The following is a 54,502-nucleotide window of genomic DNA, read 5'->3' as shown; positions in this document are numbered from 1 at the left end:
TTCCCGGCGTTGGTGTAGCCGGCGATCGCGACGGACGGGACGGCGTTACGACGGCGGTTGGCCCGCTTGGTCTCACGCGCCGGCTTCATGGCCGCGATTTCGCGGCGCAGCTTGGCCATCCGGGTGCGGATCCGCCGGCGGTCCAGTTCGATCTTCGTCTCACCGGGGCCACGGGAGCCCATGCCGGCGCCGGCGCCGCCCACCTGGCCACCGGCCTGGCGGGACATCGACTCGCCCCAGCCGCGGAGGCGGGGAAGCAGGTACTCGAGCTGGGCCAGTTCCACCTGGGCCTTGCCCTCGCGGCTCTTGGCGTGCTGGGCGAAGATGTCCAGGATCAGCGCGGTCCGGTCGATCACCTTGACCTTGACGATGTCCTCGAGCGCACGCCGCTGGGAGGGCGCCAGTTCGGCGTCGACCACCACGGTGTCCGCACCGGTGGACATCACGATGTCCTTGAGCTCCTGGGCCTTGCCCGAGCCCAGGAAGGTGCCCGGGTCCGGCTTTGCCCGGCGCTGGACCAGCCCGTCGAGCACCTCGGAGCCGGCCGTCTCGGCCAGGGCGGCCAGTTCGCGGAGGGAGTTCTCGGCGTCGGCCAGGGTGCCCTCGGACCAGAGGCCGGCCAGCACCACGCGCTCCAGCCGGAGCTGCCGGTATTCGACCTCGGTGACGTCTTCGAGTTCGGTGGACAGCCCGGCGGTGCGGCGCAGGGCGCGGCGCTCCTCGAGGTCCTGCTGGTCGCCGTCGTAGCTGCCGTGCTCGGTGGCCAGGCCGGAGATGGCCTGGGCCCGGCCCAGGACCGCGCGGGGTTCGGCGGTGTCCGCGTCGGCGGCGCCGGTGTCCCGGGCGGGGGAATCCTTGGAAAGAATCCGGTCGATCACAGCCTGGATCTCGGCAGGACTCATGTCCTGGGCTGCTGAATCGGGTCCGGTGTTGGGCTGACTGGTCATGGTCTCCTTTGAAGGGTCTGCCATTTCAGAATAATGCTGATCGGTGCGGTGCGCTGCGGAATTCGCGCTGGGCTGACGATGTGGGGTCATCCGTGCCTCCTGGGTGTCCTGCGGCGGCGGTGCCGCGGACGGGCGGGCTCCTCGGCGGAGCGGCGGGTGGGGTCCGTGGGTCCTAGAAAGGTTTCCTCACGGGCGGTGCTGCACGCCGGTCGGTTCCGCGGGCGACGGCGGGGCCGTGCGGTGGGATCTTCGAGGCGTGGAGTTTCCGGCGTTGCTGGAATGAGTGCCGGAACAGGCCGCGGGTCGCCGCGGCCGGAGGGGTCCAGCGGAGGGCGGGGCCTGCGTCGCTGGAGGGCGGATCACCCGTTGAGGCGGGGCGCCCGTGCCGGTTGCCTGGTGGCCGGCTATTCAAAGATCAGGAACATGCCTCCAAGTTTACCAGAGCGCACCTTTCCGGTTTCCCAAGCCCGCGGACGGCCAACTACTCTGGCACGTTATGGAGTCTGCACACTATTTCAGCGCCCAGCCGGCCGGGCCGTTCACCCGCAAGCCCCTCACCGTGGAACTGGCCGGCGCGCCGCGGCAGCTGCAGACCTCCAGCGGAATCTTCAGTCCCGACGGCGTCGACAAGGGCACCGCGGTGCTGCTGGCGGATGTCCCGGCCCCCGCCCCGCAGGGGAACCTGCTGGACATCGGCTGCGGCTGGGGTCCGATCGCGCTGACGATGGCGCTGAAGGCCCCGCACGCGCACGTCTACGCCGTGGACGTCAACGAACGCTGCGTGGCCCTGACCAACGAAAACGCGGCACTGCTGGGCCTGGAGAACGTCACGGCCAGCACCCCCGGCGAGGTGGACCCGGAGCTGCGCTTCGACACCATCTGGTCCAACCCGCCCATCCGGATCGGCAAGGACGAGCTGCATTCCCTGCTGCTGCTCTGGCTGCCGCGGCTGGCGCCGGGCGGGTCGGCGTGGCTGGTGGTGCAGAAGAACCTCGGCTCGGATTCGCTGCAGCGCTGGCTGGGCACGGAGCTGGACAGCAGCTTCACGGTGACCCGGGAGAGCACCTCGAAGTCGTTCCGGATCCTTCGAGTCAGGAAAGCGTCCCGCTAGCGACGATCACGGCCGGGCCGCTGAGCTCGACGTGCTCGTGGCCGTCCGGGGCGACGAAGAACTTCACGCCGACGACGCCGCCGGGCACCGTGACGTTCCAGGCGTCCGGCGCGCCCTGACCAGCCCAGTGCCGGATCGCGACGGCGGCCGCGCAGGCGCCGGTGCCGCAGGAGAGGGTCTCGCCCACGCCGCGTTCGTGGACGCGCATGCTGATGGCGCCGACGCCGTCGTGGACCAGCGGCTCGGCGGGAACGACGAACTCGACGTTGGTCCCGTGCGGCGGCTCCGGGTCGACGCGCGGTGCGGTGAACAGTTCGGTGGCGTCCAGTTCCGCCTGCTCGGCGAGGGCGACGACGGTGTGCGGGTTGCCCATGCTGACCGAGAGGGCCGGGCGGGCAACGTCGAGGCCGTGGGCGCTGACGAGGGAGTCCATGGCCCGGGCCGTGGCTTCGCCGGGGAAGACGAATTCCCAGGGACCCATGTCCACGGCGTAGCCGGAGGCGGTGCGGACGACGGTCTTGATGCCGGCGCGGGTGCCGATCACGAGGGATTCCCCGGCGGGCAGGTCCACGAGGCCCTGCTGGACCAGGAAGTGGACGAAGACCCGGACCCCGTTGCCGCACATTTCGGAGAGCGATCCGTCACCGTTGCGGTAGTCCATGAACCACTCCGCCTCCGGGTGCTGCGCGAGCAGCTCGGCGCCCTCGGGCAGGAACCGGGACGGGACCGCGCGGATCAGCCCGTCGCCGCCGATGCCGCGGTGCCGGTCACAGAGGGCCGCGACCTGCTCGGCGGTCACTTCCAGGGCCCCGTGCGGGTCCGCGATCAGGACGAAGTCGTTGCCGGTGCCGTGGCCCTTGGAGAAGGCGAGCCCGGCCAGTGCTGTGGTGTCGGCGGCGTGGGCCGTCGAGGCGGCGGTTCCGGCGAGAGTGTCATCCATGGTCCAAGGCTACCGGGCCGCCTCCCGCCGGGACCAACGCCAGCTGCGTTGCCTTCGCCACGAGGTCCGGGGCCTGCCAGTCGAGCCAGGCGATCCGCGGGTCGGCGCGGAACCAGGTGAGCTGGCGGCGGGCGAACTTCCGGGTGGCGGCGATGGTGTCCTCGGCGGCGTGCGCGACGTCGGATTCGCCGTCGAGGACCTTGAGGAACTGGGCGTAGCCGAGGGCGCGGGAGGCGGTCTTGCCGCGGCGCAGGCCCTCGGCGTCCAGCCGGCCCACCTCCTCGAGCAGGCCGCGGTCCACCATGGCGTGCACGCGGGCGGCGAGGCGCTCCCGGAGCTGCTCCCGGTCCACCTGTAGGCCGAGTTGGACGGCCGGGCGGTGGTAGGTGCGGTCGGGCATGAAGGAGCTGAAGGGCCGGCCGGTCAGTTCGTACACCTCGAGGGCACGGATGACCCGCCGGGCGTCGCCCAGGCGCCCGGCCGAGACCGGGTCCACCTGCTCCAGCCGGGCCCGGAGCGGGGCCAGGCCTTCCGCCGCCTCCTCGGCCTCGAGGCGGGCACGGACGGCCGGGTCGGTGCCGGGAAAGTCCAGGACGTCCAGGGCGGCCCGGACGTACAGCCCGGACCCGCCGGCGAGGATGGCGCGTTTCCCGCGGGCGTGGATGCCGTCGATGGCCTCCCGGGCCTGCCGCTGGAAGTCCGAGACGCTGGCTTCCTCGGTGACGTCCATGATGTCGAGCAGGTGGTGCGGGACGCCTCGCCGCTCGGCGTCGGTGATCTTGGCGGTACCGATGTCCATGCCGCGGTAGAACTGCATGGCGTCCGCGTTGACCACCTCGCCGTCGAGCGCCAGCGCGAGGGCAACGGCCAGGTCGGATTTTCCCGAGCCGGTGGGGCCGAGGACGGCGATCACCGGCGGCGGCGCGGCGGACAGTTCGGCTCCGGTCACGGCGTCAGCGGCCGCGCACGGGCAGCGCGGGCATGCCGAGGGACACCCCGGCCTTGCCGCCGCCGGCCGCGGCGGGGGCGGGTGCACCGCAGGAGTCGGCCTGGGACCGGTCCCAGGCGTCGCCGGCGCGGGAGCGGCGCAGCTGGTAGTCCTCGGGCGACGCGGGGTCGGCGATGAGGTGGAAGGATGCGGCCTCGGTGACGGTCACGGTGACGAGGTCGCCGGGGCGGGGGGATTCGGCGCCGTCGGGCACGGAGAAGTGCACCAGGCGCTGGTCCTGCGCTCGGCCCGAGAGGCGGTGGGTCTCCCCCGCCTTCCGACCCTGCTGGGCGGTGACCATAACCTCGACCCGGCGGCCCACCTGGCGGGCGTTTTCCTCGGCGGCGATCCGGTCCTGCAGGGCGGTGAGCCGTTCGAAGCGTTCCTGCACCACGGCCTTGGGTAGCTGTTCGGGCAGGTCGGCGGCGGGGGTGCCGGGCCGCTTGGAGTACTGGAAGGTAAAGGCGGTGGCGAAGCGGGAGCGTTCCACGACGTCCAAGGTGGCCTGGAAGTCCTCCTCAGTCTCCCCCGGGAAGCCGACGATGATGTCTGTGGAGATCGCGGCGTGCGGGATCTTGTCCCGGACCTTGTCGAGGATGCCCAGGAACTTCGTGGAGCGGTAGGAGCGCTTCATGTCCTTGAGTACCTTGTCCGAGCCGGACTGCAGCGGCATGTGCAGCTGCGGCATGACGTTGGGGGTCTCCGCCATCGCCTCGATGACGTCGTCGGTAAAGGCGGCGGGGTGCGGGCTGGTGAACCGGACGCGCTCCAGACCGGGGATCTCCCCGCAGGCGCGCAGCAGCTTGGAGAAGGCCTGGCGGTCGCCGAATTCGACGCCGTATGAGTTCACGTTCTGGCCCAGCAGGGTGACCTCGATGGCGCCGTCGTCCACGAGGGCCTGGATTTCGGCGAGGATGTCGCCGGGGCGGCGGTCCTTTTCCTTGCCGCGCAGGGCCGGGACGATGCAGAAGGTGCAGGTGTTGTTGCAGCCGACGGAGATGGAGACCCACCCGGCGTACACCGAGTCGCGCTTGGTGGGCAGCGTGGAGGGGAAGACGTCGAGGGATTCGAGGATTTCCAGCTGTGCCTCGTCGTTGTGGCGGGCCCGGTCCAGCAGGGCCGGCAATGCGCCGACGTTGTGGGTGCCGAACACCGCGTCGACCCACGGCGCCTTCTTCAGGATGGTCTCGCGGTCCTTTTGTGCCAGGCAGCCGCCGACGGCGATCTGCATGCCCGGGTTCGCATCCTTGACCGGGCGGAGGATGCCGAGGTTGCCGTAGAGCTTGTTGTCCGCGTTCTCACGCACGGCGCAGGTGTTGAAGACCACGACGTCGGCCAGCTCGCCCTCGGAGCGGACGTAGCCGGCGGCCTCCAGCAGGCCGGACATACGCTCGGAGTCGTGCACGTTCATCTGGCACCCAAAGGTCCGCACCTGGTAGGTGCGGGCGGGCGCGGACGCTGCCGCATCCGACGCCGAGGAATCGGCGTGCGTCGAGGGGCTGTCGGCTGGGGAGGGAATGGTCAAACTCACCCGTTAAGGGTACCGGCTCCGCCCGGGGCGCGGACTACGCGGGCGGAGCGAGGGTGAGGATCTCGGCCCCGTCCTCCGTGATGGCGATGGTGTGTTCGCTGTGGGCGGTCCGGCAGCCGGTGGCGCTGCGAAGCGTCCAGCCGTCGGCGTCGGTGACCAGGGTGGCCGTGTCCTCCATGACCCAGGGCTCCAGCGCGAGCAGCAGCCCCGGCCGGAGGGTGAAACCGCGGCCGGGCCGGCCGGTGTTGGGCACGTGCGGGTCCTGGTGCATGGTGGAGCCGATGCCGTGGCCGCCGAATTCGGTGTTGACCGGGTAGCCTGCCGCGGTGAGGACGCCGCCGATAGCGGCCGAGAGGTCACCGATCCGGGCGCCCGGCTTCGCCGCCGCGATGCCGGCGGCCAAGGCGCGTTCGGTGGTCTGGATCATCGCGACGCTCGCGGCAGGCTGCGTGTCGCCGACGAGGAAGCTGATGGCGGAGTCCGCGGCGATGCCGTTCCTGGCGACGGCGAGGTCCAGGGTGAGCAGGTCGCCGTCGGCCAGGCGGTAGTCGTGGGGCAATCCGTGCAGGACGGCGTCGTTCACGGCCGTGCAGATGTAGTGGCCGAACGGTCCGCGGCCGAAGGAGGGCGCGTAGTCGACGTAGCAGGATTCGGCGCCGGCAGCGGCGATGAGGTCCTTGGTCCAACGATCAATGTCCAGCAGGTTGGTGCCGACGGTGGTGCGGCTCTTGACGGTCTGCAGGATGCCTGCGACGAGGGCCCCGGACCCGCGGGCCCGGTCCAGTTCGGCGGCGTTGAGAATCTCGATCATCCGATAACTATACCGGCCATATTATCCCGGTACACTGGTTCCCATGGTCAGACTCCCGCTCTCCCCGGACGAGGTCCGCCGCGGCCAGCGCCTGGGCACGCTGCTACGCGAGGCCCGCGGCGACCGGTCGATGCTGGACGTGGCCCTGGCCGCCGGGGTCTCCCCCGAGACCCTGCGCAAGATCGAGACCGGCCGGATCGCCACCCCGGCGTTTCCGACGATCGCTGCGTTGGCCGAGGCTCTCGGGCTGTCCCTGGACCGGCTGTGGGAGGGCGTCAGGGATGCCGATGACGAGACACGACGAGTGGCGTCCTAGGGCCGGACTAATCCAAGGCCAAGCTCAGTCATCCAAGGACGGCACGTCGCCCGCGCCGCCGTCCTGCAGCGATGCGTCGATGACCTCGTTGACGATCCGGAAGGCCTGTCCCGGCTGGTAGCCCTTCCGGGCGAGCATGGATGCCAGACGCCGGACGGCCTTGTCCCGTTCCGCCCGGTCCTCGAGGCCGCGCAGGGACCGCAGCTTCCGCTCCACCAGTTGCCGGGCAGCCGCGTCTTCCTGCTCGTCGGTCACCTGGGCGAGCGCCTCGGCCGCCGCGTCCTCCGCGACGCCCTTCTCGGCCAGTTCCCGGCGCAGGGCTCCCCTGGCGAGCTTCCGGTTTTCCGAGCGGCTCCTGACCCACATCCGGGCGAATTCCGCGTCGTCCACCAGCCGGACCGCCTCGAAGCGGTCCAGCACGGCCTCGGCCACGTCCTCGGGAATGTTCCGCTCGGCGAGTTTGCGCTCGAGCTGGTGCCGGCTCTTGGCGGAGCCGGTCAGCTGGCGCAGGACGATGGTGCGGGCCACCGACGCGGGGTCCGCGTCGGCGTCCAGCTCCGGCGCCGGTGGTTGAGAAGCCCGTGGCTTAGAACCCGTCAACGGCCTTCAGCTTCGGCGACTCTTCCGCGTCGGCTGCCTTGACGCCGACGCCGAGCTTTTCCTTGATCAGGCGCTCCAGCTCCGCTGCCAGCTCCGGGTTGTCACGGAGGAATCGGCGGGAGTTCTCCATGCCCTGGCCCAGCTGGTCACCGTCGTAGGTGAACCAGGAACCGGACTTCTTGATCAGGCCGTGCTCGACACCCATGTCGATGATGCCGCCCTCGCGGGAGATGCCCTGGCCGTAGATGATGTCGAATTCGGCGATCTTGAAGGGCGGGGCCATCTTGTTCTTGACGATCTTGGCCTTGGTCCGGTTGCCGACCGAGTCCGCGCCCTCCTTGAGGGTCTGGATCCGGCGGACGTCGATGCGGATAGAGGCGTAGAACTTCAGCGCCTTACCACCGGTGGTGGTTTCCGGGGAGCCGAAGAAGACACCGATCTTCTCGCGGAGCTGGTTGATGAAAATGGCGGTGGTCTTGGTCTGGCTCAACCGGCCGGTGATCTTACGCAGGGCCTGGCTCATCAGGCGGGCCTGCAGGCCGACGTGGCTGTCGCCCATGTCGCCTTCGATTTCGGCGCGGGGCACCAGCGCGGCGACGGAGTCGATCACGACGATGTCCAGCGAGCCGGAACCCACCAGCATGTCCATGATTTCCAGGGCCTGCTCACCGGTGTCAGGCTGCGAGACGAGCAGCGCGTCCGTGTCCACGCCCAGCTTGGCAGCGTATTCCGGGTCCAGGGCGTGTTCGGCATCGATGAAGGCCGCGATGCCGCCCTGGCGCTGGGCGTTGGCGACGGCGTGCAGCGCCACGGTGGTCTTACCGGAGGATTCGGGGCCGTAGATCTCTACGACGCGACCGCGGGGCAGGCCGCCAATGCCAAGGGCGACATCCAGGGCGATGGAGCCGGTGGGAATGACCTCGATGGGGGCGCGGACTTCGTCGCCCAGGCGCATGACCGAGCCCTTGCCGAACTGCTTGTCAATCTGGGCGAGTGCTGCGTCGAGCGCCTTCTGGCGATCCGGGGCTGCGGCCATGATTCACACCTCAAAAACTTTCTCATTGGAGAGTGGCCGTCACGGCCGTTGCTGTCATCACCGACGTTAGGGGCAGCCACTGACAAAGTTGCCGCCGTCGTCGCGTATGTGGAAAACGCTCTGAAAAAAGCATAGCCCGACCCGAACAGATATTCGAACAATCCCCCGGCGTGTCAGGCACCGCGGAAGGCCCAGGGGCGGCTTCGTCGATCCGGCCAACGTGACCAAGCCGACGTCGCCGTGGTTTAGTTCAGCGGGCCCTGGTCGCGGGGTTTGATGTCGCGGCCGAGCCGGCGCTCCGCGGGCACGTCCTGGACGTCACACATGGCCAGCCACACCTGTTTGGGCGGGATGCCGGCGCTCAGCGCCTGGTCCGCGGTGCGTCCTCCGACGCCGGCCAGGACCAGGGAACTGCTGAGGACGCGGGAGTAGCCGGCACCGAACTCGTCGTCCATGAGCCGCCAGAAGTCGCTGATTCGCACCGCACAAGTCTCTCACGGAAGGGGACCCCGGGGCGGACCCTAGAATGGTTGCTATGAGCACCATTGACCACGCCGCGACCACGCCGGAGCAGGGTTCCGGGGCCGGCGCGGCCTCCCCCGACGAGTCCATCGCCGAGGTGGAACACCAGCTGAGCCTGCTGTGGCGGCGCGCCCGTTCCGTCTCGCAGCGGCTCTCCCGCGAGGTGCACCCGGATATGGAACCCGCCGCATACGGCCTGCTTTCGGTGCTTCGGGCCAGGGGGCCGATCCGCCTGACCGAGCTGGCGGCCTGGCTGGGCGTGGGCAAGCCGTCGGTCAGCCGCCAGGTGGCGTTCCTGGAGGGCCTCGGCCTGGTGTCCAAGGCGGCGGACCCGCTGGACGGCCGGGCGCAGGCGATCAGCCTGACGGCCTTGGGCGAGGAGAAGATGCACCTGGTGCAGGACGCCCGGCGCGAGGTGTTCCGGGACCGGCTGGCGGAGTGGCCGGCCGGGGACCTGGCGGCTTTCGCCGGGTACATGGCCCGGCTCAATGCCAGCTACGAACGGGACGGCTTCCCGCGCGACGAAGACCTCTAAGAGACCTGCGGCGGCACGCAAAAGGTCCCCGGCACACCGCCGGGGACCTTTTCTATGCTTTGGGTGACGCTGGGTTTAGCGGGCGCCCGAGAGCAGTCCGGTTCCCAGTTCGTCGTTCAGTTCACTGTCCAGGTCACGGCCGTACCGCTGGGAGAATTCCTGCGGAACGGTGTCCGGCACTGCCACGCCCTCGGCCACGGCGACACGGTCGCTGACCTCGCGGAGCATGCTGGAGAGCGGGACATCGAGGGCCGTGCAGATCGAGGAGAGCAGCTCCGAGGAGGCTTCCTTCTGGCCGCGCTCCACTTCGCTCAGGTAGCCCAGGGATACTCGGGCACTGTGCGAGACTTCGCGGAGGGTACGGCCCTGGCGCTGGCGGACGTCGCGCAGGACGTCGCCAATTTCGTGACGAAGTACAACCATCTTGCGCTCCTTCTGTTCGCTCTTAGCCTGATCGGCGAGGCCCACATCCTTCCAGCGGACAACGCCGTTTACGGATACGGGCTGCTTTACCATCTGTATCGCCTTGCTCCCTCGTTGGTCGGTTCGCCGTTTCGGTGCGAACGTCTCGGTGACTTCATCCTATGCGCCGCCCTTCTTTGGTGGCGACACAATGTAACAACTATTCGAAATCACGTTTTGTTCCCCGTTACTTTACGGTCCGGTAGCACCGCCGACGGCGTCGAGCAGCCGTTCGAGTGCGGCGCCGCAGGAGAGCGCCCGGATCTCCTGGCGGCTGCCCTCGAAATGGTAGGGGTAGGACGCCGCGCCCTCCGCGGTGGCGACGCCGATGAAGACGGTGCCCACGGGTTTGCCGTCGTGGGCGTCGGGGCCGGCGACGCCGGTGGTGGAGACGCCGACGTCGGCGCCGCACGCGCGGCGGGCGCCCGCGGCCATGGCGGCGGCCACGTCCCCGTCGACCGATCCGGCCGTCTCGAGGAGGGCCTCCGGGACCCCGAGCACCGCGGCCTTGACCTGGTTGGCGTAGGCGACCACGCCGCCGCGGAGCATCGCGGACGCGCCGGGCGTGTCGGCGAGGACGGCGGCGACCATGCCGGCCGTGAGGGACTCGGCCGTGGCTACCGTCAGGCCGGCGGCCACGGACCGCTCCACGGCTTCGCCGGCGAGGCGGTGCAGGTTGGGGTGGGCCCCTGGGTGCAAGGTCGATTGTGCTTCCGGGTGCAGGGGGCCGGTCACGGGGCGCCCTCCTGGATCTTCTGCTGCTGCGCCTTGATGCCGCGGGCGCGGAGCTTCATGGCCTCGATGACGTACTCGGCGCCGGTCCAGACCGTGATGGCGAGGGCCGCGAGCATCACGATGAAGCCCAGCACGCCCAGCCACGGGGCGATCGCGGCGAGCGGGACGACGTAGAGGAAGATCGCCGCGGTCTGCACGACGGTCTTGAGCTTGCCGCCGCGGGAGGCGGGGATCACGCCGTAGCGGATAACGAAGAAACGCAGTGCGGTGATGCCCCACTCGCGGATCAGGATCAGGGCGGTCACCCACCAGGGCAGTTCGCCCAGCAGGGAGAGCATCACCAGGGCCGAACCGATCAGCAGCTTGTCCGCGATGGGGTCCGCGATCTTACCGAAGTCGGTGACCAGGCCGCGGCTGCGGGCGATGTCGCCGTCGAGCTTATCCGTATAGATGGCGACGGCGAAGACGGCGACGGCGGCCCAGCGCCACGGCCCGTTGCCGGCGTGCAGGCCCGGGGCATCCGCAACGAGGCACCAGATGAAGAAGGGCACCAGCGCGATCCGCAGCATCGTCAGGATGTTGGGCAGGTTCCAGATCTGCGGGGCGGACCCGGGGTTGTTCTCGGCGCTAGTCACTCTCTTAGGCTACCGTCTGCACCGGTTACCGGCCGGTGAGCGACCAGGCGTCCTCGGAGCCCTCGTCCTCGCCGCCGTCCGCGCCGTCATAGTAGTCGACGCTTTGGGCGCGGTTGTCCAGGTCCGCCGCCACGAGGTCCTCGGCGTAGCCGCCCTGGGCGATGTTGGCGTTGGCGTTGTCGCTCAGCGCGGCGGTCTGCGAGTCGGCCGCGGCCGGGGCCTCCTGGCCCTTCATGGCCGCCAGCACGGCCGCGAGGTCGTCCGGCTTGACCAGCACGTCGCGGGCCTTGGAACCCTCGGAGGGTCCCACCACTCCCCTGGATTCGAGCAGGTCCATGAGCCGGCCGGCCTTGGCGAAGCCGACGCGGAGCTTGCGCTGCAGCATCGAAGTGGAGCCGAACTGCGTGGTGACCACCAGTTCGGTGGCCTGCAGCAGCACCTCGAGGTCGTCTCCGATGTCGTCGTCGATCTGCTTCTTTTCCGCCTCGGGGGCGACGTCCTCGCGGTAGACGGCCTGCAGCTGGCCCTTGACGTGCTCGACCACCTTGTGGATCTCGGATTCGGTGACCCAGGCGCCCTGGACGCGCATGGCCTTGGAGGCGCCCATGGGCAGGAAGAGGGCGTCGCCCTGGCCGATCAGCTTCTCCGCGCCGGGCTGGTCGAGGACGACGCGGGAGTCGGTGACCGAGGAGGTGGCGAACGCCATCCGGGACGGGACGTTGGCCTTGATCAGGCCGGTGACGACGTCCACCGAGGGCCGCTGCGTGGCGAGCACCAGGTGGATGCCGGCGGCGCGGGCCAGCTGGGTGATGCGTACGATCGAGTCTTCGACGTCGCGCGGGGCGACCATCATCAGGTCGGCGAGCTCGTCCACGATCACCAGCAGGTACGGGTAAGGGCGGATGACGCGCTTGGAGTCCACGGGCGGGTGGACCTTCCCGGCGCGGACGGCCTTGTTGAAGTCGTCAATGTGCTTGAAGCCGTAGTTGGCCAGGTCGTCGTAGCGGGCGTCCATCTCGCGGACCACCCACTGCAGCGCCTCGGCGGCCTTCTTGGGGTTGGTGATGATGGGGGTGATCAGGTGCGGGACGCCCTCGTAGGCGGTCAGTTCCACGCGCTTGGGGTCCACCATAACCATGCGCACCTCGTCCGGGGTGGCGCGCATCAGGATCGAGGTGATCATCGAGTTCACGAACGAGGACTTACCGGCACCGGTGGCACCGGCCACGAGCAAGTGGGGCATCTTGGCGAGGTTGGCCACGACGTAGCCGCCCTCGACGTCCTTGCCGACGCCCATCACCATCGGGTGGTCCGTGCGGCGGGCGTTCTGGCTGCGGAGGACATCGCCCAGGGAGACGGTCTCGCGGTCCGTGTTGGGGATCTCGATGCCGATCGCGGACTTGCCCGGGATGGGGCTGAGGATCCGGACGTCGGAGCTGGCCACCGCGTAGGAGATGTTCTTGGACAGGGCCGTGACGCGTTCGACCTTGGTGCCGGGCGAGAGTTCGATCTCGTACCGGGTAACGGTGGGGCCGCGGCTGAAGCCGGTCACGGTGGCGTCCACGTTGAACTGGGTCAGGGTGTCGGTCAGGGCGGCGACGACGGCGTCGTTGGCCTCCGTGCGCTCCTTGGGGATGGAGCCCGGGGTCAGGAAGTCCGAGGCCGGCAGCGTGTAGGTGACGTCCCCGGCGAGGGAGAGCTGCTCGGTCCGCTGCGGGATCGGGGTGGGCTGCGGTGCGGGGGCGACGGGGTTGGCCGGGACCTTGGGCGCGGCGGCGGCGCCCGCGGTGACGGACCCGGCGGCGATCATGCCGGGGGTGATTTGCGGGATCGCTTCGGTGGCGTTCTCCGGAGTGGCGCCGTCCGCCGCGGCGCCCAGGCCCTGGGCGGCCTTGATCTTCTCGACGGCGATCTCGGCCTGGGTGGGCCGGCGCACGCCGGGCGCGACGGCGGGTGCCTTCCGGCCGCGACGGCCGCCGTCGTCGTGGGCGTCGTCGGGTTCGTCGTCGACGACGGCGTGCTCGAAGGCCTCGTCGCCGACGTAGCCCTCGAGGCGGGCGTCGGCGGCGTCCTGGTCCTTGCCGAAGAGCCGCTTGCGCTTCTTCTTCGGCGCGGGGGCGTCGTTCTCGTAGAGGTAGCTGCGGTCGTGGGCGTTGGTCTCCGGCTCGTCCCGGAGATCGATGCCCATGAGGTGTTCGTAGGCGCCGCGTATCCGGGAGGGAATGGCGCCGAACGGTGTGGCCGTGACGATCAGCAGGGAGGTGAACGCGAGCAGGCTGTAGAGGGCCACCGGGACGGCGGGGTGGATGGTGGCCAGCGGCGCGGCGGCGAGGTAGCCGAGCATGCCGCCGGCGCGGCGGAGGCCGTCGAAGCCCTCGGCGACGCCGGGCTGGCCGCCGATGATGTGTGCGAGGCCGCAGCCGGCGAAGGTCATGATGAGGAAGCCGATACCGACGCGGTTGTTGCCGCGGCCGTCCACCGGCTGGCGGAAGAGCCGGAAGGCGCAGACGAACAGCATCAGCGGCAGGAGCAGGGCCATCCAGCCGAACGTGCCGTTAACGATCCCGTAGACCAGGTCCGGGAGCCAGCCGCGGAAGCCCCACCAGGCGAAGGTTGCCACGAAAACGCCGAGGACCAGGTTGAACAGGGCGGCGCCGTCGCGGCGGTCCTCGGGGTGGAGGTCGCTGACGTCGGAGCCGATGCGGCGGATCCCGGCGCCCAGGACGTGCCCGACGCCGAGCCAGGCGCCAGCGACGACGCGGACCAGCCAGGGCTGGTGCGGCTCGACGGCGGCCATCTGCCGGGTGCGGGCCGTCCCCTGCGTGCGGGATTTGGACGCGGCTGCGCTGGAGCCTTTGGCCGAAGATGTGCCTGATTTGCCCCTCGGGCTGCCGCTTGAGTTGCCTCTAGGCGCGGAAGTAGTTCGTGTCGCCATACCTGCCACGGTACCCGAGGACCGGCCGGATGCCCCGGATTTCCGGGGCGGAGCGGGCCATGTTGGCGCTCCCCGGCCCGGCTGGCTCACGGCGTTCCCCCGCTCTTGGCGGCTTCACGGCGCGGCGGGGCCGGTTAACGCCGGACGGCTCCCCCGGCCGGGCCGCGCGGAGGCGGAACCGGAGGGAGGAGCCGTTCGGGTGCTGCTGGTGCTGCCGGGGCCTACGCCTCGAGGACCACCGGGATGATCATCGGCTTGCGCCGCAGCTTGCGGTTGACCCAGGTACCGATAACCCGGCGGACGACCTGCTGCAGCTGCTGCGTGGTGTGGTCGCGGTTCTTGACGGCGTCCTCGAGCGCGACGTTGATCTTCGGGATGATCTCGTCGAAGACCGAGTCGTCCTCCGCGACGCCGCGGGCGTGGATCTCCGGGCCGGAGACGACCTTGCCGGTGGCGCGGTGGATGACGGTGACGATCGAGATGAAGCCCTCGTCGCCGAGCGTCTGGCGGTCCTTGAGGTCCGCCTCGGTGACCTCGCCGACGCTGGAGCCGTCGACGTAGACGAAGCCGACCTCGACCTGGCCGACGATGTCCGCCTCGTGGTCGCGCAGGTCGATCACGGTGCCGTTGTCCGCCAACAGGATGCTCTCCTCCGGCACGCCGGAATCCAGGGCGATCTTGCCGTTGGCGATCAGGTGCCGGGTCTCGCCGTGCACCGGCATGGCGTTGAGCGGCTCGAGGATGTTGTAGCAGTAGAGCAGCTCGCCGGCGGCGGCGTGGCCGGAGACGTGCACCTTGGCGTTGCCCTTGTGGATCACGTCCGCGCCGAGCTTGAGCAGGCCGTTGATGATGCGGAAGACGGCGTTCTCGTTACCCGGGATCAGGCTGGAGGCCAGGATGACGGTGTCGCCCTGGCCGACGACGACGCGGTGGTCGCCGTTGGCCATGCGGGACAACGCGGCCATCGGCTCGCCCTGGGAACCGGTGGACATCAGCACCACGCGGTTGTCCGGCAGGTTGTCGATGTTCTTGATGTCCACCAGGATGCCGGCGGGCACCTCAAGGTAGCCGAGCTTGGCGGCGATGGCCATGTTGCGGACCATGGACCGGCCGACGAAGGCGACCTTGCGGTTGTGGTTGGCCGCGGCGTCGAGCACCTGCTGGACGCGGTGCACGTGCGAGGAGAAGGAGGCGACGATGATGCGCTTGGACGCCTGGCCGAAGAGGCGGTCCAGGGTGGGGCCGATCTCCTTTTCCGCGGTGGTGAAGCCGGGAACGTCGGCGTTGGTGGAGTCCGAGAGGAACAGGTCCACGCCTTCCTCGCCGAGCTTTGCGAAGTGGCGCAGGTCGGTGATGCGGCCGTCGAGGGGCAGCTGGTCCATCTTGAAGTCACCGGTGTGCAGCACGGTGCCGCCGGCGGTGCGCAGGAAGACCGCGAGGGCGTCCGGGATGGAGTGGTTGACGGCCACGAACTCGCACTCGAAGGGGCCGAACTTCTCGACCTGGCCCTCGTTGACGATCATGGTGGTCGGCTTGATCCGGTGTTCCTGCAGCTTGGCCTCGATCAGCGCCAGGGTCAGCTGCGAGCCGACGAGGGGGATGTCGTTGCGCAGGCGCAGCAGGTACGGGACGGCGCCGATGTGGTCCTCGTGGCCGTGGGTGAGGATGACGGCGACGACGTCGTCGAGGCGCTTCTCGATGTAGGAGAAGTCCGGGAGGATCAGGTCGACGCCGGGCTGGGTCTCCTCGGGGAAGAGGACGCCGCAATCAACGATCAGCAGCTTGCCGCCGATTTCGAAGACCGTCATGTTGCGGCCGATCTCGCCGAGGCCGCCCAGCGGGACGATCCGCAGGGTATTGGCGGCCAGTTTCGGCGGCGTGACGAGGCCGGGGAGGGCGGTTTGGGTCATAGTGCACTACTTTCCAGGCGGGGCATGGCAGGTCGGGGCGTGATGCGGCGCGGGGCCGGATCAGGCGTAGACGAGCCCGGCCTCCGCCAAGTCCTCGCGGATTGTTTCGATCTCGGCTTCGCCCGGCTCCACGAGGGGCAAACGGACAACCGAGTTGGGCAGGACTCCCTGCCACTTGAGAACTTGCTTCGCAGCTACAGCGCCCTGAATGTGGGTCATCACTGCACGGACCACGGGGTCCAGTTCGAAATGTAGGGTGCGGGCGGTGGCAAAGTCGCCCGCAAGCGCGGCGTCGATCATGGCCCGGAACTGCCGGGTCGCGACGTGCGCGGAAACACTGACAAGCCCGACGGCGCCGGCGGCCATCCAGGGCAGGGTGAGGCCGTCGTCGCCGGAGTAGACGTCAAGGTCCGTGTTGGCCAGCACCTTGGTGACGGCGGCGAAGTCGGCCTTGGCGTCCTTGAGGGCGACGATCCGGGGGTGGTCCGCCAGCCGGATCATGGTCTCGGGAAGGATCGGGACGCCGGCGCGGCCGGGGATATCGTAGACCATGACGGGCAGGTCCGCCGCGTCGGCGACAGCCTCGATGTGCGCCTGGATGCCGGCCTGGCTGGGCTTGTTGTAATACGGGGTGACGATCAGCTGGCCGTGGGCGCCGGCCTTGGCGGCCCGCTTGGCCATCTCGATCGAGTGCGAGGTGTGGTTGGTGCCGGTACCGGCGATGACCTTGGCCCGGTCCCCCACCGCCTCGACGATGACGCGGAACAGCTTTTCCTTTTCGTCGTCCTCCAGGGTGGAGGTCTCGCCGGTGGTGCCGGAGATGACGAGGGCGTCGTTGCCGTCGTCGACGAGCTTGGAGGCCAGTTCGGCGGACTTCTGATAATCGACGTCACCATCGTTCGTGAACGGCGTGACCATGGCGGTCACGAGGGTTCCAAACGTGTACGAGCGAATGTCAGAGTCAGCCATGGCAAAAACGTTACCTTGTCCCCGCAGTGTTAGAACAATAACGGCAACGTGACGCGCATCATCCCCGTTCGGGCGCGGCGGCAGCTGCGGTGCCCGCTGTGCCGGGCGCTGCGCAGTAGCGGCCCACCGCCTGCTCCCGCAGCGACCCCGCCCAGGCGGCCAGCCGCTGCGCCGCGCGGACGTAGTGGAAGAGCTCGATCGGCGTGAGCGCCTCGACGTCGGTCTCGGCGAGCCGGCGTGCCAGTTCGGCCCCGGGTTGCTGGGCGGACAGGGCGGTTCCCTCGTTGTGCCAGCTGAGGTCCTCCGCGGCCTCCCCGGCCACCAATCGGCGGAACAGGAAATCGACGACGCCGGGGCTCATGGCTTTGAGGACCCCGGAGGACGGCCCGAACCCGGCCGGCTGTGGTTCTGGTGGATGGTTCATGCCGCTCATCTTATTCGAACATATATTCGAACACAAGGGTCGTGACCGGCCCTCGTGAGACGATCGAGGCATGACCTCCCGCGGTACCGCTGCCCGTTCCAGGACCGCCGGCGGGACGCCCCGGACGCCCCGCCTGACCGGCGTCGACGCCGCCCGGGGCCTGGCGTTGCTGGGGATGATGGCCACCCACGTCCTGCCCACCTTCGAGGCCGACGCGGCACTCACCCCCACCTGGGTGGGCCTGGCGTTCTCGGGCCGGGCGGCGGCGTTGTTCGCGGTCCTGGCCGGGGTGGGACTGGCGCTGTCCACCGGCAAGGAGCGGCCCTACGCCGGGCGCGAGCTCTGGGCGGCACGGCGCGGGGTGGCCCTGCGCGCCCTGGTGGTGGCCGCCGTCGGGCTCAGCGTGGGGGCCCTCGAGGTGAACATCGCCGTCATTCTGGTGCATTACGCCGTCCTGTTCCTCTGCATCCTGCCCTTCCTCGGGCTGCGGCCGGGGCGCCTGTTCGCGTTCGCCGCCGGGTGGCTGCTGGCCAGCCCGGTGCTCGCCTACCTGCTGCGCCCGTGGCTGCTGGCACCGGAGCCGCCGCTGCAACTGGGGCACAACCCCGGCTGGGCGGATCTCGCGGAGCCTGCCCGGGTGGCCGGCGACCTGTTGCTCACCGGCTACTACCCGGTGGTGCAGTGGCTGACGTACCTGTTGATCGGACTCGCGCTCGGCCGGCTGCCTTTGGGCCGGGTCGGTCTGCAGGTCAGCCTGGTGGCCGCCGGGACGGCCGCCGCCGTCTTCGCGAAGTGGTTCGGCGGGGTGCTGATGGAGGACCGGGGCGGCCGGGCGGCGTTGCAGGCGGCGATCGGTGACCCCGACTATCCGCTGGCGTCCCTGTTGCAGGTCAACCTCGCCGGCGTGGACCAGTCGGGCTCCGGCTGGTGGCTGGCCACCGCGGCCCCGCACTCGGGCACCAGCCTGGACCTGCTGCACACCTCCGGGGTCGCGGCGGCGGTGCTGGGGGCCTGCCTGCTGCTGGCCCGGCTGGCGGACTGGGTGGAGCTGGACCTGCTCCGCCCCCTGCGCGGCGCCGGTGCGATGACGCTCAGCCTGTACTCGGCGCACGTGTGTGTCATGGCGTCCCTGCATGGCCACCCGCTGCCGTCCGGGTGGAGTCCCGACGGCGTCTTCTGGGCGCAGGCGCTGGCGGTCCTGGCGCTGGGCTGGATCTTCGCGACGCTGTCCTGGCGCGGGCCGCTGGAGTGGGCCGGCCACGGCGCGAACCTGCTGGGCCGGGGCCGAACCCTCGCGGGCCGCTAGGCGGGGCGTCCCCCGGCGTTCCCGCCGTCGCGGTTCAGGCGGACGGCGTCGCGCATGGCCGCGCGGGCGCGCTTCCGGTCGCCGGCGGCGTCGTAGGCGCAGCTGAGCCGGAACCAGGACCGCCAGTCCTCCGGCGCGGCTTCCGCCTCGACGCGGTACTTCTCAAATTCGGCGTCGGCGGCCTCGCGGATGATCCGCCCGGCGGGGGTGCGCGGCAGGGTGTCCTCCGGCAGGCCGCCCTCGGCCTCGAGGATCTTGGCCAGGCGTTCGGTGCGGGCGCCGAAGAGCAGTTCCCGCACCAGTGCCCAGGCCCCGACGATGGGCAGCAGCAGGTAGGCCAGGCCCAGCGCCTTGGCCACCAGGTTGGGGTCGCCGAGCAGCAGCACCGAGCGCTGCAGCGAGACCACCAGGTAGAAGACGAGCAGGAGCGTCACCGCGCCCACCCAGATCTTGGTGCGGTTTGCCTTGAAGGCGGCCAGGACGTTCGCCATCAGAGGCCCAGGTCCAGGTAGCCGTCCAGGCCCACGGTGAGGCCCGGGTGCGCCGCGACGTTGCGGACACCCAGCAGCACGCCGGGCATGAAGGAGGCGCGATCGAACGAGTCGTGGCGGAAGGTCAGCTGCTCGCCGGGGCCGCCGAGCAGGACCTCCTGGTGGGCCACCAGGCCGCGGAGCCGGACGCTGTGGACCCGGACGCCGTCGACGTCGCAGCCGCGGGCGCCGGGGCGCTCGCTGGTGGTGGCGTCGGGGCTGGGGGCCACGCCGGCGGCGTCGCGCTCGGCGGCGATGAGCTGGGCCGTGCGCACGGCGGTGCCGGAGGGGGCGTCCACCTTGTCCGGGTGGTGAAGTTCGATAATCTCGACCGATTCGAAGTAGCGGGAGGCCTTGGCGGCGAAGGCGGAGGCCAGGACGGAGCCCAGCGCGAAGTTTGGGGCGATCAGCACCCCGGTCTCCGGCCGGCCGGCGAGGAGGGCGGTGAGCCGGTCCAGGCGCCCGGCGTCCCAGCCGGTGGTGCCGACGACGGCGTGCATCCCGTGGTCGACGGCGAAGCGGACGTTCGCCTCGGTGCTCTCGGGAACGGTCAGGTCGACGACGATCTGTGCGCCGGCCTCCGTGAGGGTTTCGAGGGAATCGCCCCGGCCGAGGGCGGCAACGAGGGTGAGGTCTTCGGCGGCGTCGATGGCCTTGACGGCCTCCGCGCCCATGCGTCCGTTGGCGCCAAGGACGGCGACGGCGAGTTGTTCGGTCATGCGCTCAACCCTACCGCCGGGGCGCTGGCCGGCCTGAACCGTTACCGCCCGGACCGGCCCCGCGTAACGGGGCACGCGCCGCGGGCGGCTGGCTGCGGGCGTCGGCGGGCACAGGCCGCCGGAGGTGCTACTCCCCCGCGCCTACCCATTCGACGGTGCCGTCGCTGAAGAACTGTTCCTTCCAGATCGGCACCTGTTCCTTGATCCGGTCCACCAGTTCGGCGCAGACGGCGAAGGCCTGCCCGCGGTGCGCGGCGGAGACGGCGCAGACCAGGGCCGGGTCGCCGATCTCCAGCATGCCCGTGCGGTGCGCGGCCCAGATCCGGACCGGCTTGGACTCCGTGCCGGCGGCGGCGTGTTCGGCGACGAGCCCGGCGACGACGTCGGCCATCACCTGGTGGGCGGTGGGGTGCGCGCTGTAGCTCAGCCGGTCCACCGGCTTGCCGCCGTCGTGGTTCCGGACGACGCCGCTGAAGCTGACGACGGCGCCGGCCGTGTCCGACTCCACGGCGGCGATGGCCTGGTCGACGGAGATGGGCTCGGCGCTGAGGACGGCGTGGACGATGTCGAACGTGGCGCCGCCGACGGCGCCGTCGGACGCGGTGCTGTCAGAAGTGGTGCTGTCGGTTGTGGTGGCGTTGGGGTTGGTGGCGTCAGTGCCCATGGGTGCCTTCCAGCTGGTCGCAGAGGTGGCCGAGGATCGGGTCGAGGACGCCAAGGCCGTCCATCACGCCCTTGGGCGATCCGGGCAGGTTGACGATGAAGGTGGTGCCCGCGGCGCCGGCGTGGCCGCGGCTGAGCAGCGCGGTGGGTGTCTTGGCGGCGCCGACGGCCCGCAGCCCCTCCATGATGCCGGGGATCTCGCGGTCCAGCAGCGGGAGGGTCTGTTCCGGGGTGGAGTCGGTGGGGCTGAGGCCGGTGCCCCCGCTGGTGATGATCACCGAGGGGCGCTGGCTGAGCAGGGCGCGCAGGGCGGCACCGACCGGTTCGCCGTCGGGGACCACCATTGCCGGGTAGGTCTCGAAGCCGTGTTCGGTCAGCCAGTCCGCGATGACGGGGCCGGTGAGGTCCTCGTAGACTCCGGCGGCGGCGCGGGTGGAGGCGATCACGATCCCCGCCTTCCGACCGGTCACCTCGCCGTGGGTATGGGGTTCCCCGTGGGTGTGGGGTTCGGGGTGCTGGTGGGATTCGTGGCTGCTCACAGGGTCCAGTCCCCGCTCTTGCCGCCGCTCTTGGCCAGGACCTTGATGTCGTTGAGCACGGCGTGCTTGTCGACGGCCTTGATCATGTCGTAGACGCTCAGGGCGGCGACGGAGACCGCGGTGAGGGCCTCCATCTCCACCCCGGTCACGCCGCGGGTCTTCACGGTGGCGAAGACGGTGACGGTGTCCGTGCCGAGCTCGAAGTCCACCGTGACCTTGCTGATGGGCAGCGGGTGGCACAGCGGGATCAGCTCCGGCGTCTTCTTGGCGGCCATGATGCCGGCGACCCGGGCGACGGCGAGCGCGTCGCCCTTGGGCAGGTCCCCGGACCCCAGGAGCGAGAGGACCTCAGCGGTGCTGTGCACGGTGGCGGTGGCGGTGGCCTCGCGGGTGGTCTCGGCCTTGGTGGAGACATCGACCATCTGGGCGGTGCCGTCCCGGCGGAGATGTGTCAGCGCGGGCGGGGAGAGTTCTGCGTCGTTCACAGCACCCATACTTCCACCTCATCGCCGGCGGCGAGCTCCGCGGTACCGGCCGGGACGTGCACCAGGGCGTTGGAGAGGGCCAGGGCGTGCACCAGGTGTGAGCCGGGGCCGCCCTCCAGGTGCACGGTGCCATCCGGGGTAAGGGTGCCCCGCCGGACCTGGTCTTTGGCCGCGGGCGAGGTCAGCGGCGCGGCCAGCCGGGCGCGGACGGCGGTCCGGGGTGCGGGACTGCCGAGCAGCCCGGTGAGGACGGGACGGAGGAACATCTCGAAGGAGACCAGGCAGCTGACCGGGTTGCCGGGGAAGCACAGCACCGGGACGCCGTCGAAGGTGCCCAGCCCCTGGGGTCCGCCCGGCTGCATGGCGACGGAGCCGAATTCGACGCCGTGGCCCTCCAGGGCCTGCCGGACCACCTCGTAGGCGCCCTTGCTGACGCCGCCGGTGGTGATGATGAGGTCCACCGCGGGCGCGTGGGCGCGGAGCAGCCGCTCGAGGGCGGCCGGGTCGTCCGCGGTGATGCCGGCGCGGGTGACGGCCAGGCCGGCCTGCCGCAGCCCGGAGTCGAGCAGGGTGGAGTTGGCGTCGTAGATCTTGCCGGCCTCCAGCGGCGTGCCCGGGGCCACCACCTCGTCGCCGGTGGTGACCAGCAGCACCGTCGGGGCGGCGTGCACCGGCGCCTCGGCGAGGCCCAGGGCGGCGAGCAGTCCCAGCTGCCCGGGGCCCAGGTAGGTGCCGGCGGCCAGCGCCCGGGTCCCGGCGGCGATGTCGCTGCCGGCGGCGCGGACGTAGGTTCCCGTGGCCGTGGCGGGCAGCCGGACGGTGGCGGGGCTGCCGGGTTCGGGGAAGACGTCCGGCTCGGCCGCTTCGATCGGTACGACGGCGTCCGCACCCGGCGGGATCATTGCCCCGGTCATGATCGGGGCCGCGGTCCCGGCGGCCAGGGCGGCGGGTTGGGCGCCCGCGGGCACCGGGTCGGTGACGCGCAGCTCGGTGCCGCCCTCGGCCAGGTCCGCGCTGCGCACGGCGTATCCGTCCATTTGGGAGTTGGCGAACGGCGGGAGGTCCAGCGGCGCGATGATGTCGCGGGCCAGTCCGCGGCCCAGCGCGTCGGCCAGCGGCACGGTGTCGGTGCGGACGGCGAGGCCTGCCAGCAGCGCGCGGACCTTGTCCCGGTGCGCCTCGACGCTGGCCGGTCCCGCCGCGGCGGGCTGGGGTCGGGAGTGCATGGGTGCGTGTCCTTCGGCTCGGCGGGCTGGGTTTCTCGGCGGACTGGGGTTCTGGTGTGGCAGGGGTCTGGCGGCGCTCCGGTTAGGAGGTCACGTCAACTGTAACCGTGTGGTATCCGGTGGCTCCGTCCGGCGCGACGGGGGCCTGTGCCTCCACCTGGACGGCTCCCGTGGCGTCCGTGGCGCGGACCTGCACCTCGTAGCTGCCCGGCCCCAGCGGCAGGGCCAGTCTCCATTGCCGCCAGGTGTCAGCGGAGATGCCGGGGGCCAGCTCGGCGGCCTTCCAGTCGCCGCGGTTCACCCGCACCTCCACGGCGCGGATCCCCCGGTGCTGGGCCCAGGCCACCCCGCCGAAGGTCACCGTCCCGGCCGGGAGCTTCCGGCCCGCGCTGGGCACGTCGATCCGGGACGAGGTCTTGATCGGCCCGCGCTCGCTCCAGCCGCGCGGGGTCCAGTAGCCCTCGTCGGCGGCGAAGCGGGTGACCTTCAGCTCGGTGAGCCACTTGGTGGCCGAGACGTAGCCGTAGAGGCCGGGGACGACAAGGCGCACCGGGAAGCCGTGTTCCAGCGGCAGCGGCGCACCGTTCATGCCGATAGCCAGGATCGCGTCCCGGTTGTCCGTGAGGGCCTCCAGCGGCGACCCGGCGGTCCAGCCGTCCACGCTGCGCGAGAGCACCATGTCCGCGCCCTGTTGCGGTCCGGCCTGTGCCAGCAGCTCGCGGACCGGCCAGCCCAGCCACCGGGCGTTGCCGATCAGGTCCCCGCCCACCTCGTTGGAGACGCAGGCGATGGTGATGTGCCGGTCGATCAGGGGTTTGGCGAGCAGCGCCTGGAAGTCGAGTTCCACCGGCCGGTCCACCATCCCGGTGACCGTGAGCTTCCAGGTCCGGGGATCCACCACAGGGACGCGCAGGGCGGTGTCGATCCGGTAGAAATCGTCTGCCGGGGTCACCAGCGGGCCCTGGCCTGGCAGTTGCTGGTCCGCGCCGGCGGGAACGGGCGGGGCGGCCGAGGCGGGGGCGGGAAGCGCCAGGGTGCTGCGGTAGCCGGTGACGGCGGCGGTGGCGCCGCGGAGCGTGCCGGCGAGCACGCCGCCGAGGGCCGCGACGCCCGCCGTGATGGAGAAGTTGCGGAGGAACCGGCGTCGGGTGGCCGGTTCCTTCCCGGTGTCCGGGGCCGGCAGTGCCGCTGGGAGTGTCTCCGGCGGCGTCTCCGGCTCTAACGCTCTATCCGGCGCCGTGGCACCGCGCGTCTCCCCCGCCGTCGTTCGCCAGTCACGGAGGGCGCCGATCAGCCAGCGCAGCAGCACGACGGCGACAGCGGCGGCCAGCAGCGGGGCGGGTACGGCAGCCCCGTCCGCCTCCGGCCGGCCCAGCACCGCGGCGAGTCCGGCCAGTCCGAACACCGCGACGACGGCCGCCCCGGCGAAGCGGCGGCGCAGTTCCAGGACACCGGCGACGGCGGCCAGCACGGCGATCGCCAGCCCCATGCCGGTGAGCAGGGCGAGCTTGTCGGCGGTGCCGAACAGGGAGATGGCCCACTCCTTGACGCCGGGCGGGACGGCGTCGATCACGGCGCCGCCCACAGCCGTCACGGGAGAGACCGAGGGGCTCAGCAACCCGGCCGCGAGCTCGCCGGCGGCCACGCCGGCTCCCACCGCGGCCAGCCCGGAGGCCGCCGCCCAGCGGGACATGCGCGGGCCCACGGATTTCTGCCCGGGCGGTCCCGGTCGCTGCGCCACCGGCTGCGGGGTATTCATCCTCCCAGCATAGATTCGCCGGGGAGATTCGCCGCCGGGTTCACGGGCTGGGTCCGCCCGCTGGGTTCACGGCTGCGTTCGCTGGATGGATTCGCGGCTGCCGTGCGGTGATGCCCCGGCGCAGGTGGCGTAGCCTGACACTATGACTGTTCAGCTTGGCATGCCCCAGCCCCGCGCGGAGGGTGGCTCCGGTCCGCAGGCGCCGCAGCCGGCCGGACGCCCGGCCGGGCTGCCCGCGGGCCTGGTGGACCGCTACGGCCGCGTCGCCACGGACATGCGCCTGTCGCTGACGGACAAGTGCAACCTGCGCTGCAGCTACTGCATGCCCGCCGAGGGCCTGGAGTGGCTGTCCAAGGCGGCGGTGATGAGCGCCGAGGAGATCGTCCGGATCGTGAGGATCGGCGTGGACAGCCTGGGCGTGCGCGAACTCCGGCTCACCGGCGGCGAACCCCTGGTCCGCGCGGACCTGCTGGACATTATCAGCTCCCTCCGCCACGCGCACCCGGACCTGCCGATCTCCATGACCACCAACGCCGTCGGACTGGACAAGAAGGCCCAGGCGTTGAAGGACGCCGGCCTGACCCGGATCAACGTCTCCCTGGACTCGCTGCACGAGGAGACCTTCACCCAGCTGACCCGGCGTCCGTTCCTGAACAAGGTGCTCGCCGGCGTCGACGCCGCCTGGGCCGCGGGCCTGGGACCGGTGAAACTGAACGCGGTCCTGATGCGCGGCATCAACGACGCCGAGGCCCCCTCCCTGCTGGCCTGGGCGCTGGGCCGCGGTTACGAGCTCCGCTTCATCGAACAGATGCCCCTGGACGCAGACCATGGCTGGACCCGACGGAACATGATCACCGCCGCCGAGATCCGGGGCCTGCTGTCCGTGGACTATGTCCTGTCCGCCGACCCGCGGGAACGCGACGGCGCCCCGGCCGAACGCTTCGAGGTGCGCGCCCGGGTCCCCGGCACGGACACCGCGGAGGGACCCGTCCTGGGCACCGTGGGAATTATCGCCTCGGTCACCGAGCCGTTCTGCGCGGACTGCCGGCGCACCCGGATCACCGCCGAGGGCAAGATCATGAGCTGCCTCTTCTCGCACGAGGAGACGGACCTGTTGGGGCTGCTGCGCAGCGGCGCCACCGACGAACAGCTCGCCGAACGCTGGCAGGACGCCATGTGGGCCAAGCCCAAGGCCCACGGCATGGACCACGTGGGCCTCGACGCCCCCGACTTCGTGCAGCCGGACCGCAGCATGAGCGCCATCGGAGGCTGACCCACCCGTGATCGTCCGTTACTTCGCTGCCGCGCGCGCCGCCGCCGGCGTCGACGAGGAAGCTTTCCAGCTGCCCGAGGGCGCCGACGTTGCCGGCCTGCTCGAAGCCGTGCTCGCCGTCGAACGTCCGGTCCCGCCCGCCGGCACTCCCCCGCTGGCCCGGCTGCTGGCCCGTTCCAGCTTCCTGCTCAACGAGGTGGCCGTCCGGGACCGCGCCACGGCGCTGGCCCCGGACGACGTCGTCGACGTCCTGCCGCCGTTCGCCGGCGGCTAGGAACCCGCCGGAATTACTCCCCGGCGAGGGCGGACCGGACGGTGTCTGCCACGGCGGCCGCGCCGCGCTCGCCCATGATGATCGTGTAGTGGTTCACGTCCGGGACGTCCCGGACCTGCAGGGACGGCAGCTTCTCCGCCCAAGTCTCGAGGTAGCCCGGCGCGTACAGGCCTGCGGGTTCGTTGAGCAGCCCGCGCGGCGCCCGCAGCACCTGCGTCGCCACCGTGAGGTCCGCCAGCGCCTTTAGCAGCGAGGAGCCCCGGTGCAGGTCCGCGGTGTCCTCCGCCATCGCCTCGTACCGGGTGGCCGGCTTCAGCTCCGGGGCCTCGCCGTGGAGGTCGTAGTCCACGTAGTCGTCCACGAACGGGCCCCAGTCGGAGGCGAAGGCCGGGTGCTTGCGCCAGAAGGAGCGGTAGACCTCGCGGCTGGGGAAGGTGGCGTTGAGCCGCTCCGCCGCCGGGCCCAGGATGGAGGAGACGATCTCGGCGTCGGAGAGCCCCTCCGGGACCTGCAGCGGCAGGCCGCCGTCCACCAGCACCAGGGACCGGACCCGCTCCGGGGACAGGTCCGAGAGGACCACGGAGGCGAAGCCGCCCATGGAGTGGCCCACCACGACGACGGGGCCGGGGGCGAGTTCGGCCAGCACGGCGGTGAGGTCCTCCGCGTGCGAGGTCATGCCGTACGGGGCGGGCAGGGCGTTGCTGCGGCCGCGGCCGCGCAGGTCCGGGGCGATGATCCGCACGTCGGGCAGCGCCTCGGCCAGGTACGCCCAGCACTTGTGCGAGGCGGTGACGCCGTGGACGGCCAGGATGGTCGGGGCGTCGGAGCTGTCCTCCGGGCCCCAGATGGCGGTGTGCATGGTGCCGCCGCGCACGGGGACCTCGACGGTCCGGTAGGTCTGCTGGCTGGTGGTCTGGGTCATGGGTTCGTCCCTTCCTGGGGCCGGGTGGGGTTCGCGGCGGTAGTGGGGGCGGGAAGGCCGGGGTCCGGGGCCAGCCCGCGTTCGATGAACTGCATCATTTCCTCGAAGACGTGCTCGGGAATCTCGGGCCGGGCGCCGGCGGCCGGTTCGGCGCCTTCCTCGTCCCAGAGCACCCAGCGCATGCCTATCAGCTCGCCGATGCCCATCAGGGCCCAGGCCGCGACGGTGGGGTCCATGTCCCGGACCTCCCCCGCGAGCTGGGCTGACTTCAGGCCCTCGATGTAGCCATTGACGATCCGGGTGTAATGCAGGCGGAGGGCGCCGGGCGAGACGAACTCGGCCTGGCGGATGATCCGGTACAGCGCGGGGTGCTCGGCGGTGAAGCGGAAGAACGCCCGGAAGCCGGCCCGTTCGGCGTCGATCCGGTTACCGGCGCTGCGGGCGGCGTCGGTCATGGCGTGCCGGACCCGGCGGTTGAGGTCCTCCACCACCTCGTCGAAAATCGTCTGCTTCCCGTCGAAGTAGAGGTAGAAGGTGCCGAGTCCGACGCCGGCGGCCTCGGTGATCTTGACGATCGAGGCGTCGTGGTAGCCCACCGAGGCGAACACGGCCTCGGCGGCCTCGAGCAGCTTGGCGCGGGTGCGGGTGCCGCGGGCGGTGCGGGGTGCGGTGCTCATCGCCGGCCTCCGGGGGTCGATGCAGTGGTGGTTGATGCGGTGGTCGGGGTGGCGCCGTCCGAGTGACGGGCGGCGAGATCCTGCCGGAGCCGGGCGCGCAGCACCTTGTTCAGCGCCGTGCGCGGCAGCCCGGCGACCAGTTCCACCCGCGACGGGACCTTAAAGCGGGCCAGCTGGCCGGCGCAGTGGTCCAGCAGGTCCTGCTCGTCGGTGGCCATCCCGGGCCGGACCACCACGAACGCCTGCCCGGTCTCGCCCCAGCGGGGATCTTCAACGCCGACGACGGCGGCTTGCGCCACCGCCGGGTGGGCCAGGAGGACGGCCTCCACCTCGGAGGGCGAGACGTTCTCGCCGCCGGAGATGTAGATGTCCTTGAGCCGGTCCACCACCTTGATGTACCCGTCGGCGTCGCGCTCGACCAGGTCACCGGTGTGCAGCCAGCCGCCGGCGAGGACCGCCGCCGTCGCGGCCGGGTCGCGGAAGTAGCCGGCGAAGACGCCGGGGCCACCCACCAGGAGCTCGCCGGCGGCCGCGCCGTCGAGGATCTCCCCGGTGGTGGGATCGGCGACCGCCACCTCGACGTGCGGGTAGGGCTTGCCGGAGTAGCCGACCATCCGCTCGGCGTCCTGGTTGGGCAGGCAGAGCACGTTTGGGGACGCCTCGGTAAGGCCGTAGCCCTGGCTCAGCGCCACCCCCTTGCGGTGCCAGATCCGCAGCAGTGGCGCGGGCATGGGCGCCCCGCCGACGACGGCGTGCCGGAGGCCGCCGAGTTCCGCGGCGGCGAAGTCGGGGTGCTCGGCCAGCATCAGGTACTGGGTGGGCACGCCCATCAGCATGGTGACGCCGCGTTCGTCGATCAGCTGCAGCACCCGGCCGGGATCGAAGCCGCGCTCCAGCACCACCGTGGCCCCCACCCACCAGGCCAGCAGCGGCTGGATGTTCCAGCCGCCCACGTGGAACTGAGGGAGGACGGCCAGGACCACGTCACTGCTGCCCATGTCCAGGGTGCGGGAGAGCGAGAGGTTGTTCCAGAAGCAGTTGGCGTGGGTCAGCACGGCGGCCTTGCTGGGCCCCTCGGTGCCGGAGGTGAAGATCATCAGCAGGGCGTCGTCGTCCTGCACGGACTGCCGCGGCAGCTCGGCCGGCGCCGGGGTGACCCGGGTAGGCGGCGGGACGGACTTCTCCACCCCGCCCGGACCCAGCGCCGCGGTCCGTGGCCGGTGCGCCAGCAGGGCGCAGGCGGCGGCGCCCAGGGAGTCCAGGTCCGCCTCGACGAGCAGCAGGTGCGGTTCGGCGAGTTCCAGCTGCACGGCCAGTTCCCGGGGCGAGAGCCGCCAGGACAGGGGCACCAGCACCAGGCCGGCCTTGGCGCAGGCGAAGAACGCCACCACGTGGTCGGTGCTGTTGCCGGTGAGGCTCGCCACCCGGTCCCCCACCCGGTACCCGGCTTCGCGGAACCCCTCGGCCAGGGCCGCGGCGCGGCGCTCCAGTTCGAGGTAGGTCAGGGCGCAGCCCCGGTCATCGATCGCGACCCGGTGCGGGGTGGCGTGGCTGCGGTCGGTGGTCCAGCGGCCCAGGGTGTGGAGCCCGTCCCCGCGAACAGAGCCTGCGATGTGGACCGCGGCGGAAGCCGTGTCGGTGGTCATGCTGCATCCTCCAGAATTTCCCGCGGCGTCTCGGTGGTGCCGTTGCCGGCCCGGCCGCGGCGCCGTTGCGCCAGCCGCTCCGCGGTCCCGGCGATGCCGCCCGGGAGGAAGAGCACCACCAGGATGAACAGCGTGCCGAGGATGAACAGCGGTTCAGACAACGGTACCCGCAGGATGTCCGGAAGGCCCTTGACGGCCTCGGAGTTGGCCAGCGCGGTGAGCCGCTGGTCCAGGATGGTGTAGAAGACGCCGCCGATCACGGCGCCCCAGCGTGAGCCCACGCCGCCGAGTACCACCATGACCAGCAGGGTGATGGTCAGGTCCGAGGAGATGGCCCGGGGCACCGCGCCGCTTTGCAGCAGCAGGAACACCATGCCAATCACACCCACGAGGATCGCGGAGACCACGAAGATCAGCAGCTTCACCAGGTACGGCTGCAGGCCCAGGACGCGGACACGGAGTTCGTTCTCGCGGACCGCGGCCGCGGTGTGGCCGGCGCGGGAGGACTGCACCCAGGCGACGATGATGAAGACGGCCACCAGCACGGCCAGGGCCAGCCAATAGAGGTTCCGGGTGTTCACGACGCCCACCAGGGCCTCGGGCAGGTTGTCCGTGCGAAGGGTCAGGCCCTCGTCGCCGCCGGTTCGTCCGTCCGGGTTGCGGCCAACGATCACCGATCCGGCCTGGGCGAACGCGAGGGTGACCATGGCGAACGGGATGCCGCCGACGCGGAGGCTGATGCTGCCCACCACGTGCGCCAGCACAATCACGATCAGCAGGGTCAGCCCCATGGCCGGCAGCAGCGGGATCTCCAGGTTCTTCAGGATGATCGCGAGCCCGTAGACGCCGGCGCCGAAGTAGAGGGCATGGCCGAAGGAGAGCAGCCCGGCGACGCCGAGGAGCAGGTGGTAGGTCAGGGCGGCGGCGGCCATCAGCATGCTCATGGCCAACAGCTGCAGCGATCCCGGGGTGTAGCTGGGCCCGGGCAGGATGCCGGGCAGGGACAGGTTGAGCAGCGGCAGGAGGACCAGGAGGAGGATCCCGGCCAGGCCCGCTGCCCAGCCGGCAATCCGGCGGCCCGTGACGGGCCGCCCTCCCCTGCCGCGGCCGGTGCCGGGCGTGCCCGCGGTGCGTGCGCCGTCGTCGTGGGTGGAAGCCGGGCGGCGGGACCGTCGGACGGTGCCGGTGTCGCCAGCGGTGCCGCCGGTGGTGGTGTCGGTGTTGCTGCCGGTGGTGGTCATGCGGTTCTCCCAAGCAGGCCGGTGGGGCGGACGAGCAGTACGACGCCGAGGGCCAGCACGACGACGAAGTCGCCGGTGCCGCCGAGGTAGAAGTTGGCGAACTGCTGCAGGACGGCGACGGCGACGGCGGCGATGGCCGCGCCGGTGAGCGAGCCGAGCCCGCCGATCACCGTGACGATGAAGGCGAAGATCAGCAGCGAGCCGCCGAGCATCGGTGAGACGTAGCCGAAGTAGTGCGAGGCGAGGACGCCGCCCAGGCCGGCCGCGGCGCCGCCGATCGTGAAGACCAGGGTGAAGGCTTTACGGACGTCGATGCCCAGGGCGGTGACCATGGAGCGGTTCTCGACGCCGGCGCGGATGATCATGCCGTAGCGGGTCTTCTTGAGGAAGAAGACCAGGGCCAGCAGCACCAGGGCGGCCGCGAGGATGCAGACGAACCGGTCGTTGGGGACCCGGGCGCCCAGGATGTCGGTGGTGTCCTTGAACCAGGCCGGTCCCTGGATGAAGACCGGGTCGGTCCCCCAAATGCCGTCGAACAGGGCGACGGTGGCCAGCGACAGGCCCAGGGTGACCAGGACCTGTTCGATGTGGCGCTGGTAAAGGCGCCGGATCAGGACGAACTCGGTGAAGGCCGCGAACGCGGCGCCGGCGGCGGCCCCGATCAGCAGGGAGACCAGGAAGATCCCCCAGTTGTCGGACCCGGCGCGGCGGGCGATTTCCCAGCCGGTGAAGGCGCCGAGGGTCAGGAAGGCCCCGTGGGCGAAGTTGAGCACGCCCATCAGGCCGTAGATCAGGGACAGGCCGGCGGCGACGAGGAAGTACAGCGCCCCGAGGCCGAGGCCGGTGAAGAGCAGGAGGATGACGGTACTCACTGGGCGGCGCCTTTCACGGCAGCGTGGGAGGCCTGGTCCGCACCCGGGTGCGGGTCGTTGGCGACGCCGAGGTGGCGCTGGATCAGGGCGGCGTCGTCGAGGAATTCCTGCGCGGGGCCGGTGTGGACCACGCGGCCGCCGGAGAGGACGACGGCGTCCCCGGCGAGCTGGCGGACCACCTGGAGGTTCTGTTCCACCAGCAGGATAGGCACGGTCCGCGCGGCCTCGGCGAGGGTCTCGGCGACCTCGCCGACGATCTTGGGGGCCAGGCCCTTGGTGGGTTCGTCGACCAGCAGGACCTTGTTGGTGTTCAGCAGGGCACGGGCCAGCGAGACCATCTGCTGCTGGCCGCCGGAAAGCGTCCCGGCCATCTGGCCGGCGCGGGCCAGCAGGTCCGGGAACAGCTCCTCGACCAGCTGGCGGCGCGGGGCGGCGTCGCGTTCGGCCAGGCGGAGATTCTCGGCGACGGTGAGCTTGGAGAAGACTTCGCGGTCCTCGGGGACGTAGCCGACGCCGCGCTGGATGATCCGGTAGGTGGGGTCCTTGTCGATCCGCTCGCCGTCGAGCGTGACCGCGCCGGAGCGGTCGATCAGGCCGATGATGGCCTTGATGGTGCTGGTCTTGCCGACGCCGTTGCGGCCCAGCAGCGCGGTGATCCCGGCGGCGGGGACGGAGAACGAGACGTCCTCCACCACCTGCTGGCCGGCGATCCTGGCGCTCAGGCGGTCCACGGTGAGGATCGGCGTGGACCCGGGGGCGGCGCCGCCCGGTGTGTCGGGGCGGGGGTCCGCGGCGGGGTTCATACTGGTTCTCCGAGGTAGGCGCTTTGCACGGTGGGGTTGGCCATGACGGCGTCGGGGCTGTCCAGGGCCAGCAGGCTGCCATGGTGCATCACGGCCACCCGGTCCACCAGTCCCAGCACCACGTCCATGTGGTGCTCGACCATCATGACGGTGCAGCCGCGGTCCCGGTGCATGCCGCGGATGATCGCGGTGAGGGACGGGACGTCCCCCGACGCCACCCCGGCCATCGGCTCATCGAGGAGGACGACGGCGGGATCCGTCGCCAGCAGCACGGCGATCTCCACCTTGCGCTTCTCGCCGTGCGAGAGGTCCCCGGCCGCCGTCGTGAGCTGGCCGCTGAGTCCCACCTCGGCGATGGTGTCCAGGGCGATCCGGGTGGCCTCGTCCGAGGAGCCGGGGAAGCGCAGGATGTTCAGGCTTCCGCCGAGCTTGGCCTGCGCGGCGAGCCGGACGTTCTCCAGGACGGAGAGCCGGGGAAAGAGATTGGAGGTCTGGAAGGTCCGGCCCAGCCCCGCCCTCGCGCGGCGGTGGATCGGCTCGTTGGTGATCGGCCGTCCGTTCAGGGCAATGCTGCCCGCGGTGGGGCGCAGCACGCCGGAGATCAGGTTGAAGAGGGTGGTCTTGCCGGCGCCGTTGGGGCCGATCACGCCGATCATCTCGCCGGCGTTGACGGTGAAGCCGACATCCTGGAGGATGCGGGCGCCGCCGATCTGCAGGCCGAGGCCGTCCACCTCGAGGGCGGGCGTGGCTGGGGTAGTCATACGGGTCCTTTGTTCTGGCTCGAAGGCCGGTGCGGCCGGGCCGGGGCGGAATTTTCCGCGCCCGGCCCGGCCGCCGCTGGCTACTTCTTCTCCGGCGGGGCGACGGTGTCGCCGGGCACGGCCTTGATCAGCTGCGGGGTCCAGGCGCCGTCTTTCTGGACGAGCTTGGCCTGGTACATGTCCTGGATCAGGGCGTGGTCCGAGGCACGGACCGTTTCCTTGCCCTTGGGGCCGTCGAAGCTGTAGCCCTCGAGGGCCTTGACCATGGCGTCGGGGTCGGTGCCGCCGCCCTGCTTGATGGCCTGGACGATCAGCTGGCCGGCGACGAAGCCGTCCGGGGTGAAGAGGTCGGCCTTGCCGCCGGCCTTCTCGACGCCGGCGATCATCTTCTTCTCGACGTCGGTGCCGGAGGCGCCCGGGAAGTAGTGGTTGAGGAAGCTGATCTTGGAGCTCGCCGGGCCGTAGGCGTTGAAGCTGGAGGCGTCGCCGAGGCCGGTGACCACCGGGGCGGAGTCGAAGACGCCCTGCTGGCTCAGGGCCTGCCACATGGTGCCGGTGGTGGCGCCGGCCCAGGCGACGAAGACCAGGTCTGCCTTGGCGTCCAGCAGCTGGCGCGCGAACGGCGTCAGTTCCTGGTTCTCCGGAACCAGCACGGAGCTGACGTTGGCGCCCTTGGCCCCGAGCACGGCCTTGACCGCGGCGACGTTGCCCTGGCCGAAGGCGTTGTCCTGGGCGAAGACGACGACCTTCTTGCCCTTGGTGTCGATGAACGTGCCCGCGGTGGCGACGTCCTGCAGGCTCTGCCGGCCGGAGCGGAAGGTGTACTTGTTGACGCCCTGGATCGCGTCGGTGGCGGCGGGGCCGGAGATGTAGAGGACCTTGTTCTGCTGGGCCTGTTCGGCGAGCTTGACGGCGATGCCGGAGGAGGCGGTGCCGCCGATGATCTTGTAGCCCTTGCCGATCATGTCCTTGGCGGCCGAGACCGCTTTGTCCGGGTCCCCGGCGTCGTCGGTGTAGGTCAGGTTGATCTTGGCGCCGTTGACCTCGCCGCTGCCGCCGGTGGCGTAGTCGATGCCGGCCTGCAAGCCCTGGTAGTAGGTGGCGCCGTAGGCCGCCAGGGCCCCGGTCTTGGAGTAGATGATGCCGACGTTGACGGGCTCGGCGGCCTTGCCGGAGCCCGCGGGGGCTGCCGAGCCGGCGGTGGGCGCGCAGGCGCTCAGGGCCAGGCCGGAGGCCATCACGGCTGCCATCAGGAACTTCTTTGTGTCCTTCACGGGATGCCTTTCGGTGAAAATCCGAGGAGTGGGGGCAGGGGAGATCTGAGTCCAACCTGAAAGGTGATTCAGATTACAGTCAATCTATGGCGCGGGTCACAGACTGTCAACGGATTCCGGCGCCGACTGTGCAACGAAATGGCAACGAAACGGCTTCTCCCCCGCTCCGACCAACTGCGCCTTAGCGGCTCCCCGCGGCCGCCCTTTACTCCCAGTGCGGCCCGCGTGAAGATGATCCCGGGGCCGCAGCGCGGTCGCAGCGCGGTCCCATGGGAAGGACCGGGGAGGTGCGTGCGGCATGAACCGACGGTTGACGGGCGCCACGCTCGGCGCCCTGGCTGATTTCCTGGGGCGCTGGAGCGGCACCACCCGCTGGGAGGCCACCGCGTGGGGTCCGGCAAGGAGCGCGGCGGCGGAGGTGGAGTTCGCGCGGGCGGCGGGTGGGCTGGCGGTCACGGTGGCGTTCCGGCACGCCGAGGCCGACGGCGGCGTCGCCACCGTCACGGGGGTGCTCACCGAGGATCCGCGCCACCCCGGGGCGCTCCTATACGAAATTCACGGTGCACGCGCCGGCGTCGTAGGCCTGCCCTTGGAGGGGCGCGCACCGGACGCGCCGGCGCGGGCCGCCTGGCACGACGGCGTGCTGACCATCGAGCGGCGCAGCGCCCGGGGCACGGCCCGGCACACGCTGCAGGTGCGCGATGGCGAGCTCATCCACTCCGCCGGGCTGCGGCTGGGAGCCGCCGGGGAGTTCACCCCGGTCATGACGACGGTGTGCCGCCGGGTCCGGGCGGCGGCGCCGGTTTAGAGCCCGAAGGTCTCGGTTTCCTCGAAGGGTCCCACCACGGTGACGGTCCGCGGGGCGGCGGCGAGTTCGCGGGCGAGTTCCTGGACCTCGGCGGCGGTGACGGCCTGGATCTGCCGCAGGGTCTCGTCGATGTCCTGGTATTCGCCGGAGACCAGTTCGGCCCGGCCCAGGCGGGACATCCGCGAACCGGTGTCCTCCAGCGCCAGGACGATCCCGCCGCTGAGCTGGCCCACGGCCTTGCGCAGCTCCTCCTCGGTGATGCCGCCCTCGGCGAGCTTGTCCAGCTCGGCGCCCAGCAGGTCCAGCACCTGGCGGACCTTCGTGGGGGTGCAGCCGGCGTACATGCCGAAGTACCCGGCGTCGGCGTAGGAGGAGGCGAAGGAGTAGGTCGAGTAGACCAGCCCGCGCTTCTCGCGGACCTCCTGGAACAGGCGGGAGGACATGCCGCCGCCGAGGACGGCGTTGAGGACGCTCATGACGAAGCGGCGGTCATCGGTGGCCACCAGCGAGGGGCAGCCTACGATAATGTTGGCCTGCTCCACGGGGCGCTTGACCACGTGCAGGCCGGCGGTGCCGGTGATCACGGCGCGTTCGGTCGCGCGGCGCTGCACCGGGGCGGCGTCGGCCTCGAGGTCCCAGCCGGCGGTCTCCAGGGCGTCCACCACGAGGCGGCAGACGACGTCGTGGTCCAGTCCCCCGGCGGCGGTGATGACGAGCTCGTCCGGGCGGTAGTAGCGCCGGTAGTGGTCCCAGACCGAATCCCGGGCAACGGCGCGGATGGCCTCGGGAGTGCCCCCGATGGGGCGGCCCAGCGGGTGGGAGCCGAGGACCGCGGCGACAAAGTGCTCGTGGGCGACGTCGGTAGGGTCGTCGCTGTCCATCGCGATCTCCTCGAGGATGACGTCGCGTTCCTGCTCCATCTCCTGCGGGTCGAGGACGGCGCCGGTGATCATGTCGGCGATGACGTCGATCGCCATTGGCAGGTCCGTGTCGAGGACCCGGGCGAAGTAGCAGGTGCTTTCCTTGGCGGTGGCCGCGTTGGATTCGCCGCCCACCTCATCGAAGGCGGAGGCGATCTCCAAAGCGGTGCGCTTCCGGGTGCCCTTGAAGAGGAGGTGCTCCAGGAAGTGGGTGGAGCCGTGCTGGCCGGGTGCCTCGTCCCGGGACCCGACGCCGACCCAGAAACCGATCGTGGCGGAGCGCTGGCCGGGCATCGCCTCGGTCAGCACCCGGACGCCGCCGGGGAGCACCGAACGCCGCACCTCCGAACCGCCGTCGGCCCCGTGGATCAGGGTGTCGGCGTGCTGGTTCTGCTCGAGCGGCAGCGGAACGAGAGTCATTAAGGCCTTTCAAAAAACCGTGCTGGAAGGGTGCCAAATCTGCCTGCCATCCTACCCGCGGCGGCGGCAGTTAACGGCAGCGGGGCCGGTGGACGAATCCACCGGCCCCGCTGCCGTTGATCGGGAGGGACTACTCCGCGGACTCCGGGGCGGCGTCGGCGCCCTCTTCCTCGGCCACGACGGGCGAGAGGGAGAGCTTGCCGCGGTCATCGATCTTGGTGATTTCCACCTGGATCTTCTGGCCGACGGAGACGACGTCCTCGACGTTGTCCACGCGCTTGCCGCCGGCGATCTTGCGCAGCTCGGAGATGTGCAGCAGACCGTCCTTGCCCGGGGTCAGGGAGACGAAGGCGCCGAAGGTGGTGGTCTTGACGACCGTACCCAGGTAGCGCTCACCGATTTCCGGGACCTGCGGGTTGGCGATGGCGTTGATCGCGGAACGGGCGGCGTCCGCGGACGGGCCGTTGGTGGCACCGATGTAGACGGTGCCGTCGTCCTCGATGGAGATATCCGCGCCGGTGTCCTCCTGGATCTGGTTGATCATCTTGCCCTTCGGGCCGATGACTTCGCCGATCTTGTCTACCGGGATCTTGACCGCAATGACGCGCGGAGCGAACTCGGAGAGCTCGTCCGGGGTGTCGATCGCGGAGTTCAGGACGTCCAGGATGTGGAGGCGGGCTTCGCGGGCCTGCTTGAGGGCCGCTGCCAGCACGGAGGCCGGGATGCCGTCGAGCTTGGTGTCCAGCTGGATGGCCGTGACGAACTCGGAGGTACCGGCGACCTTGAAGTCCATGTCGCCGAAGGCATCTTCGGCGCCGAGGATGTCGGTCAGGGCGGCGTAGCGGGTCTGGCCGTCAACCTGGTCGGAGACCAGGCCCATGGCGATACCGGCGACGGCGGCCTTCAGGGGCACACCGGCGTTCAGCAGAGACAGGGTGGAGGCGCAGACGGAGCCCATCGACGTCGAACCGTTGGATCCGAGAGCCTCGGAGACCTGGCGGATGGCGTAGGGGAACTCCTCGCGGGACGGCAGCACGGGCACGATGGCGCGCTCTGCCAGGGCACCGTGGCCGATTTCGCGGCGCTTCGGCGAACCGACGCGGCCGGTCTCACCGGTGGAGTACGGCGGGAAGTTGTAGTTGTGCATGTAGCGCTTGCGCGTCACCGGCGACAGCGAGTCGATCTGCTGTTCCATCTTCAGCATGTTCAGCGTAGTGACACCCATGATCTGGGTCTCGCCGCGCTCGAAGATGGCCGAACCGTGGACGCGGGGCAGGACCTCGACCTCGGCGGTGAGCTGGCGGATGTCCGTCAGGCCACGGCCGTCGATGCGGACCTGGTCCTTCAGGATGCGCTGGCGCACAACCTGCTTGGTGACGGAGCGGAAGGCTGCGGAGAGTTCCTTCTCGCGGCCCTCGAACTGGCCGGCCAAGGAGGAGAGGACCTCATCCTTGAGCGCGTCGGAGGCGGCGTCGCGTTCCTGCTTGTCGGCGATCTGGAAGACCGCGGCAAGCTTCTCGGCGGCGGCGGACTCGACGGCGGCGTAGGTGTCGTCCTCGTAGTCCAGGAAGACCGGGAACTCGACCGTGGGCTTGGCGGCCCGGGCGGCGAGGTCGGCCTGGGCGTCGCAGAGAGCCTTGATGAACGGCTTGGCAGCCTCCAGGCCCTCAGCCACGACCTCTTCGGTCGGGGCGGTGGCGCCCTGTTCCTTGATCAGGTTCCAGGAGTTGTCGGTGGCCTCGGCCTCGACCATCATGATCGCGACGTCGTCACCGGCAACGCGGCCGGCGACGACCATGTTGAAGACCGAGTTCTCCAGCTGGGAGTGCTTCGGGAAGGCAACCCACTGGGAGCCCTGCTCGTCGGCGACGAGGGCAACGCGGACGCCGCCGATCGGGCCGGAGAACGGCAGGCCGGAGAGCTGGGTGGACATCGAGGACGCGTTGATCGCGACGACGTCGTAGAGCTCGTCCGGGTTGATGGAGAGCACGGTAACGACGATCTGGACCTCGTTGCGCAGGCCCTTGATGAAGGCCGGGCGCAGCGGGCGGTCCATCAGGCGGCAGGCCAGGATCGCTTCGGTGGACGGGCGGCCTTCGCGGCGGAAGAACGAGCCCGGGATGCGGCCGGCGGCGTACATGCGCTCTTCGACGTCGACGGTCAGCGGGAAGAAGTCAAAGCCTTCACGCGGGTGCTTGCCGGCCGTGGTGGCCGACAGCAGAGCGGTTTCTTCGTCGATGTAGACCATCGCGGCACCGGCGGCCTGCTTGGCAAGGCGGCCGGTTTCGAAGCGGATGACCCGCTTGCCGAAGCGGCCATTGTCAATGACGGCTTCCGAGAACTGGATTTCGGGACCCTCCATAGAGAGTCACCTCCGTTTCTTGTGTCACGGAGTCCAGCCGCATCAACCCAGTCCGGCATCTGTCTACCTGGACTGCACTGCACCCGGTCATCGATCGAGACCCACGGGCCCGGGCTTCGGTTCCTTGAAGCCCTTCCCGGAGGTCACTACCGAGGACCGCGAATGCGTGATGCGGTTGATCCTCCTGTTGAGTTTTTTTGAAGAAGGCGGCCCCTTTCCGCACGGAAAGGGGCCGCCCCTAAAGCTGACTAGCGGCGCAGGCCGAGGCGCTCGATGAGCGCACGGTAGCGGTTGATGTCAGTGTTCTTGAGGTAGGTGAGCATGCGCTTGCGGCGACCAACCATGGCCAGCAGACCGCGCTGGGTGTGGTAGTCGTGCTTGTGCACCTTCATGTGCTCAGTCAGATCCTTGATCCGCTGGGTCAGGACTGCAACCTGGACCTCCGGCGAACCGGTGTCGCCCTCAGACGTTGCGAAATCCTTCATGATGGACTGCTTTACAGCGGCTTCAAGTGCCACAATAACTCCTTGAGATGTGCCGTGAGGCCCGAATCAGTAATTCACTGCCGGGGATGCCGGACGCGTATTTCCACCAAAGCGGTATCACGCGGCAGGGCCCAGCAACCACGGACTGCAGCCGGACCCACCGTTTAGTTTACGGGCACGCCGCGGACGTTGTCTAAACCGGCCCTGCGCCGGCGTCGACCTGCGGCGATCAGGCGGTGTCGACCTGCGGCGATCAGGCGGCGTCGGCGAGCAGCCCGCGGATGGCCAGCACGCCGCGGTAGAGCTCGGCGAACGAGGTGCTCAGCGGGGAGAGGCCCAGCCGGATGCCGTGCGGGGCTCGGAAGTCCGGGATGACGTCCTGCTTCCACAGCGTTGCGGTCATTTCCCGGAACGCCGGGTGGTCCACGGTGATGTGGCTGCCGCGCCGCGCCGGGTCCCTGGGGGTGGAGAGCTTCACGCCGGAGGGTTCCAGCCAGGCGTCGAAGAGCTCCAGGGCATAGGCGGTCAGCAGCTCGGACTTGCGCCGGATCGCCGACATTCCGGCCTCCTCGATCAGGTCCAGGGTCCCGCGCATGGCGAGCATGCCGAAAATCGCCGGGGTGCCGCTGAGAAAACCGCGGATGCCCGGGGCCGCCTCATAGCCGGGACCCATTTCGAAGGCGTCCTTGCGGCCCATCCAGCCCCAGATGGGCTGCTGCAGGCCGGGAAGGTGCCGGGCGTTGACGTACGCGAACGCGGGCGAGCCCGGTCCCCCGTTGAGGTACTTGTAGGTGCAGCCGGCGGCGAAGTCCACGTCCGCGGCGTCCAGGGCGATCTCCACCGAGCCCGCGGAGTGGCAGAGGTCCCAAACCACCAACGCGCCGGCGTCGTGGATGGCGGCCGTGATCCCGGGCAGGTCCGCCAGATGGCCGGAGCGGTAGGCGATCTGGCTCAGGACCACGACGGCGGTGGCGGGGCCGGTGGCGGCACGAACCTGTTCCTCGGTCACCCCGGAGGCCTGGTCCGCCTGGATCCAGCGGATCGTCAGATGTTCCTCGCGGGCGATCCCCTCCACCAGGTACCGGTCCGTGGGGAAGTTCTCGGTGTCCAGCACGATCTCGGTGCGGGCGGGATCCGTGACGGCGGCGAGGGCGGCCCGGATGAGCTTGTAGAGCACCACGGTGGTGGAGTCGGCAATGATGGTTTGCCCCGGCGCGGCGCCGAGCGCGGCCCGGCCCAGCTGGTCGCCGATGGCCTGTGGAAGGTCCAGCCATTCCTCGTCCCAGCCACGGATCAGCCGGCCGCCCCAGCCCTGTTCGATGAACGCGGAGATGTCCGTGACGGTGCGCTTGAGCGGCCGGCCCAGGGAGTTGCCGTCCAGGTAGGAAAGCTCGGATTCCGCGCCGACGAACTGGTCCCGGTACGCGGCCAGCGGATCGGCGGCGTCGAGGTCGAGGGCACGCTGCCACAACGGGTCGGCGCCGCTGTGCACCTGCTGGTTCTCGCTCACTGGCCGATCTCCGTTCGTACGGCGAAAAGTTCGGGGAAGAAGGTCAGCTCCAGGGCCTTCTGCAGGAACGCGGCGCCGCTGGAGCCGCCGGTGCCGGATTTCATGCCGATGGTCCGCTGCACGGTGCGCAGGTGGCGGAAGCGCCAGAGCTGGAAGTTGTCCTCGAGGTCCACGAGTTCCTCGCAGGCCTCGTAGGCTCCCCAGTTGTCCGCCGCGTTTTCGTAGATGGACTTGAACACCGGCACCAGCTCGGCAGAGAACTCGTGGGCCTGGCTGACGTCCCGGTTCAGCACCGACTCGGGCACGTCAAAGCCCTGGCGCTTGAGGTATGCGAGGAAGTCGTCGTAGATGCTGGGCGCTTCGAGCAGCTCCTGCAGCATCGCGTGTGCCTCCGGGTCCGATTCGAAGACCGGCAGCATCTTGCGGTTCTTGTTCCCCAGCAGGAATTCCACGGCCCGGTACTGGCTGGACTGGAACCCGGAGGAGTTGCCGAGGAAACCGCGAAACTGGGAGTACTCGGTGGGTGTCAGGGTGGCCAGGACGGACCACTGCTCGGTGAGGGTCTTCTGGATGTGCTTGACCCGGGCGATGGCTTTGAGGGCGGAGCCGAGGTCGTCGCTCCGGAGCCACGCCGCGGCGCTGCGCAGTTCGTGGAGCACGAGTTTCAGCCACAGCTCCGTGGTCTGGTGCTGGATGATGAACAGCAGCTCGTCGTGGTGCTCCGGCCGGCTGACCGGCTGCTGCGCGCTGAGCAGCGTGGGGAGCTGCAGGTACGAGGCGTAGCTCATCCGGGTGCTGAAGTCGCGGACGATGTCCTTGTCCAGCTCCCGGGTGTTCTTCTCAAGTGTCACGTCTGGTGCCTTCCCCGCCGGCAGGGTTTCAGCCGGCGAACAGGATCTGGTGGGTCTGGACGACGTCCAGCCGCATCTGCTCGATCAGAGCCTCGGGCCCACGGTACGCGACCATGCCGCGCAGCCGGGCCACGAATTCGACGACGACTGTCTGGTCGTACAGATCGAAGTCCTCCACCGCCTCCTGGGGCCGGTCGATGACGTGCGCCTCCACCTGGCGGCTGACGCCGTCGAAGGTGGGGTTGGAGCCGACGGAGATCGCAGCGGGCCAACGGGTACCGGCCTCATCCACCAGCCAGCCGGCGTAAATGCCGTCCGCGGGGATGTAGCCGGTGGCGTCGGCGGCGAGGTTCGCGGTGGGGAAGCCCAGGTCGCGGCCGCGGGCTGCGCCGTGCACCACCGTGCCGCGCATCCGGTGCGGGCGGCCGAGGACGGCGGCGGCCGTGGCGACGTCGCCCTCGCGCAGCGCTTCGCGGACCCAGGTGGAGGAGCAGCGGCGGTCGCCGGCGCCGTGCTCGGCCGCGGCGCCATCTGTTCCGGCGTCGTGCGTTTCGGCACCGTGCGTTCCGGCACTATCTCCTCCGGCGCCGTGCAGCGGGAAGCCTTCGGCGCCGAACTCGCTGATGACCTGGACTTCGAAGCCGAGCTTCTCCCCCAGATCCTTCATGGTGTCCAGGTCCCCGGAGTTGCCGCGGCCGAAGCGGGTGTCGTGGCCGATGACGACGTGGCTGGCCTTGAGTGTGTCGACGATGATGGAGGAGACGAATTCTTCGGGCGTGAGGCTGGCCAGTTCCAGCGAGTACTTCATCACCAGGACGGCATCCAGGCCCACCTCGCCGAGCGCGACGAGCTTGTCTTCGAGGCCCATGATCAGCTCGGGTGCTGACTCCGGCCGGTGTACCTGGGCGGGGTGCGGGTCGAAGGTGATGACGACGGCGCGGGCGTGGTTCAGGCGGGCGGTGCGGATGAGCTGGGAGAGCACCTGCTGGTGACCGCGGTGCACGCCGTCGAAGTTGCCGATCGTGACGACGGTCGGGCCGAAGTCCGTGGGGACCTCGGACGGATCGTTCCAGATGTGGACCATCTACCTCGCCTTTTTGCTGCCTGCCAAAACACTTTTCCCGGAGGGATAGGGCCGGCTCCGGAACTCTCCTAGGTTACCCGCATTCCTCCGGCGCCCCCGACGCCGGCCGGGTCCCCGCGCCCCTCCCCCGCTATCGGCGCCGTGGTAGCGTCCCCCTAACGCCGACGGAGCGACATGGCGTCGAATTGGGGGACAGATGAAAAGCGGAATGACGGGCGCCTTGACGCTGGTGGCGATCCTCGGAGGGGCGCTGAACGGGTGCGCAGCGCAGCCGGTGAGCACCGTGCAGCCTGGGCCGGCGCAGGCCGGTTCGGCGGCCGCAGGTCCGACGGAAGCCGGTCCCACGGACGCAGGGCGGGCTCACGGTCCGGTGGGCGGTTACGAGGGCTGGTGGAACTCGACGCCGGCCAGCGGTGACGCCCATGGCCTGCCTGCGGAGACGGTCGCCATCAATACCCGCACCAACCAGGTGGTGGACGCCTTCAACCGAAGCATCAACGACGCCGGCCGCCCCACGAAGATCAGCGACGTCGATTACATCGTCACCCCGGACCCGTCATGGCCGAAGGACTCGGTGGTCATCATTGACACTTCCACCCGTCAGGTCATCGCCAACTTCCGGGTCGATGCGGCGGGCGAGCCGATCCGGTAGGTTCCGACCTGAGCCGCAACCCGCCGTCGTCCGGGAACCGCGGGAGCAGTACGCTCCGCTAGCCTGCCGGGGGCCGCGACTGCACCGGTGGTACGGATGGCAACCCGTTCAACCAGGCCTCCAGTTCCCGCGGCCGCCTGAAGATCAGGATCTCGGCGGAGCCGCCGGCGCTGCTGAGGGAGCGCATGACCTGCCGCTTGCGGGTAAAGGACCGGAAGTGCCAGGCAATGATTGAGTCCTTGGCGAACAGCCGGCGAAGCGTCTCCCGGTTTCCGTTGCAGACCTCCTCCTTGGCGACGACCCGTCGGATGGACCGGCGAATGAGGCGGAGCAGGGATAGCCACCGGGGGTAGTCCAGCCCGACGATGAGTTCGGCCCGGGGAACGATCAAATCCCGCCACACGCCGTAGGCGCTGTCCAGCACCCACGCGTCCATGGCGGCGATCCGCGCGGCTGTCTGGCGTTGCTCCTGATCGCCGGGCTGCTGCCACCCGGGCAGCCAGCCAATATCGTCATCCGCCGAGTACTCCGGGAGCCCGGTGCGTGCCGCATAGGCCCGGGCGGCCGACGATTTTCCGCTCCCGGTGACACCGTAGAAGAGCACACGCGAGGGGCCCGGGGCCGGGGTGGGTGAGTTCATTCGCCCCAGCATGCCACACTGGGCGGATGTCCGAGTTCAGCCTCTCAGCGAGCCGCGATGTCTCCCGGTCGGAGCTGCTTGCCCTCTACGACTCCGTGGGCTGGACCGCCTACACCAACGAACCCGAGGTGCTGGAACGGGCCGTTCGAAAGTCCTCCTTTGTCGTCACGGCGTGGGCGGAAGGCGCCTTGGTGGGTCTGGCAAGGGCTATGTCCGACGACGAGACTATTTGCTACGTCCAGGACATCCTGGTGCAACCCTCCTTCCATCGTTCGGGTGTCGGCCGACAATTACTGGCCGCGGTCATGAACCGGTTCGCCCATGTGCGGCAAACGGTCCTTTTGACCGACGACGAGCCGGAACGACGGTCCTTCTACGAGTCGCAGGGCTTCATCGAGGGCGGCGACTCGAAGCCCCACGCTCTGCGCGTGTTCACACTGTTCCGATAGCGGCACCTGCAACCACTCCCTTACCTCCCGAAATCACAGTCTGAAGTAGTGGTTTTGTCGGGGTTTTTGGTGGGGGTCGAGGTGGAGTGGCGGGATGTACCAGGGGGTGCCGTTGCGGGTTTGGATGGTCCATAGTTCTTTGTGGATCAGGTGATGGTGGTGCGAACACAACAGGACACCGTTGTCTGTACTCGTTGGGCCGCCGCGGGACCAGTAGTCGATGTGGCGGCTTCGCACCAAGGTGCTGGGATGGTGCAGCCGGGGAAGGTGCAGCCTTTGTCGCGGGCGGTGATGGCTTTGCGGATGTGGGGCGGGAAGATTCTGCTGGTCCTCCCGATGTCCAGGACCCGGCCGTCGGTGCCGAGGAGGACGGGAATGATGTCCGCGTCGCAGGCGATCTTGCGGATGGTGGCGGCGGCGACGGGTCCGGTGAAGGCCAGCGTCCCGGTCCCGGCCAGACCCAGGGTCCCGGATGCTGACCCGTCCTGCGGGCCACGACCGTCGGCGGTAGTGAGGCGGGTGAGGAGGTCGCGGTAGTCGATGGTGACCATGACCTGAGGGCGGAATCCGCCCGCGGCGGGGAGCCCGCCGGTGGCGAGGGCGGCCTTGCAGGCCCCGATCAATCCGTCGAGCAGGCGCTGGGGCCGGGTCCGGAGATCCAGCCGTTCCTCTGAGACTCCCGGTCCGGTGGCGAAGGCCTCCTCCGGCGAAACTATGCAGCCTTCAGCGGCGTCTTTGTCGGCAGCGGCCGGGGTGGTCCCGCTGGCATCCACTGCGCCGGGAGCGGTGCGGGGGTTGGTCGCGGTGTTCATCACCGTGAGGAGGTGTTCGAACTGGTCGGTGGTCGCGAAGATTTCCAGGTGCTGGAGACCGTGCCGGGGACGGCGGATGAACGCACCCTGTAACTGGCGGAGGAGCTCCTCGGAGGGCTCGGCACCGTCCTGGTCCAGGCCGTCGATCCAGCGGCGGGCGACCCGGGTGAGGAAGTCCGGGTCGTGAACCGCCGCGACCGTGGTCAGGGCTTCCTCCATCCGGGCCACGGTGGCAGGGTCGGTCAGGAGCCGGACCCGGTCCAGTGCCTGGGTGATGATGGTCGCGGACCGGGACGGGACCTCCCCTCCCGCGAATGCTGCGGCGAGTTCCTCGTGAACGGCTGGGATTGGCTGGCCGGTCAGCCCAACCCGTGGCAGAAGTTCCCCGGCAAGGCAGAGGCGGCGGTGCGCCTCTGCGGTACTGATCCGTAGACGGTCCCGCAGGAAGTCCGTGGTCCGCCGGTACCCGTCACCTTCCGGCCCGGGCGTGGAGCGATCACAAGCATCGGCCGCGGCGGCCTGGGTTCGCGTTCGGTCGACCGCTCCCGCAGCAACAACCTGCAGGAACTCCACCGCCCGGGCGAGCTCCTCCACATCCCCGGCGAAAGCCGCCGCCTCAGCGAAACCCAGGACCCCGGCGTCGTCGACCGCCGCCGCGCAAACCTCCCGCAGCGAAGCGGCGATATCCCCCAACGCAATACCGCCGCGCCCGCCAGCTACCTGTCCGGGGACCGGTAGAAACGAAACCGCAGCCTTTGCGTTCATGGGTTAATCCTGCCCCCGACCTCTGACAATTGATCTCGCCCAGGCGGGCCGCATGCGCCCGCCACCGACCGGCCAATGAGCCAGTAAAACCGAAACCACAGCCGGTGCGTCCATGACCCAATAGTCTCGCCGACCCCTGACAATTAACCGGGCCTCAAGGACCCGCAGAAGAAATCCGACGACGTGACTCCCTATGACCTCGCGTGCGCCTCCCCGGAGTCACGCCGTACTGCCCGCGTGGCAGACTAGCGATATGGACAGCTCAGCCGCTCCCCTGCCCGACGCCCCGCAGCCAACCCCCACGCCGGACACGCAGGAAAAGCAGGAGAACCCCTACTTCGGGCCGCGCCGGCCGCACGGCCCCCGCGATCCGGGCGACGCCTGGGTGGAGGGCGACAAGGGGCGGTTCTGGGGCCGGTTCGGTTCGGCCGGGCTATTGGTCCACGACGCCGGCAAAGGCATCCTCCTGCAGCACCGTGCCACCTGGAGTGACCAGGGCGGCACCTGGGGCCTGCCCGGAGGTGCCCTGCACCAGGGCGAGGACGCGGTCAACGGTGCACTTCGCGAAGCGAGAGAGGAGGCCGCGGTGCCCCCGGAGGCGGTGGAGGTGCTGTTCACGTCCGTGTTCGACGTCGGCTACTGGACCTACACGACAGTCGCCGCGCGAGTGATCGAGCCTTTCGACCCGGCGATCAGCGATCCGGAAAGCCTGGATCTGCAGTGGATTCAGCCGGCCAACGTCGATGAGCATGAGCTGCACCCCGGCTTTGCCGCCGCCTGGCCGGAACTGCGCCGGCGGCTTGAGCAAGCGTCCTAGAACCGGCGAACGATTAGAAAAGCTCGCTTAGCGCCCGGGAGTCTCGAAGGCGGAGAGGATGCGGCCGAGGTCGTGCTGCAGGTGGGTCCAGTTCTCCAGATCCTCCGGCAGTGCCTCGCGCTCGATCTTGTGCGCAGCGTCCAGCGCGGCGGTGCCGGCGTCCGTCAGCGCCACGGAGAACTGCCGGCGGTCGCGTTCGTCGCGGGTGCGGGTGACCAGACCGGAGTCTTCCAAGCGGCCAAGGACGCGTCCCAGCGTCTGGCTCTGCACGGCAATGCGCCGCGCCAGTTGTTCCTGGTTGAGCGGTCCGGCCGCGAGGCCTTGAAGGGCAATGACGCCGGCGTGGGTGAGCCCCAGCGCGGCAAGGGCGTTGTCCTTGCGGCGTTCAACAACCCTGGCGGCCATTGACAGCAGTTGGTCGGTCCGCCATTTTCTGGAATCGGGGGCGGCGCTCATGCCAGGCACCCCGGGAGCGGCCGCAAACTGACCTCGCCCACCGGCGCTGCGCCCGTGGCTGCGCCCTCAAATTCCCATGTCGCTCCGGGAATGGCGTTCATAGTACCCATGATGCCTCCCTCGCTTCGGTTGACCAGCAGGAAGCGAAGCCGTCATTGCCCGCATCCGAGTTCCACAATAAGCATGCTTACTATGAATCGCAAGTTTACTTATTATCGCGGGCCTGCGGCGGTGAGCCAAGCATGCCCACCGACGGGAAAGTATCGGGGCACGGCCGCGGGAAACGGCGAACGACGACGGCGGTCGCGGCTGCCCGGCGACGGCTCGCCGCCGCGGGATTCAAAGGGCAACCACACTCACCAGCGCGTGTACGCATCGGTCGGGGACGGGCGGTACCAGCGGCGGAGCCGGCGTCGGTCGGCAGGCTCGAACGGCATCACTCTGGAGCGCGCGGTTTCAGCAGCGAAGCCGCCGCCGTCGTCCGGATGCCGCGGACCGCCTCAGTCAGCGGAAGCAGCCACCGGGGCCGAGGGGCGGCGGCGGTAGAGCCAGATCAGGCCCAGAATCGGCAGCAGCAGCGGGATGAACCCGTAGCCCCGCCCGAACAGGGACCAGACGGTCTCGTGCGGGAAGTTCACGGCGTCGAAGAGGCTCAGGGCCCCGACCACCAGCACGCCGACCAGTTCCACCACCACGGCCGTGACGGACACCTTGAACCAGGTGGGCCCGGGCTTCGCGAGGGAAATGGTCGCCACGATGTAAACCACCGCGGCGAAGGCGGACAGCAGGTACGCCAGCGGAGCCTCGGAGAACTTGGTGAGGATCTGGTAGCCGGCCCGCGCGGTCGCGGAGAGGGCGAAGATCGCGTACACCGCGATCAACAGCCGCCCCGGACCGGTGTTGCGGGTGTCCTTCGCGGGCCGGTTGGACCGACCCGTCCCGGCCGGGCGGCCAAGCCCTCCGAGCCGGCCCCCACGGGCCCCGCGGCCCCCAAATGCCCCGGAGGTGTCCGTTGCCCCGCCGTTGTCCGCGGTGCCGGTTCCCCGCTCTGAAGCCGCCATGTTCTTCCTCGCCTCTTTCACGTCAGTACCAGATCTGATTCATCCGGGCGGCCATCACCAAGGCCGTCACGCCCACGGCCGCCAGCACGAAGTTGCTCCACCGGGTGCGTTCGGCGATGGCCCAGTACACGGCCCCTACCGGCAGCAGCAGCGCCGTGAACAGGTAGCCCCAGAACTCCCACGGCTCCCCCGCGATGTGCTCGCCCGAGACCACGCGGATGATCGACCCCACCAAATAGACCAGCAGGGCCAGCTCCACGGCGGCCACGGAGAGAATGGTGGTGTCGTTCGGGGCCTTCTTCAGGATGCCGGCACCGGCGCAGAGCACGGTGGAGACCAGCCCCACCACCAGGATGATGTAGAAATACGCGTCCACCCTCAGGCACCCGGCTTTCCGGTGTCCGGGGCGAAGACCAGCACGGGCTTGGCGTAGTTGCCGGCGTCGGAAAGCAACGCCACGAGGGAGCCGTCCGGGGCAAAGGCCGCCGCCGGATTCTCCGCCGTCGCGGCCTCCGGTGAACCGGCCGGCGCACCGGCGGCGATCCGCCGGCCGAAGGAAAGTTCGACAGTCTCCTCGTCGCTAAGTTCGCGGTTGGGCATCAGCGCCCGCGCGGCCTGCGACATTTCCAGCAAGTCCAGCTCCTCGGCGAGCTCCTCCAGGCTGTGGGCCTGGTCGAGGCCGTAGGGCCCCACCTGGGTGCGGCGCAGTGCTGTGAGGTGGCCGCCGACGCCAAGGGCGGAGCCCAGGTCGCGGGCGAGGGCGCGGATGTAGGTGCCGGAGGAGCACTCGACGGTGACGTCCAGGTCCAGCACTGCGCCGTCGGCGCTGCGCCGGAACTCGTGGATCTCGAAGCGGTGGATGGTGACCGGTCGGGCGGCGAGTTTGACCTCCTCGCCGGAGCGGACGCGCGCGTAGGCCCGCTCGCCGTTGACCTTGATGGCGCTCACGCTGCTGGGGACCTGCTGGATTTTCCCGGTGAGGGCGGCGACGCCGGTACGGACGGCGTCTTCGGTGACCCCGGCGGCGCTGGTGCGGCTGACGACCTCGCCCTCGGCGTCGTCCGTGATGGTCGACTCGCCCAGGCGGATGGTGGCGGTGTAGGTCTTGGACGTCCCAACGATGTAGGTCAGGAGGCGGGTAGCCTTGTTGACGCCCAGGACCAGGACGCCCGTGGCCATCGGGTCCAGGGTGCCGGCATGGCCCACCTTTCGGGTACCGGCGATCCGCCGCATCCGCCCAACCACATCGTGGCTGGTCCAACCCTGCGGCTTGTCTACTATCACCAGTCCAGAAAGCACGCCTCCCAGTATATCCGCGACACACCGGCCTCCCGCCGCCCGGGAGTCGGCCGTGCGCAGCACCAGCACAGCACCGGGAAGCCGCCGGGAAGCCACAGCCGGCAGGCACCGGCCCGGCGGCTAGGATGGCAACCATGCCAGAGCTAGCCGCCCATGTCCGCGATGTTCCCGTCAACCAGATCCGCGAGATCACCGAGGCCGCCTGGCACACCCCCGGCGCGATCGTGCTGAGCATCGGCGAGCCGGGCTTCGCGCTCCCCCGCCACGTCCTCGAGGCCGGCATGGCGTGCCTGGACCGGGACGAAACCAACTACACGCCCAACGCCGGGATTCCCGCGCTGCGGGAGGCATTCGCCGCCCGCTTCCGGGAGCACAACGGCGTCGACGTCGGCGCGGATCGCGTGTACGTCGTCGACGGCGCCCAGCAGGGCCTGCACTTCGCGATGAGCCTGTTGCTCTCCCCCGGCGACGAGATCCTGGTGCCCAACCCCGGCTACCCCACGTTTGCCATGACCTCCAGCCTGCTGCACGCCGTCCCGGTCCGTTACCCGCTGTACCCGGACCACGCCTTCCAGCCGCGGATCGAGGACATTGAGGAGCTGATCACCCCGCGGACCCGGGTGCTGGTGCTCAACTCCCCCTCGAACCCGCTGGGTGCCGTGCTCAGCGAGGACCTCACGCGGCGGCTGGTGGAACTGGCCCGGAAGCACGACCTGTGGATCATCTCGGATGAATGCTACGAGGCCTTCACCTACGACGTCCCGCACGTCAGCCCGGCCCGGTTCGACAGCGACGTCCCCGGCGAGGCCCGCGTCTTCACGTCGCTGACGCTCTCCAAGACCTACGGGCTGACGGGCCTGCGGATCGGCGCGCTGATCTGCCCTCCCGGCCTGGAGCAGCAGATGAACAACGTCATGGAGGCGATCGTCTCCTGCGTGGCCTCCCCCTCGCAGTACGCCGCCCTGGCCGCGCTCACCGGCCCGCAGGACTACGTGTCCCACGCCCATGCCCACTACCGGACCAACCGGGACGCCGCCTCCCGGGTCCTGGACGCGAAGGACATCCCCTTCCTGACCGCCCAGGGCGCCTTCTACCTGTGGGCGGACATGTCCCACGTCAGCGGCGGCAACGTCCGGGCCTGGGTGCGGCGTTTCCTGGCCGAGTCGGGGGTTGCCTTCGCCCCGGGAACCGCGTTCGGTTCGATCGGCGAGGGCTGGATCCGGATCGCCTTGTGCGGCGGCACCGCGGAACTGGTCGAGGGGCTGGAGCGGCTGCCCGGCAGGGACCGGTCCGGGGACGACACGGCCCCGGAGTCCCTACCGCGGGATGCGGCCAGGCAGTAGCCTGACCCGACACGTCCCAGCCGCCGGAGGCGGGCAACGACAAGGAAAACGGAGGCGGCCATGTGGTGGCAGGACCTGTTGTGGGGCATCTGGAACGGGCTGACGGCCTGGATCATCCTGATCGCCCACGTCTTCGGGGCGTGGAAGGAATTCCCGTTCTACAACACGGCCCGGGCCGGCAACTGGTATGACTTCGGTTTCCTGCTCGGCATGGGGTCGCCGCTGCTGGGCCGCCTGGGCGCCCGACGGCGGCGCTGACGCGACGCGCCAGCGGTAGCGACAGGACCGGTCAAAGCACCGCGGTCAGAGCACGATCTCGTTCTCGTCCGGAACCTCGGGTGCGGCCGACGCGGTAAAGGACAGGGTGACCACGAAGTGCCCCTCGGCGCAGGTGCGGGCGATGATCGCCCCGGCGTCGCCGGCCAGTTTCACCCCGAACTGCAGTTGCAGGTGTTCCGGGGCGAGTTCGCGCATCACCTCGGCGGCGGCGCGGGCGGCCGGGCGGACCGCGGCCAGGGCATCCTCGAGCCGGCGGCCGGCCTCCAGCACCCCGATCTCGTTCCGGGCCGGACGCTCGACCCCGAAGCTGCCCTCGTCGACCTCCACCAGCACGGTCCCGGATCCCACCTCGTAGCGCAGGATCTCGGTCACCGCCGGCTCCTTTCGTTCCGGCCGGCCAGCGCCCCGTCCAGCCAGGACCGCAGCGCGGCCGCCGGGGGCGCCCCGGCCTGGCGCGCCACCACCGTGCCGTCGATGATGACCAGCATGGTGGGGATGGCCTGCACGTCGAAGCGGCGGGACAGGGCCGGGGAGGTGTCCACGTCGACCTTGACGAGTTTGACCTGTCCGGCCCGCTCGCGCGCCAGCCGGTCCAGCACCGGGCTGACCATGCGGCAGGGGCCGCACCAGGCGGCCCAGAAATCCACCAGCGCCGGCACCGATGACTGCTCAGCGATCGCGGCGAAGTCCGCGTCTCCGGCGGCCACGATCCAGGGCAGGTCTTGCCGGCATTTGCCGCAGCGGGGGTGGCCAGCCACGGCGGCGGGGATGCGGTTGGTGGCGCCGCAGTTCGGGCACGTCACCAGCGCCGTGGTCATGGCCTGCCGCCGTCGTTCGGGTGCCCCGGAGTCATGGTTCCATGGGACCCTCCGGGCGCCGGAGCGCCTAGGGTCCAAAGGCCCCGCGGGCGGCGGGCGGCCAGCCCCGGATACGCCTCCGGCCGGACCCGCAAACGGGTCCGGCCGGAGGTCCGGGGCGTGCCGGGACTACTTGTTGCTGTCCTCGTCGATGTCGCCGCCGGCGCGGAGATCGTGGTTCTCCTCGTCGAAGTCGTCCTCGTCAAAGTCCTCGTCGTCGAGTTCGACGTCGTCGGGGATGTCGCTCTTGTACGGGTCGGCGTCGCCGGCGTGCTTGGCGCCGGCCGCGAGGGCCGCCACCTCGGCGTCGCGCTTCTTCGCCTCGCGCAGCAGTTCCTCGAGGTTTGAGGCCACCACGGGGATCTGGTCGGCGACGAACTCCAGGGTCGGAGTCAGCCGGACGGTGATGTTGCGGCCGACTTCCTGCCGGAGCACACCCTTGGCCTTCTCCAGACCCTTGGCGGCATCGGCCTGCGCCGTCTCGTCGCCGAACACGGTGTAGTACACCGTGGCGTGCTGCAGGTCATTGGTCACCCGCGCATCGGTCACGGTCACGCCTTCGAGCCGGGGATCCTTCACCCGTCGGCCCAAAGCCTCCGCAACCACAACCTTGATCCGCTGCGCCAACTTGGCAGCCCGTGCGGGATCAGCCATTTCCACTCCTAAAAAAATTTGGATGTACGACGGCGCCGAAACGGTCGCCGTACAAGTGCCGGTTTGGTGCCACGCGCCTAAGTCAAGCCTACGACGGACTCCCGTTGGATTTTTTCCGGCGGCCTGGGAGTGGCATCGGGCCTGTCGGAGCCGGGTGGTTTGCGATCGGAGATCGGAAACCACCCGGCGAAGGGGCGGGGCCGCCGGAAAAAATCCAACGGCCCCGCACCTCTGTAACGCTAGCTCCGACTAGACGCGCGGCTTCTCGCGCATCTCGAAGGTCTCGATGATGTCGCCTTCGGTGATGTCGTTGTACGAGCCAAGACCGATACCACACTCGAAGTCCGTGCGGACCTCGGTGGCGTCGTCCTTGAAGCGCTTGAGCGTCTCAACGGTGAGGTTGTCGCCGATGATCTTGCCGTCGCGGCTGATGCGGGCCTTGGCGTTGCGCCGGATGATGCCGGAGCGGACGATCGAGCCTGCAATGTTGCCGAACTTGGACGAGCGGAAGACCTCGCGGACCTCGGCCGTGCCCAGCTGGACCTCTTCGTACTCCGGCTTGAGCATGCCCTTGAGGGCTGCCTCGATGTCATCGATGGCTGCGTAGATGACGGAGTAGAAGCGCATGTCCACGCCTTCGCGGTCTGCCAGTTCGGCAACCCGCTCGGCGGGCTTGACGTTGAAGCCGATGATGACGGCGGAGTCGACCGTTGCCAGGTTGACGTCGTTCTGCGTGATCGCACCGACACCGCGGTGGATGACGCGGAGCTGGACACCCTCGCCGACGTCGATCTTGAGCAGAGCGTCTTCGAGGGCTTCCACGGCACCGGACACGTCACCCTTGAGGATGAGGTTGAGGGTGTCGATCTTGCCATCGGCGACGGCCTGGTCGAAGTCTTCCAGGCTGATGCGCTTGCGGCGCTTGGCCAGGGCGGCGTTGCGGTCGGCGGCTTCACGCTTCTCGGCGATCTGGCGGGCGGTGCGCTCGTCAGCGGTCACGAAGAAGGTGTCACCGGCGCGCGGGACGTTGGACAGACCCAGCACCTGGACGGGGCGGGACGGGCCGGCCTCGGTCAGGGCGCTGCCGTCGTCGTCGAACATCGCACGGACGCGGCCGTGGGCCGTGCCTGCCACGATGGTGTCGCCGACGTGCAGTGTGCCGGACTGGACCAGGACGGTTGCAACCGCACCGCGGCCCTTGTCCAGGTTCGCTTCGATCGCGATACCGCGGGCGTCCTTGTTCGGGTTGGCGCGCATGTCCAGGGCTGCGTCCGCGGTGAGCAGGACGGCCTCGAGCAGCTCGTCGATGTTGAGGTTCTGGCGTGCAGAGACCTCCACGAACATGGTGTCGCCACCGTACTCTTCCGGAACCAGGCCGTACTCGGTCAGCTGGCCGCGGACCTTGTCCGGGTTGGCGCCTTCCTTGTCGATCTTGTTCACGGCCACGACGATCGGCACGTTGGCCGCCTGGGCGTGGTTGAGGGCTTCAACGGTCTGCGGCATCACGCCGTCGTCCGCTGCGACCACCAGGATGGCGATGTCGGTGACCTTCGCACCACGGGCACGCATGGCGGTGAACGCCTCGTGGCCCGGGGTATCGA

59 protein-coding genes (2 of these 59 cut by a window edge) are annotated in these 54,502 nt (G+C 70.0%); 12 read left to right on the top strand and 47 right to left on the bottom strand.

Annotated elements, in window-relative coordinates:
• A protein-coding gene (gene hflX / locus AB0O44_RS10850) for a GTPase HflX (RefSeq protein WP_364137230.1) crosses the window boundary here: on the bottom strand, positions 1–947 show its 5' portion. It extends 631 nt beyond the left edge of the window; 947 of the gene's 1,578 nt are visible here — the first part of the coding sequence; it begins with the start codon at positions 945–947; its stop codon lies off the left edge, out of view.
• A gap of 496 nt (positions 948–1,443) precedes the next feature.
• On the opposite strand from hflX, the gene AB0O44_RS10845 reads away from it, so the two are divergent.
• Positions 1,444–2,058: a methyltransferase gene (locus AB0O44_RS10845; RefSeq protein ID WP_364137228.1), complete on the top strand. Its 615-nt coding sequence runs from the start codon at positions 1,444–1,446 to the stop codon at positions 2,056–2,058.
• On the opposite strand, the gene dapF is transcribed toward AB0O44_RS10845, so the two are convergent.
• From dapF to map, 4 genes are read right to left on the bottom strand one after another with little or no spacing between them, the layout of a single operon-like run.
• Positions 2,039–2,998: a diaminopimelate epimerase gene (dapF, locus tag AB0O44_RS10840; RefSeq protein WP_364137226.1), complete on the bottom strand. Its 960-nt coding sequence runs from the start codon at positions 2,996–2,998 to the stop codon at positions 2,039–2,041. The two genes, AB0O44_RS10845 and dapF, sit on opposite strands and share 20 nt — an antisense overlap.
• On the bottom strand, positions 2,991–3,947 hold the full coding sequence (gene miaA, locus AB0O44_RS10835; protein ID WP_364137224.1) for a tRNA (adenosine(37)-N6)-dimethylallyltransferase MiaA: 957 nt from the start codon (positions 3,945–3,947) through the stop codon (positions 2,991–2,993). The genes dapF and miaA overlap by 8 nt, the downstream gene beginning before the upstream one ends.
• A gap of 4 nt (positions 3,948–3,951) precedes the next feature.
• A complete protein-coding gene (miaB, locus tag AB0O44_RS10830) occupies positions 3,952–5,517 on the bottom strand; it encodes a tRNA (N6-isopentenyl adenosine(37)-C2)-methylthiotransferase MiaB (RefSeq protein WP_364137222.1) in 1,566 nt (521 codons plus the stop codon).
• Positions 5,518–5,551: 34 nt separating this feature from the next.
• On the bottom strand, positions 5,552–6,328 hold the full coding sequence (gene map, locus AB0O44_RS10825; protein WP_364137220.1) for a type I methionyl aminopeptidase: 777 nt from the start codon (positions 6,326–6,328) through the stop codon (positions 5,552–5,554).
• A 43-nt stretch (positions 6,329–6,371) separates the two neighbouring features.
• Between map and AB0O44_RS10820 the strand changes: the two genes are divergently transcribed.
• A complete protein-coding gene (locus tag AB0O44_RS10820; protein ID WP_290258307.1) occupies positions 6,372–6,644 on the top strand; it encodes a helix-turn-helix transcriptional regulator in 273 nt (90 codons plus the stop codon).
• Positions 6,645–6,668: 24 nt separating this feature from the next.
• Here the strand turns inward: AB0O44_RS10820 and AB0O44_RS10815 are convergent, their stop codons facing one another.
• The 3 genes from AB0O44_RS10815 to AB0O44_RS10805 form a co-directional block, all read right to left on the bottom strand.
• Positions 6,669–7,172, bottom strand: a complete 504-nt coding sequence (locus AB0O44_RS10815) for a regulatory protein RecX (RefSeq protein ID WP_364137329.1) — start codon at positions 7,170–7,172, stop codon at positions 6,669–6,671.
• Between the two features lie 58 nt (positions 7,173–7,230).
• The gene (gene recA, locus AB0O44_RS10810; protein ID WP_290258309.1) at positions 7,231–8,280 is read right to left on the bottom strand and encodes a recombinase RecA; all 1,050 of its coding nucleotides are present in this window, start codon (positions 8,278–8,280) and stop codon (positions 7,231–7,233) included.
• Between the two features lie 245 nt (positions 8,281–8,525).
• A complete protein-coding gene (locus tag AB0O44_RS10805) occupies positions 8,526–8,762 on the bottom strand; it encodes a DUF3046 domain-containing protein (RefSeq protein ID WP_290258310.1) in 237 nt (78 codons plus the stop codon).
• Positions 8,763–8,815: 53 nt separating this feature from the next.
• On the opposite strand from AB0O44_RS10805, the gene AB0O44_RS10800 reads away from it, so the two are divergent.
• On the top strand, positions 8,816–9,337 hold the full coding sequence (locus AB0O44_RS10800) for a MarR family winged helix-turn-helix transcriptional regulator (protein WP_290258311.1): 522 nt from the start codon (positions 8,816–8,818) through the stop codon (positions 9,335–9,337).
• Between the two features lie 75 nt (positions 9,338–9,412).
• On the opposite strand, the gene AB0O44_RS10795 is transcribed toward AB0O44_RS10800, so the two are convergent.
• The 7 genes from AB0O44_RS10795 to AB0O44_RS10765 form a co-directional block, all read right to left on the bottom strand.
• On the bottom strand, positions 9,413–9,853 hold the full coding sequence (locus AB0O44_RS10795) for a helix-turn-helix transcriptional regulator (protein ID WP_290258312.1): 441 nt from the start codon (positions 9,851–9,853) through the stop codon (positions 9,413–9,415).
• A 138-nt stretch (positions 9,854–9,991) separates the two neighbouring features.
• Positions 9,992–10,534, bottom strand: a complete 543-nt coding sequence (locus AB0O44_RS10790; protein ID WP_364137217.1) for a CinA family protein — start codon at positions 10,532–10,534, stop codon at positions 9,992–9,994.
• Positions 10,531–11,169, bottom strand: a complete 639-nt coding sequence (pgsA, locus tag AB0O44_RS10785) for a CDP-diacylglycerol--glycerol-3-phosphate 3-phosphatidyltransferase (protein ID WP_364137215.1) — start codon at positions 11,167–11,169, stop codon at positions 10,531–10,533. Before pgsA ends, AB0O44_RS10790 begins: the two co-directional genes overlap by 4 nt.
• A 25-nt stretch (positions 11,170–11,194) precedes the next feature.
• Positions 11,195–14,104, bottom strand: coding sequence for a DNA translocase FtsK (locus AB0O44_RS10780; RefSeq protein WP_364137213.1), 2,910 nt, complete (start codon positions 14,102–14,104; stop codon positions 11,195–11,197).
• Positions 14,105–14,325: 221 nt separating this feature from the next.
• Positions 14,326–16,014, bottom strand: a complete 1,689-nt coding sequence (locus tag AB0O44_RS10775; protein WP_364137211.1) for a ribonuclease J — start codon at positions 16,012–16,014, stop codon at positions 14,326–14,328.
• A gap of 60 nt (positions 16,015–16,074) precedes the next feature.
• Complete coding sequence (gene dapA, locus AB0O44_RS10770) at positions 16,075–16,983, bottom strand: 4-hydroxy-tetrahydrodipicolinate synthase (protein WP_290258317.1); 909 nt, start codon at positions 16,981–16,983, stop codon at positions 16,075–16,077.
• Between the two features lie 58 nt (positions 16,984–17,041).
• Complete coding sequence (locus tag AB0O44_RS10765) at positions 17,042–17,407, bottom strand: hypothetical protein (RefSeq protein WP_364137209.1); 366 nt, start codon at positions 17,405–17,407, stop codon at positions 17,042–17,044.
• Positions 17,408–17,477: 70 nt separating this feature from the next.
• Here AB0O44_RS10765 and AB0O44_RS10760 point away from each other — a divergent pair, with 70 nt between their 5' ends.
• Complete coding sequence (locus tag AB0O44_RS10760; protein WP_364137207.1) at positions 17,478–18,713, top strand: heparan-alpha-glucosaminide N-acetyltransferase domain-containing protein; 1,236 nt, start codon at positions 17,478–17,480, stop codon at positions 18,711–18,713.
• Here AB0O44_RS10760 and AB0O44_RS10755 read toward each other — a convergent pair.
• The 7 genes from AB0O44_RS10755 to AB0O44_RS10725 all read right to left on the bottom strand — a co-directional run bounded on the left by AB0O44_RS10755 (position 18,710) and on the right by AB0O44_RS10725 (position 24,568).
• On the bottom strand, positions 18,710–19,204 hold the full coding sequence (locus AB0O44_RS10755; protein WP_364137205.1) for a hypothetical protein: 495 nt from the start codon (positions 19,202–19,204) through the stop codon (positions 18,710–18,712). The genes AB0O44_RS10760 and AB0O44_RS10755 overlap by 4 nt on opposite strands.
• Positions 19,204–19,962, bottom strand: coding sequence for a 4-hydroxy-tetrahydrodipicolinate reductase (dapB, locus tag AB0O44_RS10750; protein ID WP_290258321.1), 759 nt, complete (start codon positions 19,960–19,962; stop codon positions 19,204–19,206). Before dapB ends, AB0O44_RS10755 begins: the two co-directional genes overlap by 1 nt.
• 127 nt (positions 19,963–20,089) lie before the next feature.
• Positions 20,090–20,626 carry a molybdenum cofactor biosynthesis protein MoaE gene (locus tag AB0O44_RS10745; protein WP_364137202.1) on the bottom strand — a complete coding sequence of 179 codons (537 nt, stop codon included), beginning with the start codon at positions 20,624–20,626 and terminating at the stop codon, positions 20,090–20,092.
• The gene (locus AB0O44_RS10740; protein ID WP_364137200.1) at positions 20,616–21,164 is read right to left on the bottom strand and encodes a MogA/MoaB family molybdenum cofactor biosynthesis protein; all 549 of its coding nucleotides are present in this window, start codon (positions 21,162–21,164) and stop codon (positions 20,616–20,618) included. Before AB0O44_RS10740 ends, AB0O44_RS10745 begins: the two co-directional genes overlap by 11 nt.
• Positions 21,161–21,658 carry a cyclic pyranopterin monophosphate synthase MoaC gene (gene moaC, locus AB0O44_RS10735; protein ID WP_364137198.1) on the bottom strand — a complete coding sequence of 166 codons (498 nt, stop codon included), beginning with the start codon at positions 21,656–21,658 and terminating at the stop codon, positions 21,161–21,163. Before moaC ends, AB0O44_RS10740 begins: the two co-directional genes overlap by 4 nt.
• On the bottom strand, positions 21,646–22,875 hold the full coding sequence (glp, locus tag AB0O44_RS10730; RefSeq protein ID WP_364137196.1) for a gephyrin-like molybdotransferase Glp: 1,230 nt from the start codon (positions 22,873–22,875) through the stop codon (positions 21,646–21,648). Before glp ends, moaC begins: the two co-directional genes overlap by 13 nt.
• 82 nt (positions 22,876–22,957) lie before the next feature.
• Positions 22,958–24,568 carry a molybdopterin-dependent oxidoreductase gene (locus tag AB0O44_RS10725; RefSeq protein ID WP_364137327.1) on the bottom strand — a complete coding sequence of 537 codons (1,611 nt, stop codon included), beginning with the start codon at positions 24,566–24,568 and terminating at the stop codon, positions 22,958–22,960.
• A gap of 208 nt (positions 24,569–24,776) precedes the next feature.
• Between AB0O44_RS10725 and moaA the strand changes: the two genes are divergently transcribed.
• Complete coding sequence (moaA, locus tag AB0O44_RS10720) at positions 24,777–25,907, top strand: GTP 3',8-cyclase MoaA (RefSeq protein WP_364137194.1); 1,131 nt, start codon at positions 24,777–24,779, stop codon at positions 25,905–25,907.
• Positions 25,908–25,914: 7 nt separating this feature from the next.
• The gene (locus tag AB0O44_RS10715; RefSeq protein ID WP_364137192.1) at positions 25,915–26,181 is read left to right on the top strand and encodes a MoaD/ThiS family protein; all 267 of its coding nucleotides are present in this window, start codon (positions 25,915–25,917) and stop codon (positions 26,179–26,181) included.
• Positions 26,182–26,194: 13 nt separating this feature from the next.
• Here AB0O44_RS10715 and AB0O44_RS10710 read toward each other — a convergent pair whose 3' ends face one another.
• From AB0O44_RS10710 to AB0O44_RS10675, 8 genes are all read right to left on the bottom strand, one after another.
• Positions 26,195–27,103: an alpha/beta hydrolase gene (locus tag AB0O44_RS10710; protein WP_364137190.1), complete on the bottom strand. Its 909-nt coding sequence runs from the start codon at positions 27,101–27,103 to the stop codon at positions 26,195–26,197.
• Complete coding sequence (locus tag AB0O44_RS10705; RefSeq protein WP_364137188.1) at positions 27,100–27,780, bottom strand: TetR/AcrR family transcriptional regulator; 681 nt, start codon at positions 27,778–27,780, stop codon at positions 27,100–27,102. The genes AB0O44_RS10710 and AB0O44_RS10705 overlap by 4 nt, the downstream gene beginning before the upstream one ends.
• Positions 27,777–29,426 carry an AMP-binding protein gene (locus AB0O44_RS10700; protein WP_364137186.1) on the bottom strand — a complete coding sequence of 550 codons (1,650 nt, stop codon included), beginning with the start codon at positions 29,424–29,426 and terminating at the stop codon, positions 27,777–27,779. Before AB0O44_RS10700 ends, AB0O44_RS10705 begins: the two co-directional genes overlap by 4 nt.
• Positions 29,423–30,667, bottom strand: a complete 1,245-nt coding sequence (locus AB0O44_RS10695) for a branched-chain amino acid ABC transporter permease (protein WP_364137184.1) — start codon at positions 30,665–30,667, stop codon at positions 29,423–29,425. The genes AB0O44_RS10700 and AB0O44_RS10695 overlap by 4 nt, the downstream gene beginning before the upstream one ends.
• The gene (locus tag AB0O44_RS10690; protein ID WP_364137182.1) at positions 30,664–31,539 is read right to left on the bottom strand and encodes a branched-chain amino acid ABC transporter permease; all 876 of its coding nucleotides are present in this window, start codon (positions 31,537–31,539) and stop codon (positions 30,664–30,666) included. Before AB0O44_RS10690 ends, AB0O44_RS10695 begins: the two co-directional genes overlap by 4 nt.
• The gene (locus tag AB0O44_RS10685; protein ID WP_364137180.1) at positions 31,536–32,342 is read right to left on the bottom strand and encodes an ABC transporter ATP-binding protein; all 807 of its coding nucleotides are present in this window, start codon (positions 32,340–32,342) and stop codon (positions 31,536–31,538) included. Before AB0O44_RS10685 ends, AB0O44_RS10690 begins: the two co-directional genes overlap by 4 nt.
• Positions 32,339–33,103 carry an ABC transporter ATP-binding protein gene (locus AB0O44_RS10680; protein ID WP_364137178.1) on the bottom strand — a complete coding sequence of 255 codons (765 nt, stop codon included), beginning with the start codon at positions 33,101–33,103 and terminating at the stop codon, positions 32,339–32,341. Before AB0O44_RS10680 ends, AB0O44_RS10685 begins: the two co-directional genes overlap by 4 nt.
• Before the next feature lie 80 nt (positions 33,104–33,183).
• Positions 33,184–34,377 carry a substrate-binding domain-containing protein gene (locus AB0O44_RS10675; protein ID WP_364137176.1) on the bottom strand — a complete coding sequence of 398 codons (1,194 nt, stop codon included), beginning with the start codon at positions 34,375–34,377 and terminating at the stop codon, positions 33,184–33,186.
• 298 nt (positions 34,378–34,675) lie between these two features.
• Between AB0O44_RS10675 and AB0O44_RS10670 the strand changes: the two genes are divergently transcribed.
• Positions 34,676–35,185 carry a DUF1579 domain-containing protein gene (locus tag AB0O44_RS10670; protein ID WP_364137174.1) on the top strand — a complete coding sequence of 170 codons (510 nt, stop codon included), beginning with the start codon at positions 34,676–34,678 and terminating at the stop codon, positions 35,183–35,185.
• Here AB0O44_RS10670 and AB0O44_RS10665 read toward each other — a convergent pair.
• The 6 genes from AB0O44_RS10665 to AB0O44_RS10640 all read right to left on the bottom strand — a co-directional run bounded on the left by AB0O44_RS10665 (position 35,182) and on the right by AB0O44_RS10640 (position 42,817).
• Positions 35,182–36,525, bottom strand: a complete 1,344-nt coding sequence (locus tag AB0O44_RS10665; protein ID WP_290258339.1) for a pitrilysin family protein — start codon at positions 36,523–36,525, stop codon at positions 35,182–35,184. The genes AB0O44_RS10670 and AB0O44_RS10665 overlap by 4 nt on opposite strands.
• 130 nt (positions 36,526–36,655) lie before the next feature.
• Positions 36,656–38,887: a polyribonucleotide nucleotidyltransferase gene (locus AB0O44_RS10660; protein WP_364137172.1), complete on the bottom strand. Its 2,232-nt coding sequence runs from the start codon at positions 38,885–38,887 to the stop codon at positions 36,656–36,658.
• Positions 38,888–39,135: 248 nt separating this feature from the next.
• Positions 39,136–39,405 (bottom strand): 30S ribosomal protein S15, encoded by a 270-nt coding sequence (gene rpsO, locus AB0O44_RS10655; protein ID WP_290258342.1) that lies wholly within the window; start codon positions 39,403–39,405, stop codon positions 39,136–39,138.
• A 220-nt stretch (positions 39,406–39,625) separates the two neighbouring features.
• Positions 39,626–40,882, bottom strand: coding sequence for a kynureninase (gene kynU / locus AB0O44_RS10650; RefSeq protein ID WP_364137170.1), 1,257 nt, complete (start codon positions 40,880–40,882; stop codon positions 39,626–39,628).
• Complete coding sequence (kynA, locus tag AB0O44_RS10645) at positions 40,879–41,733, bottom strand: tryptophan 2,3-dioxygenase (protein ID WP_364137168.1); 855 nt, start codon at positions 41,731–41,733, stop codon at positions 40,879–40,881. Before kynA ends, kynU begins: the two co-directional genes overlap by 4 nt.
• A gap of 28 nt (positions 41,734–41,761) precedes the next feature.
• Positions 41,762–42,817, bottom strand: a complete 1,056-nt coding sequence (locus tag AB0O44_RS10640) for a bifunctional riboflavin kinase/FAD synthetase (protein WP_364137167.1) — start codon at positions 42,815–42,817, stop codon at positions 41,762–41,764.
• A gap of 196 nt (positions 42,818–43,013) precedes the next feature.
• On the opposite strand from AB0O44_RS10640, the gene AB0O44_RS10635 reads away from it, so the two are divergent.
• Positions 43,014–43,469 (top strand): hypothetical protein, encoded by a 456-nt coding sequence (locus tag AB0O44_RS10635; RefSeq protein ID WP_364137165.1) that lies wholly within the window; start codon positions 43,014–43,016, stop codon positions 43,467–43,469.
• A 58-nt stretch (positions 43,470–43,527) separates the two neighbouring features.
• Here AB0O44_RS10635 and AB0O44_RS10630 read toward each other — a convergent pair whose 3' ends face one another.
• Complete coding sequence (locus AB0O44_RS10630; protein ID WP_364137163.1) at positions 43,528–44,109, bottom strand: adenylate kinase; 582 nt, start codon at positions 44,107–44,109, stop codon at positions 43,528–43,530.
• 26 nt (positions 44,110–44,135) lie between these two features.
• On the opposite strand from AB0O44_RS10630, the gene AB0O44_RS10625 reads away from it, so the two are divergent.
• Positions 44,136–44,558, top strand: coding sequence for a GNAT family N-acetyltransferase (locus AB0O44_RS10625; protein WP_364137161.1), 423 nt, complete (start codon positions 44,136–44,138; stop codon positions 44,556–44,558).
• 33 nt (positions 44,559–44,591) lie between these two features.
• On the opposite strand, the gene AB0O44_RS10620 is transcribed toward AB0O44_RS10625, so the two are convergent.
• Both AB0O44_RS10620 and AB0O44_RS10615 read right to left on the bottom strand, forming a co-directional pair.
• Positions 44,592–44,795, bottom strand: coding sequence for an HNH endonuclease signature motif containing protein (locus AB0O44_RS10620; RefSeq protein WP_364137159.1), 204 nt, complete (start codon positions 44,793–44,795; stop codon positions 44,592–44,594).
• Positions 44,705–46,135, bottom strand: a complete 1,431-nt coding sequence (locus AB0O44_RS10615) for a DUF222 domain-containing protein (RefSeq protein ID WP_364137157.1) — start codon at positions 46,133–46,135, stop codon at positions 44,705–44,707. Before AB0O44_RS10615 ends, AB0O44_RS10620 begins: the two co-directional genes overlap by 91 nt.
• A 253-nt stretch (positions 46,136–46,388) precedes the next feature.
• Here AB0O44_RS10615 and AB0O44_RS10610 point away from each other — a divergent pair, with 253 nt between their 5' ends.
• On the top strand, positions 46,389–46,952 hold the full coding sequence (locus AB0O44_RS10610) for an NUDIX hydrolase (protein WP_290258350.1): 564 nt from the start codon (positions 46,389–46,391) through the stop codon (positions 46,950–46,952).
• 27 nt (positions 46,953–46,979) lie between these two features.
• Here AB0O44_RS10610 and AB0O44_RS10605 read toward each other — a convergent pair whose 3' ends face one another.
• From AB0O44_RS10605 to truB, 4 genes are all read right to left on the bottom strand, one after another.
• The gene (locus AB0O44_RS10605; protein ID WP_364137155.1) at positions 46,980–47,357 is read right to left on the bottom strand and encodes a MarR family transcriptional regulator; all 378 of its coding nucleotides are present in this window, start codon (positions 47,355–47,357) and stop codon (positions 46,980–46,982) included.
• Positions 47,358–47,908: 551 nt separating this feature from the next.
• Positions 47,909–48,469 (bottom strand): hypothetical protein, encoded by a 561-nt coding sequence (locus AB0O44_RS10600; RefSeq protein WP_364137153.1) that lies wholly within the window; start codon positions 48,467–48,469, stop codon positions 47,909–47,911.
• Positions 48,470–48,491: 22 nt separating this feature from the next.
• The gene (locus AB0O44_RS10595) at positions 48,492–48,845 is read right to left on the bottom strand and encodes a hypothetical protein (protein WP_364137151.1); all 354 of its coding nucleotides are present in this window, start codon (positions 48,843–48,845) and stop codon (positions 48,492–48,494) included.
• 2 nt (positions 48,846–48,847) lie between these two features.
• Positions 48,848–49,768, bottom strand: a complete 921-nt coding sequence (truB, locus tag AB0O44_RS10590; RefSeq protein ID WP_364137149.1) for a tRNA pseudouridine(55) synthase TruB — start codon at positions 49,766–49,768, stop codon at positions 48,848–48,850.
• A gap of 134 nt (positions 49,769–49,902) precedes the next feature.
• Between truB and AB0O44_RS10585 the strand changes: the two genes are divergently transcribed.
• Together AB0O44_RS10585 and AB0O44_RS10580 are read left to right on the top strand one after the other, a co-directional pair.
• Positions 49,903–51,111, top strand: a complete 1,209-nt coding sequence (locus AB0O44_RS10585) for a pyridoxal phosphate-dependent aminotransferase (protein ID WP_364137147.1) — start codon at positions 49,903–49,905, stop codon at positions 51,109–51,111.
• Between the two features lie 60 nt (positions 51,112–51,171).
• Positions 51,172–51,369 (top strand): hypothetical protein, encoded by a 198-nt coding sequence (locus AB0O44_RS10580; protein ID WP_290258355.1) that lies wholly within the window; start codon positions 51,172–51,174, stop codon positions 51,367–51,369.
• A 45-nt stretch (positions 51,370–51,414) separates the two neighbouring features.
• On the opposite strand, the gene AB0O44_RS10575 is transcribed toward AB0O44_RS10580, so the two are convergent.
• The 4 genes from AB0O44_RS10575 to infB form a co-directional block, all read right to left on the bottom strand.
• The gene (locus AB0O44_RS10575) at positions 51,415–51,762 is read right to left on the bottom strand and encodes a CU044_2847 family protein (protein ID WP_364137145.1); all 348 of its coding nucleotides are present in this window, start codon (positions 51,760–51,762) and stop codon (positions 51,415–51,417) included.
• Positions 51,759–52,208 carry a thioredoxin gene (gene trxA, locus AB0O44_RS10570; RefSeq protein WP_364137143.1) on the bottom strand — a complete coding sequence of 150 codons (450 nt, stop codon included), beginning with the start codon at positions 52,206–52,208 and terminating at the stop codon, positions 51,759–51,761. The genes AB0O44_RS10575 and trxA overlap by 4 nt, the downstream gene beginning before the upstream one ends.
• 168 nt (positions 52,209–52,376) lie before the next feature.
• On the bottom strand, positions 52,377–52,901 hold the full coding sequence (gene rbfA / locus AB0O44_RS10565) for a 30S ribosome-binding factor RbfA (RefSeq protein ID WP_364137141.1): 525 nt from the start codon (positions 52,899–52,901) through the stop codon (positions 52,377–52,379).
• 249 nt (positions 52,902–53,150) lie between these two features.
• Positions 53,151–54,502, bottom strand: the final stretch of a protein-coding gene (gene infB / locus AB0O44_RS10560) for a translation initiation factor IF-2 (RefSeq protein ID WP_364137139.1). 1,492 nt of this gene lie beyond the right edge of the window; only the last 1,352 of its 2,844 coding nucleotides appear in the window; the start codon falls outside the window, past its right edge — the gene reads right to left on this strand; its stop codon occupies positions 53,151–53,153.

Source organism: Arthrobacter sp. NPDC080082 (genome assembly GCF_040686595.1).
GTDB lineage: Bacteria > Actinomycetota > Actinomycetes > Actinomycetales > Micrococcaceae > Arthrobacter.
Note: the sequence above shows the minus strand (reverse complement) of the source record. Positions and strands in the feature narration are given on the sequence as shown.

Coding starts and splice junctions, on each gene's coding strand:
- AB0O44_RS10845 (WP_364137228.1), top strand. CDS start 1,444: ATGGAGTCTGCACACTATTTCAGCGCCCAGCCGGCCGGGCCGTTCACC.
- dapF (WP_364137226.1), bottom strand. CDS start 2,998: ATGGATGACACTCTCGCCGGAACCGCCGCCTCGACGGCCCACGCCGCC.
- map (WP_364137220.1), bottom strand. CDS start 6,328: ATGATCGAGATTCTCAACGCCGCCGAACTGGACCGGGCCCGCGGGTCC.
- AB0O44_RS10820 (WP_290258307.1), top strand. CDS start 6,372: ATGGTCAGACTCCCGCTCTCCCCGGACGAGGTCCGCCGCGGCCAGCGC.
- recA (WP_290258309.1), bottom strand. CDS start 8,280: ATGGCCGCAGCCCCGGATCGCCAGAAGGCGCTCGACGCAGCACTCGCC.
- AB0O44_RS10800 (WP_290258311.1), top strand. CDS start 8,816: ATGAGCACCATTGACCACGCCGCGACCACGCCGGAGCAGGGTTCCGGG.
- AB0O44_RS10795 (WP_290258312.1), bottom strand. CDS start 9,853: ATGGTAAAGCAGCCCGTATCCGTAAACGGCGTTGTCCGCTGGAAGGAT.
- AB0O44_RS10780 (WP_364137213.1), bottom strand. CDS start 14,104: ATGGCGACACGAACTACTTCCGCGCCTAGAGGCAACTCAAGCGGCAGC.
- AB0O44_RS10775 (WP_364137211.1), bottom strand. CDS start 16,014: ATGACCCAAACCGCCCTCCCCGGCCTCGTCACGCCGCCGAAACTGGCC.
- dapA (WP_290258317.1), bottom strand. CDS start 16,983: ATGGCTGACTCTGACATTCGCTCGTACACGTTTGGAACCCTCGTGACC.
- AB0O44_RS10765 (WP_364137209.1), bottom strand. CDS start 17,407: ATGAACCATCCACCAGAACCACAGCCGGCCGGGTTCGGGCCGTCCTCC.
- AB0O44_RS10760 (WP_364137207.1), top strand. CDS start 17,478: ATGACCTCCCGCGGTACCGCTGCCCGTTCCAGGACCGCCGGCGGGACG.
- AB0O44_RS10755 (WP_364137205.1), bottom strand. CDS start 19,204: ATGGCGAACGTCCTGGCCGCCTTCAAGGCAAACCGCACCAAGATCTGG.
- dapB (WP_290258321.1), bottom strand. CDS start 19,962: ATGACCGAACAACTCGCCGTCGCCGTCCTTGGCGCCAACGGACGCATG.
- AB0O44_RS10745 (WP_364137202.1), bottom strand. CDS start 20,626: ATGGGCACTGACGCCACCAACCCCAACGCCACCACAACCGACAGCACC.
- moaC (WP_364137198.1), bottom strand. CDS start 21,658: ATGGGTGCTGTGAACGACGCAGAACTCTCCCCGCCCGCGCTGACACAT.
- glp (WP_364137196.1), bottom strand. CDS start 22,875: ATGCACTCCCGACCCCAGCCCGCCGCGGCGGGACCGGCCAGCGTCGAG.
- AB0O44_RS10725 (WP_364137327.1), bottom strand. CDS start 24,568: ATGTCCCGCTGGGCGGCGGCCTCCGGGCTGGCCGCGGTGGGAGCCGGC.
- moaA (WP_364137194.1), top strand. CDS start 24,777: ATGACTGTTCAGCTTGGCATGCCCCAGCCCCGCGCGGAGGGTGGCTCC.
- AB0O44_RS10710 (WP_364137190.1), bottom strand. CDS start 27,103: ATGACCCAGACCACCAGCCAGCAGACCTACCGGACCGTCGAGGTCCCC.
- AB0O44_RS10705 (WP_364137188.1), bottom strand. CDS start 27,780: ATGAGCACCGCACCCCGCACCGCCCGCGGCACCCGCACCCGCGCCAAG.
- AB0O44_RS10700 (WP_364137186.1), bottom strand. CDS start 29,426: ATGACCACCGACACGGCTTCCGCCGCGGTCCACATCGCAGGCTCTGTT.
- AB0O44_RS10695 (WP_364137184.1), bottom strand. CDS start 30,667: ATGACCACCACCGGCAGCAACACCGACACCACCACCGGCGGCACCGCT.
- AB0O44_RS10685 (WP_364137180.1), bottom strand. CDS start 32,342: ATGAACCCCGCCGCGGACCCCCGCCCCGACACACCGGGCGGCGCCGCC.
- AB0O44_RS10680 (WP_364137178.1), bottom strand. CDS start 33,103: ATGACTACCCCAGCCACGCCCGCCCTCGAGGTGGACGGCCTCGGCCTG.
- AB0O44_RS10670 (WP_364137174.1), top strand. CDS start 34,676: ATGAACCGACGGTTGACGGGCGCCACGCTCGGCGCCCTGGCTGATTTC.
- AB0O44_RS10665 (WP_290258339.1), bottom strand. CDS start 36,525: ATGACTCTCGTTCCGCTGCCGCTCGAGCAGAACCAGCACGCCGACACC.
- AB0O44_RS10660 (WP_364137172.1), bottom strand. CDS start 38,887: ATGGAGGGTCCCGAAATCCAGTTCTCGGAAGCCGTCATTGACAATGGC.
- AB0O44_RS10640 (WP_364137167.1), bottom strand. CDS start 42,817: ATGGTCCACATCTGGAACGATCCGTCCGAGGTCCCCACGGACTTCGGC.
- AB0O44_RS10635 (WP_364137165.1), top strand. CDS start 43,014: ATGAAAAGCGGAATGACGGGCGCCTTGACGCTGGTGGCGATCCTCGGA.
- AB0O44_RS10630 (WP_364137163.1), bottom strand. CDS start 44,109: ATGAACTCACCCACCCCGGCCCCGGGCCCCTCGCGTGTGCTCTTCTAC.
- AB0O44_RS10625 (WP_364137161.1), top strand. CDS start 44,136: ATGTCCGAGTTCAGCCTCTCAGCGAGCCGCGATGTCTCCCGGTCGGAG.
- AB0O44_RS10615 (WP_364137157.1), bottom strand. CDS start 46,135: ATGAACGCAAAGGCTGCGGTTTCGTTTCTACCGGTCCCCGGACAGGTA.
- AB0O44_RS10610 (WP_290258350.1), top strand. CDS start 46,389: ATGGACAGCTCAGCCGCTCCCCTGCCCGACGCCCCGCAGCCAACCCCC.
- AB0O44_RS10605 (WP_364137155.1), bottom strand. CDS start 47,357: ATGGCCGCCAGGGTTGTTGAACGCCGCAAGGACAACGCCCTTGCCGCG.
- AB0O44_RS10600 (WP_364137153.1), bottom strand. CDS start 48,469: ATGGCGGCTTCAGAGCGGGGAACCGGCACCGCGGACAACGGCGGGGCA.
- AB0O44_RS10585 (WP_364137147.1), top strand. CDS start 49,903: ATGCCAGAGCTAGCCGCCCATGTCCGCGATGTTCCCGTCAACCAGATC.
- AB0O44_RS10580 (WP_290258355.1), top strand. CDS start 51,172: ATGTGGTGGCAGGACCTGTTGTGGGGCATCTGGAACGGGCTGACGGCC.
- trxA (WP_364137143.1), bottom strand. CDS start 52,208: ATGACCACGGCGCTGGTGACGTGCCCGAACTGCGGCGCCACCAACCGC.
- rbfA (WP_364137141.1), bottom strand. CDS start 52,901: ATGGCTGATCCCGCACGGGCTGCCAAGTTGGCGCAGCGGATCAAGGTT.